Genomic DNA, 57,671 nt, shown 5'->3' on the forward strand with positions numbered 1-57,671 from the left:
TCGCATAATGATTACTGAATTTCTGAAAATTAAAAATCGGAAAGAATTACTAGATATATTTAATTAGAAATACGTTGGGTCATAGTGCATGGCAGTACTTTTAAACCAAATAATTCAACGTTCGCTGCAAACACCTTTCGTCCTGACAGTTCCTTTCCCATCGGAAAGAAACTGCCACGACACCATACCGCGGGAACGTTGTAGGCCATTATACCAGGGACACAAAATAGCTTTCTTAACGTGAAGGATTGATTAAAGAATCGAAATTTTAAATGAAAAATATTATATTTTAAAAACAAATCATTACAAACTACAAAACATATTTAATAAATGACTATAACTATTAAAGCTTCATATTATGATTAAGTTAAAAACCGTATCGGTAAAGATTTTTTATATATTCATTGCGATAATACTAATATCTGCATGTTCACCAATAAAAAAAATATCGGAAATAGAGACTTCCATATCAGGAACAAAATGGAAATATATTGATAAAGATTGGACATATGAGATTACATTTAATAGCGATGGTAGTATTTCTAGTACTCATCCAAATGACAAGTCTCCAGATAATGACAAATGGATACAAAATGGATTACAAATAGAGATATATTTTAACGATGGATATTCTAAGTATTTTGGAAAAATGCAATCTTTAAATAAGATAAAAGGAACAGGGTCTAGTTCAAGTGGACAATGGAAATGGACATTAAAGAGAATAAAAAAATAGAATAATAAAAAATGAAATAACGGCCTACAACATGCGGTCATAAAACATTTGGGGTGAAGTGGTTATTCAAGCAACCTGCCACGCATCAAGGTTTGGTAACGGTGGATACGAACGCAGCCCGCTCTCCCAAACGTTTCATACCGCAAAACCGTTGGCACCAATTAAACAAGATGAAATACAGCTATTTAACACTACTAGTAATTCTATTGAGTTGTGGTTGTAAAGTTCAACAAAATTCAATAATCGAAGCTAAACCACTTAAAGGAGAATTATATTTCCCAATTAAGACCGAGAATGTAAATGGAGAAATTAACGGGAAATTAAACACCTTTAAAAATAATTGGTATTCTAAACATTTGTATTCATTGAAAGAACCTGTACTAAAAAATCTAAAGTTAAAAAATGCTGAAATATACAGATATACGAACCTTGGAACTTGGTCTAATCCTGTTTCATTAACAATAGAAAAAACTGATTCAACGATTTATATTTTCAAAAGACGAACTAATGGGAAAGGAGGATATGATGCGGGAAGACTAATTGAGAATAAAACAAAAAAAGTAGAATTAGCAGATTGGCTTGAATTTAAAGAAAAAATAAAAGTTATCGATTTCTGGAACTTGAATTCACATAATGAGATTTTTGGCATGGATGGTTCAGAATGGATTCTTGAAGGATATAAAGATGGAAAATACCATTTTGTGACTAGATGGACTCCAGACCATTATGGAGATGAAAGATATGTTGAAGTTTGTAACTTTTTAGGAAAATTGATAAAATAATAACTGGTGCTAACACACGGTATAGTGCATGGCAGTATTTTTAAATAAAAAATATCAACGTTCGCGGGAAGCGCTTTTCGTCCTGCCAGTTCCTTCCCCGGCGGAAAGAAACTGCCACGACACCATACCACGGGAACGTTAGCCACAAGCAAGGTTACCTCTTAAAACTACAGAAATATGAAAAAGACAAATTACTTTTTACTGACAATCGGGATATCAATTTCCCTATTTCTTCTAGGATGCAAAGAAACTGATGATGCTAATTTGAAACCTTCATGCGAAATTATCTCCCCCATCGAGAATGACACCATACAAGCAGGTTCCGAGTTATACATACTGGCACAGGCTGAAGATATTGATGGTGAAATTTCTGACCTAAGTTTATTGGTTGATAGTATTAGTATTGGCACTACGGCTATTTCACCTTACCAGTTTCGATGGGATACTAAGGATATGGCCCCAGGGAATCATACATTGCAAGTAATAGCTAAGGATAATAAAGGAGCAACAAGATCGAATCAGATATCTTTTTATTTACTCGCAAATCCTATACAGGCTTACGCAGGGAATGACCAACTTATAACGAAACGTGATAGCACGACAATTTTACTATCGGCTAACAAACCACAGAATCAATATAGTTTTGGACGTTGGGAAATCATAGATGGGGAAGGTGGTAGTCTGGAGAACGAAACTAACTCTTCTTCAAAATTTTACGGCCAAAATTGCACTTCATATACTTTGAGGTGGACAATCAGGAATAAATTCGAAGAATCATATGATGATGTTAATATTGTGTTCCGAGAAGCTCTAAATCTAGTTGCTTACGCTGGGGAAGACCAGATATTTGAGGATGGCACAATGGCTACCACTATTAAAGCAAACAATCCCGAAAATCTTACGGGAGAATGGAGTATTGAAAGTGGAGTTGGTGGAATCATCGATGATAAAACTAATTACAGAACTAACTTTAAAGGCAATTTACATGAGTCTTACCAACTAAGGTGGACAATTCGGACTGATTGCGGAGACTCCAGTCAAGATGTAGTTAAGATATCATTCTTTAAAAACGAAGCGGGTGACATACTATCAGACATTGAAGGCAATACTTATAAAACTGTATTTATTGGCAGTCAGTTATGGATGGCAGAAAACTTACGGACAACTAGCTACAATAATAGAGAAAAAATACCCAACGCATCTTCGCATGAAGAATGGATTAAATATATTTCCAGGGGAGCTTACTGTTGGTACGATTATGATTCAATTACAAATGCTCAAACTTATGGCGGTTTATATAATTGGTTCACGGTTAACACACATAATCTTTGTCCTGATGATTGGCACGTACCATCCGAAAAGGAATTAACGACTCTCGTAGAATATCTTGGTTCAAACGCTGGAAATAAGCTAAGAATGCAAGGAGATTCCTATTGGATTAATGACAATGGAACTAATGAATTTGGTTTTAGTGCTCTTCCTGGTGGCTATAATGCTCATGAGGTTAGTTTCGGTCAAATTAATTACGGAGGCTATTGGCAAACTTCATCAAAAGGTTATACGTTTTACATTTTACATAATGAACCCAATGTACTTGTTGGTTCAGGAGGGAATGGAACTTCAGGCATGTCTGTAAGATGCATACATGATAAATAATTTTTGTTTTTATCTCAATTAATTACAAAGTTAAATGCCAGTTACGAACATACGGTATACGGCATGACAGTAATTTTAAATAAAATAATTCAACATTCACCGGTTATATCTTTCACCAGGACAGCATACCACCAGATCGTAGGTGTAAGAAGCGGTGCAAAATTTGAACTGTTATAAAGAAATATGATTTATGGTAAATTTAAAAAAAATCATAATTACGACTTTTATTTATTCACTTCTCTTTTCCGGATGTACATATGTCATTAAGCCCGAAAACATTCATTCTTCAGCTTCACATTCCAGTGGGGAAATTTTTATCTACGGGGAATTTCATGGAATCAAAAAAATTAAAGACAAAGAACTTGAATTATGGGGAGATTATTATACAAATCATGGATTACGACATCTTTTTCTGGAACTCCCCTACTATACAGCAGAATTTTTAAATATTTGGATGCAATCCGAAGATGATGATATACTGAATAAAATATATGAGGATTGGAACGGGGTGAAACACCGTAATCCATCTATGAAGGAATTCTATGTTGAAATAAAAAAACTGTATCCGGAAACGATCTTCCATGGAACAGATGTTGGACATCAATATCGATCTACAGGCAAACGATACTTAAACTATCTTTCTCAACATAACATGAAGAATTCATTACAATATAAATGTACAAAAGAAGCCATAAAACAAGGAAAGTATTACAATAGAAAGGATGATGATGTTTATCGTGAAATTATGATGGTGGCTAATTTTATCCGTGAATTTAATATGCTCGAAAATGAGAGTATTATGGGAATTTATGGTTCCGCTCATATCGGAATTAATTCAATGAATCACAGCAATTCAGTCCCGTCTATGGCAAATCAACTTCACAAAATATACGCTAATCATTTGTTAACGAACGATCTAAGCTATTTAAAAGATATCCCAATTCGAACAGATAGTATTCAAATCAATGGATATAATTATGAGGCATCCTATTTTGGCAGCAAAAACATGAAGGGATTTAAAGACTTTGCATATAGAGAATTCTGGCGATTGGAGGGCGTATATAACAAATTTAAAAAGTCTCCTAAAACTGGTAACGTTTTACCTTATAATAAATACCCTATGAAAATCGTAACAGGTCAGGTTTTTGTCATTGACTACGTGAAAACGGATAGCACGGTGGCTCGAGAATTTCATAGGTCTGATGGCAGATCCCGGAATAATCGTCCGGTTACAAATGAATTTATTATAAAGTAGCAAACATGTAATGGATAGATCTAAAATGGAAATCTCCTATACTTCACACCTTCATAGTATATGCGGATTTATTTTAACATCTAAATCCATATCTCGTATAACTAAATTTATACGTTATAAATATCTGTTAGTTTTATATTTTAGGGAATAATCAAAGGAGTTACAGGAGCAAAAATGGATTATCTTTCAAAAATATTAACTGATCTGAAAACCATTGAACTGAAATAAAACTGTGCCTTAGATTATAAAACTGTAATGGCAGGTAATGTAGTAATTTCAATTAGGGTCAAATTTCTATATTAATGCTGATTTTTTACTCAAAATTTTCTTTCAATGAACTTAAATATTAATTTTGAAATATTACACTATTAAATAATTAAAAATCAACGTTTATGAAAAAAACTTTACTTCTTAGTACGCTATTGATTTTTTCTGCAGTTTTAACAACAAACGCGCAAAAAATCTGGAATTTCACCCAATGGAGTCAGGCAACAATAGACAATTGTGCTGCTGATCCAACAACCTGGGAAAATGTAAGTGAAACACGTTTTCAAAATGCCATTGTTATCGATGCTGAGACACCTTTAACTGCAAATGGTGTTGAAATTGAAGAACTGCAAGGATTAACTTTTGGGAATCTGAATGCCGGCAAGTTTAGAATTGATCATCCGGTTGATGGTGTAAGTATAGGTCGTTTTATATTAAATGGATCCAGTCTTTCTATTAATGTACCCGATTGTAAAGCAGGTGATGTGATCAGGTTGCTTGCGATTTCGGCCAATTCATCTGATGAACGTGGTTTTACAGCAACTAATGCAACACGAACCGGTGGATTGGAAATTACAACTGAATTAAATGAAAATGTTTTTTCAGTTGACGCTGATGGAACCGTTGTTTTTACAACTACAGGAGGTATGCAGGTTCGGTATTTAACTATTAACGCAGAAATTCCTACTTCTATTAAAACAATTACTCCTGCAAATTTAGAAGTTGTTCGAAACGCTTTTTATAATTTGAACGGACAGTACGTTGCAGATGATTTTGAATCACTTCCAGGAGGGATTTTTATCAAGAAAACTTTCTTTGATAACGGAACATCACAAGTAACAAAAATCGCAAAAGTTCAAACCCATCAGTGAGTTTGATTCCCCTTGTTTTAGTGCGATAAAAATAATTATGTACTATACAGGTGAAAAAAATAAACATAATATGATCTAGGGACATTGCTGAAACATAACAGTATCTAGCACTATGTCATAAGCAATGGCTCACTGTAGCATAATGTTTGAGGTGTCGGCTCTCGTTAGATTCCCTTGTTTTTCGGAAACTGACTCTAACGAAACCCGGCACTTCTCATTCACAAACCGTTGGTATTCATTTTACTAAAATGAACACCTGGTAATATGAAAATTTTTAGAATTATCCTCTTTCATATAGTAACCAACTGAAATGAGTAAATTCAGGCCGGAAGGTAGAAGATATTATAAAACAGGTGTATCGGGATACATTGGCGCAGGCAACAATCCCCTGGTCTATACCAAAAGTTCTGTTCCTTCCTTTGCAAAACTAAAACAACTGTATGGCGATCATCTTGAAAATTATCATCATGAGAAACTAACACCAAACGATGAAAAAAAAATCTCAGGAGAACTTAAAGAAAAAATCAGAAGCCAGATAAAAAAAGAAATCAGAGCAACTTATCGGAAACGGATTGTTTCCTTGACGATAAGCTTAATTTTTGTGTTGTTAGTCATTTTTATTCTTTATAAAGTTGTAATACATTTCTTTCCATCCCTGTTATGATATGCAGGCATCCTGGTAATTATTAATATATACTTTCAAAATAATTTTACTTCTACTTCCTTACCAGGTAATAAGGTTGGAAGCATAATACCCCTAAATTAATTTTATCCATAACCCGGAGAAAAAAGTACTGACGAATTTAATTGAAACACCTACATTTGTTAAATGAATTACATGTTTCTTGTTATATGGAGCCTTTGGTTATTATCCGAGATTTTGCTGAACCGTATGATGGGTTCAAAGCAAAAGCAATTAGGGTCAAAAAATCATGATCAAAACTCTTTGCGTTTCATCTGGATTACTATTTTTATTTCCATTACCGCAGGAATAATGTGTAATATATATTTCTATTTCCCTCTTATAGAGTCATCATGGGTTAATTATACCGGATTATTTCTAATTATCGCCGGTATGATCTTCAGGTTTATAGCCATTTACACGCTAGGAAGTTTTTTTACTGTTGATGTTGCTTTTAAAGATTCCCAAAAGTTGATTAATAAAGGATTATACAAATACATTCGGCATCCGTCCTATACCGGGTCCTTACTATCTTTTTTTGGATTTGGCATATCCTTAAACAATTGGCTGAGTGTAATTGTAATATTCATTCCAGTGCTGGTTGTCTTTATGTATAGAATAAAAATAGAGGAAAAACTGTTATCAGAGAAACTTGGTTCAAGTTATACTGAATATATTAATCATACTAAACGGCTCATCCCCTTTGTCTATTGATAACTGTTCCACCCATTTATGGATCAGCCTAAATACCGAAAACATATAAACTTTACATCAGATTCTGTCCATTTTCGAAAGGATGATAAAAAAAGCTGACCCGTACCTGGTCAGCTTTTCAATTTTAAGTAGAAAACTAATATTACCTAACATTCATTTTTTGTAACAAAGGAGTTGTTACGACGTGATTTAAGGATGTAGATACCCTTATTAAAATCACTACATCTATATGGTCGTTCAGATTTCTCACAAATTGTTCTTATTTTATCAAAGAACTATAAAAGACAAAACATACTTCAACAGAAATATTTGGTATCGTTTACACCCCTAAAATTAAGAATAAATCATTATATCAGAGTACTTCAGATAATTGGCGCATGTACCAAAATGCGGGATTTATTTCCCATTTCTTTGCTAATCCGTCTTAGTTGCCTTTGTATTGAAATGTGTCGTTTAAAAAACTAATTACTTTGGGGTATACCTCTTCAAACCATGGATGGAATAACCAAAAGGTATGTGGCGTATCCGGAATAGTAAATATCCGGTATTCAATACCGTTTTCTTTCAATATTTCAATATATTGATCCCTTCCGGCATGAAACCGGGGCTGTGTACTATTAATAAAAATTGTTGGTGGTGTTTTCTGACCTGCATAGTACAGGGCTGAAGCCTGCTTCCATAAATCCGGACGTTGCTTATAAGTGGCACCGAACCATCGCGCTCCTGCAGATGGTTTTGCAGGATCTTCATCTTTAGCGCTTTCACCTGGCGCAGTAAAATCCACCACTCCGTCAATATTAACAATAGCCTGAACTTTGTCCGACACCTTTTTCCCAAAATCATAAGATTTAAAAACCGGATTCTGACCTGTTGCACCCAGTAAAGAGGCAAGAGTAGCACCTGCAGAGGCTCCGAGAGTTGCTATTCTTGTCGTGTCAATTCCAAATTCATCACTGTGAATTTTTAACCATTTAACAAAAGACTTCAGATCATACACACCTGCCGGATAAATGGCTTCAGGTGATAGTCTGTATTCAACCGCGGCAGCAAAATAGCCATTCTCTGCCAATTTCTGAGCCAGAGGTACCATGTGCGCTTTTGTTCCTGAAGCCCATCCTCCACCGTGTATCAGAATAACTGCCGGAATCTTTTTATGCGACTTTTTCTTAGGATAAAAAAGGTCTGCATGCAGATCCCGTGTTCCTGTATTGTAATACACAACATTTCTTTCCTCCTGAACCGAAGGATAAGACGTTTCCTTTACCAGCGTTACATCGGGATAGTATTTTTTTATTTTTATAAAAGCACTATTCAGATTATAGGACGTATCTCTTGGAAAGTCAACCTGTTGTCCGTTTGCCGTCAACACGATAGCAAACAGCATCATTATTCCCAAAGCCAGTCTACTTTTGATCATAACTGCTGCTTAATTCAATGGCACTTAAAATAACGGGAGCGACACCTTTCTGATCGTTATCCACTTGTCTTTCGGAGATATAATACTCATAGTCAGCCATACGGTAAGGATTTCCTCCCAATCCGCAACCTCCAACAGTTTGTATCAGAACAGGAAGTCCCTGTTCATCTGTTTTAACCAGGTTTTTACGAATACTTTCCAATGATGCTTTAGCTATATCAAAATATTTTTTATCCAAATATCCCTTTTTAGCACCTTTTGCATACGCATAAGTAATCATTGCACTTCCCGATGCTTCAATATAATTTCCTTCACGCCCCCCCATATCCATTACCTGGTACCACAAACCGGTCTGTTCATCACGCACTTTTAATAATGCATCGCTTAATTCACTTATAATGGCAATCAGTTTCTCCCGTCCCGGGTGATCCTGCGGCAAATAATCCAGTACATCTACAATGGCCATAACATACCATCCTGTTCCCCGACTCCAGAAATGCTTCGACTGACCGGTTTCAGGATTACACCATTTTTGCTGTTTACTTTCATCCCAGGCATGGTAAACCAGTCCTGTTTTTTCATCCTTCACATGCCTGTATATTTCAGTAATTTGGAAAACAACCTCATCGTACCATTCGGGTTTATCAAAATCGTGTGCATAGCGTGCTAAAAATGGTGATGCCATATATATTCCATCAAGCCACATCTGATATGGATATCTTTTTTTATGCCAAAAACCTCCGGAATTTGTCCGTGGTTGTCCCTTCATCTGTTCTACCAGGGTTTTTATGGCAATCTGATATTTTTTATCCCCGGTTTTACTGTAGAGTTCCAGCATATTTAATCCGGGTCTTACCCTGTCTATATTATAATCCGACATTTTATATCCGTCAATATGACCATCGTCGTGTACAAAATAGTCGATGTAATCCTTCATGTATTTCGAATACTTCTCATCATACTTGCCGAGTTTATTCATGGCTGACCCTAAAAAAGCGTAATCGTACTCATACTTCGGTCTGTTTCCGTTGTAATGAATCAGACTATCGTTACGCGCCATAATGGCATCAGCAAATTCAAGTGCAAAGTTTATGGTATCATCACTTTTAGCAGTCGCGTTGGGTTTACTTTTGCAACTCACAGCGATTAATAAGATTGTAAATAGATAGAAGATTTTCATGTTAGCATATTTTGTAATGTAACAAAAATACAATGTAAAGCCGATTTTTATCGGGTCATATTTACCAGTTTGCGGGTAAGTTTTTCTTTTTGGGGATATTCCGATAAACTTTTATCACAAAGCGTACGTTTACACAAACTATTCGGTAAAGGTTCAATCCCGACAGCAATAGTTTTTACATGGAGATAATCTTCAATTCTGTCCTTCTGTTTACACCATTGTACGGATCATCGGCGTCCAGTGGTTGGGTGAATCCGTACCCTTTGGTTTCCATTCTATCCGGGTCAATTCCATTTTCAACAAGATAGTTTTTAACGGATTCAGCCCTGTTTTGCGAAAGTTCCTTATTATATTCATTGGTTCCCTTGCCATCTGTGTGACCGCCAATCTCAACCCTGATCGTCGGATTGTTTTTTAACAGGGCCACAAGCTTATTCAGTTCAATATAAGATTCCTTTTTTAACGCATAGGAGTCAAACTCAAAATAGATATTTTTCAGTTCAATTGTTGTTCCTGCCTTCATGGGTTGTAATGGAATATTCTTGATAACCGGCCGGGTTATATCGTCCTGTTCGCGTAAGGTGAACCGGTCAGAATAAAACATGTAACCATCCTTACTGACATTCAGGGCATAGTCACGTCCGGCAGGTAAACACAAAAGAAATGTACCGTTTTCTGCTGAATGTGCTTTTGAAACCTGTTTTGCTTCTTCGAGATCTGTCAGTTCAAAGTCAGCAACCAAAGGGTTTTGGTTCTCAGCATTAAAAATGTTTCCCTTTAGATATGTTACCGGTATGGGTTGAATTTCATGCGGTAAGGGAATGGCAAAAATATCTTTGTCCTTACGATCTCCGGCAAATGCTTCTGAGGCATAATATGCTTTTGCACCAAGGGCATTCACAGTAAACCCAATCTCATCACGATGCGTATTTATCGGATAACCGATATTTTCCGGTTCCTGCCACTCTCCTGCACTATCTTTCCGGCTCATAAATATATCATGTCTTCCAAGTCCCATATGGCCATCGGAAGAAAAATACAATGTCTGATCATCAAAATGAATATAGGGTGAAACTTCATCCTCTTCCGTATTTATCACTGGCCCTGCATTTTTTACTTCCAGAATCTTTAACGACCCATTTGGTGTAATTTCGAGTTCCGCAATCCATATATCCCTTTTACCGTAACCTCCGGGACGGTTACTGCAAAAATAAAGGGTATGACCATTGGACGACATCGACGGGTGTGCTTCCCAATATGCCGTATTCAAAGGACTTCCCGGATTTATTGGGTCACTCCAACCCTTTGATGTATGGAATGAGATGAAAATATCACATTTCCCGGAACCTTCAGCCCGGTTACATGCAGAGAAAAACAATATTTCACCATCCGGAGAAAGCGATTGTGCACCTTCGTTATTTGGCGAATTTAAAGGCGGTGCCAGTGGTTCGGATTTGCTCCAACCGGAATCAGTTCTGTAGCTTTCGTAAAAATCTTCCTGGTACTCTGTCGCGCCACCTTTCTTTGTTTCTACCAGTACCGTGGTAATCAACCGGTTTTCATCGGCACTGATAACCGGCCAGTAATCATCATAAGGAGTATTCAGGTTTTTCCCAAGATTTTCGGGCTGAAATGGTACAGGATGCGCCACGAGGTTCAAAGCAAAATCACACTGCTTTTGTTTATACTTTGCAAAATGAACAAGATTAGCATTTCGCTTGCCGTATTGTTCCAGCTTAGCATAAACACCCTTCGCTTCACTGTATTTCCCTTCGTTAAACAACGCTTCACCCAGTTTTATCAGGGTCTGATCATAAAAATAATAATCAGGATCATCTGCAGCCTTAAGCGCATTTATTTGTTGATCGTACTGCCGGTTTATCTCGTAGATTGTTGCCTTGAACCAATAGGCTTCACTAAACGCTTTATCCTTCTGTATTGCCTTATCGAGTAAATCAATGGCCTCGTCATACTGATGCGTAAAATATTTATCGCGGGCTTCAGCATAAGCTTTCCGTGCTGATTTTTTCGATGTCGACAATAACTGAGCAGAACTGTCAAAACCGGACAAAACACATATCACAATAATAATATAAACTCCCAGCCTATTCATTTAGTGGCTCAGCAATTATTTCTTTTGTATGATCAATAAGTATTTTCATTTCATTCCTGTCGTGGCTGTCAATTTTTACCGGATCATGAATGAATATTTCTATTTTCCCTTTTGAACCCAGTAATTTCCCGGGTGTTTTAACCTTATAAGCACCTTTAATCGTAATGGGTACTAAATCCAAACGCATATCAAAGGCAAAATGGTATGCACCTTTCTTAAAAACTTTTAACTCACCGTCGCGGCTCCTTGTACCTTCAGGGAAAAACATAATACTGACACCCGGCTTCAGTGTTTCCCGGGCTTCATTAATTGAATCAATGGCAGCCTGTGAATTGGATCTATCCACTGCAATCTGGCCCGATGCACGGGTTGCCCATCCAAACAACGGGATTTTTGTCAGTTCCTTTTTCATCACCCAGCGAATATTACGTCCAATCCAGCCAAAAATGGCATAAATATCAAACGAACTGGCATGATTAGCGATCAGTATGTATGATTTGTCAGGATCCAGTTTTTCTCTTCCATGGACCTTTACCGGCGTCAGGGAAGAATATACGATACTTCGGCCCCAGAATAAACCAATATGATGACTGACTTTATCCGGTCCTATGAGTGGAAATAAAACAATGCACAGTAATGCGCTGATGATGGTAAATACAATCTGCAGCGGAACGAAAATTATAATGAAATATATTTTGTATAAAAAATCACCTAATGCCTTCATAATCCTTTCTGTAGTTTATGTCCATCCCCATATTCAACACCTATGATACTGCAAACATACTTTATATTCAGAACAGAATAAAGAAACACGACTAAAAACGCAGAACAGCTTAATCATTTTCTAAAACCAAATTACCAACTATCGGTATCCTCCAGGATGGATGCAGGAAAGTTTATTAGATATAATTTTTCTGTTGCCCGGGTTACGGCTGTATACAACCACCTTAAAAACTCCAGATCTACCATTTCGTCGGTCACATAACCCAGATCCAGATATACATGTTTCCATTGTCCACCCTGCGATTTATGGCAGGTAACCGCATACCCGTATTTAACCTGCAGTGCATTATAATAGGGATCGTTGCGCATAGTTTTAACCGTGTCCTTTTTGCTTTTGACCTCCGGATAATCCTCAAGAATTTTAAAATATAAATCCTGCATCTCAGAAGACGATAATGAAGGCCCGTCATGCATTATGCTTGCTGTATTTATCGTAACATCCAGTTCAAAATCGTTATAATCCGGAAACCGCAAGGTGACATCGGCAAACTTATGATCATACAAATCACTAAAACTACGTATTGTGACAATTTCAGCCATATCACCATTGGCAATAAAATCGAGTTCCTTAATTTTCTCCGTCCAGTGATAGCTGTTTTTTACAATCATCAGATAATCTCCTGTCACAATTTCTTCATCGCGGTACAATACAGTGCTCCTTATACCCTGATTAAACTGGTTAGCACGTTTATTCGAACGTGTAATCACAATTACATTCTCTACTCCCACCGCATCATACGAAGCACTGATCTGATCACTCAGATATTCACCTTGCAGTGCAATAACATCTTTACTGTTGACCTGAAATTTTGGAATAGAAGTGAAATTTCTGTCCGCCAATTGTTTTCTTATCCGGTTTGCCATGCTCAGAATACCGGAATCTGAGGTTTGTCTCAGAACTTCGCGTAATGTGAACTCAAGAACATCCAGTCCATAACCTTTTAATACATTCGGATCCAGTGCGGGACTTACTACAGTGCCCACCGGAGGTAACTGTGCCAGGTCGCCGATAAAAATTATACGGCATCTTGCACCTTCGTACACATACCTAATTAATTCATCCAGTACATCCCCGGATCCAAACAGGTTTAATTCATCGCTTCGGCTGGTGATCATCGAAGCCTCGTCGACAATAAATACGGTATCCTTATTTTTATTAAAATCCAGGCTGAAAGAACCCGCACCCAATGACTCCGGATCTACTCCGGGATTTTTTTGCCTGTATATTTGTTTGTGAATTGTATACGCAGGGAAACCACTCATCTGCGATAACACTTTAGCAGCCCTGCCTGTAGGAGCCAACAGTACAAAAGACTGCTGCATCTGTGAAAGCGTCTTTATAAAAGCACTGATTACAGTTGTTTTACCGGTTCCTGCATAACCTTTCAATAAAAACAAAGAAAATACGTTATCAGATAAGTAAAAGTCGGTTAACATACTTATGAGCTCATGCTGCTCTACGGTGGCTTCAAAGCGTAATGTACTTGTAAATATGTCTTTAAAGTGGTTCTCTAACATTTTTTAGTTTAAATTTCCAAAAACCAAAGTAAGAAACATTTTTTTTTTAAATTTGCACGGTAAGATGAAAATCTCTTCTAAATTAACATAAAACGAAATAAAAAAGATGAAACAAGCATTACAGGTTATCCTTCTCATTCTCATCGTTGTTATGGCATATCTTGTTATTGCCAGCCCGATGAAAAAAATAAATTTCGACAAGGAAAAAGCGAAAAGGGAAGAAGCTGTTAAACTCCGTTTAATGGATATCAGAACCGCACAGATTGCTTATAAGGAAAAGTATAAACACCACACTGCAAGTTTTGATACCTTGATTAATTTCATTGAAAAAGACTCACTTCCGATTGTACTTAAAGAGGGAATTCTTACAGACTCAATGGTTAATGCAGGTATGACTGAAGCTAAAGCCATTAAACTCGGGCTTATTGTTCGTGATACATCTTACATTCCTGTTGCACAGGACCTTTTTGGTAAAGATTATGCCGCAGATTCCCTGCGATTTGTACCTTATGGTGATACCACTCAGTTCATTATGGGTGCCGGCAGTGTGACTACTGCCTCCAATGTGACACTTCAGGTATTTGAAGCTAAGACACCTTATGAAGTTTATCTCCATGGATTAGAACCACAGGAAATAACAAACCTGAAGCTTGAAGCCGAAAAGTATGAACGTTATCCGGGGATGAAAGTGGGGGACCTGGAAGAGGCTAATAACTATGCGGGTAACTGGGAATAATTTATGTTATTTCCATGCATGATATCTTAGTTTTATCACCGGTTTTTAATCAGGAAAGTTCTAAACAATATATATTATCCATCCAGCTGTGTCTGGATGGATTTTCTTTTTTAATATGTGACTCCATAAGCAATAAGTTCATTTATCTAAAACACAAACCTTATGGATCAGATTCAGAAATAACAGATCAGACGCTTAAATACCTAAAAACAGAAGAGCTTCTTAATTTAAATTATAAAAAGGTCATTGTCCTTTACGACCTTTCTCCTGCTACCTGCATACCCCAGGTACTTTTTGAGGATGAAGAGAAAGAAGTGTTTTACACCAAAAACTATCGAAAAGGGAAAAGCAGCATCGTCCGTTCAGATAAACAGGATCCTCTGAATTATGTTTCTGTATATGCCATTAACGAAACGATTCTGAATGCTATGAATCAGCAGTTTGGCACTCCTGTGATAATCCATAACAATACGATAAAGAACTGCCATCTGCTTAGCACGTCTGAAAGTTTTGTTAAGCTCACAATCAGGCAGAACAGGTTTTCAATCAGTGCATATAAAAACAACACATTGATTCTGGCAAACAGCTATTCTTATCAGAACGATGATGAATTCCTGTATTTCTTTCTGTACTGCTTCAATCAGTTGAAACTGGATCAGATGAAAACAGTGGTTGAAATTGACGGGATAATACCAAAACATGCCAGTCTGGTTAAACAACTGGAGCGCTTTATTAAAAACGTAACTTTTGCCGGATGGCCCGAGGCATATAATTTTGCCAACGACTTTTACGATCTGCCGGCACATTATTTTACAAATCTTTATTCCAGCCTGTTGTGCGAATAATATCCGGAAAATATAAAATCAGAACCTTACCGGGACCAAAAGGTTTTACAGCACGGCCAACAACAGATTTTGCCAAGGAAAACCTTTTTAACGTACTTAAAAACAATTATGTGCTGGATGGAACTGATGCGTTGGATTTATTTTCAGGAACTGGCAGCATAAGCCTTGAACTGGCGTCCAATGGTTGCCGGAATGTTTTATCCCTGGAAAAGAATCCAAAACATCTGACATACATAAAGTCAATAATTGATCGCCTTAAGATTACGGAAATTGAAATAATGCGGGGTGACGCTTTTAAATATATCGAGCGTACCCTTCAAAAATTTGATTTAATTTTTGCAGATCCACCTTATCAGCTGAAAGATATTGCTAAAATTCCGGATATTATTTTTGAGCGGAATCTATTGAATCCTGATGGATTATTGATCCTGGAACACTCAAGGGATTATAACTTTTCGGATCACCCGAATTTTAAACAGAAAAAGGTTTACGGCAGCGTCAACTTTTCGTTTTTCCAGCCAGTTTAGTCCCTTTTCTGTCTACTCTTGAAATAAGCACAAGCGCAACAGCTGTCAGCGACATACCTGAAAGTGTAATTACATCCGGCTTTTCTGATGATATAATGATCCAGCTTAAGATGACACCAGAAACCGGTACAAGAAATTTCCACATGTTCAAACTTGAAACTTTAATTCCCGGCCTCCTCAACAGACTGAACCAAATGCTTATGGCCACTGCACTCAACATACTCAGCCACGACAGGGACAACCAATACTCCAGAGGAAACGGACCGGTCTGAAGACCTTCAATCGGCAAAGAAAGTACGAACAACCCAATCCCACCAATCACAAGCGTAGTGGAACTAAGTACCAGCGCCGGAACCTTACCATTTGATTTTGCAATCACAATATTTGCAAATCCGCCTAGCGTATTACTGATCAATAAAAACAATACACCAATCAGTTGAAAGTCTGCTGACCCGGTGGCCTTTTTGCCAAGACTTACCAACACAATTCCTGAAAAACCCAGCAACATAACCAGCGCCTTTTTAAGCCCCATTTTATCATTGTCCATCATAAAATGCGACATGAATGCGATGAACAGCGGACCACTTCCTACAATGATCGCTCCAATAGCTCCCGGAACACGGCTCATACCATTATAGAAAAAGGCATATAACCCAAATACATGCAAAAAGCTTACTAATAAAATAAAAGGCAGATTCTTAAAAATAATGTTCCAGTAACCTTTGTTTCGCATAGCCAGTGGAACCAGCATAAGTCCGGAAAGGGTAAATCTTATTCCTGCAAATTGTAGCGGTTGCGTGTATTGCAACCCTACTTTAATAACTGCAAATGCAGATGACCAAAGCAGACAGGCAATAATGGCCAGTACTATTTTATTTGTTTCGCGTTTCATTCAGGCCACAAAAGTAGACCATTTTAAGTTTTCAAACTATATTCGATTAAGAAATATCATTAGCTTTAACATATCTGCTTGCAATTCAGGAAAATATAACTTAATTTGGCACCTTTATCAAAACAAACCTCACATGAAACCACTAATCTTTCTTAGCTTAATAATGCTTTTTGCATGCACGTCAAAAGCAAACTGGACCAAATGGCGGGGGCCGGAAGCCAACGGCAAAATCGCAAGTCAAAAAACCTGGACTACTCAATTGGATTCGACCCTGATTATCTGGCAGAAAAACATAGGCAAAGGACATTCCTCCATCACAGTACAGGATAATCGCGCTTATGTCAATGGCTGGTCGCAAAACATTGAAGGTACCGATACTGTAAACATGTCCTCTGTGCTTTGTCTTGATACCGAATCAGGAAATGAAATCTGGAAATTCCCTTATCCCTCGGATGAGCGCAGTTATCCCGGACCACGTGCAACTCCGGTTCTGGATGGAAAAAATTTGTATGTATTAAGCTGGGAAGGCACCCTATTCTGTTTAAATGCAGAGGATGGAAGCGAAGTGTGGAAGAGAGATATTTACAGCGATTCACTGATAGTAAGAGATCGTTGGGGTGTTTGTTCCTCACCGGTTATTTATAAAAATCTGTTACTGCTAAATCTGAATCATCATGGTATTGCATTTGACAAAACCAACGGACAACTTATATGGAATAGTCCTAAAGGAAGTGGGGCCTTTTCATCTACAACTCTGTTCGATTACAATGGCACTCCTACAGGAACGTTCATGAGCGATTCTTCACTTTATATCGTTGATATTTCAAATGGCACTATACTAAACAACTATGTGTCAAATGACAATTTCAGAAAGGATAATGATGTAATACTTACATCTGATCCAAACATGTTGTTTTTGTCCAATGAACTGATAGAACTAAAAGACTCCATTTACAAGTCAGTATGGAGAAATGATACTATCGCATCATTCTTCAGGACAGGAGTTATTGTTGATGGTTACGTTTACCAGTTCAATAATTTCAGAAACAAAATGCATTTGTACTGCATTGAACTGGCTTCCGGTAAAGAAATGTGGAAGCATAAATATGATATCTTCGGTGCGGTATCCGCAGTAGATAATAAGTTGGTAGTATTAACCGGATTAGGCAAAGTTGTTATCGTTGAGGCTAATCCCGATGCTTACACTGAACTTTCAGAATTGCAGGTTCTTCCGTCGGTTAACAAAAATACGCATTGGTGCTGGACTGCTCCCACTTTCGCCAACGGAAATATTTATGTCAGAAATTCCAACGGAGATATGGCTTGCATCAGGGTCGAAATATAGTCTTTGAATGCCCCTACAGAATGTCGAGAGCATTATATTATTTCAGTAAAATATAACATCTAACTGTTAAAAAGTATTAAGCTATAATTAGCTGTAATATTGGAACTTACCGCCCAATACCATTAGTAGTGCCCACCCTCTCTATTTTTATTCAATCTAAAATTAAACAACAACCGGTTTAGTATTGTTAATTGAGTACATTCCCGGAAGGGAGTGATAAAACAGGGAATAAAACAAAGAAATATTAATAATTAAAACTGAAATATTATGGCTTACAAATTACCGGAACTTGGGTATGATTATGCAGCCCTTGAACCACACATCGACGCACGGACAATGGAAATCCATCACACAAAACACCATGCTGGTTATACAAATAATTTAAATGCGGCAGTTGAAAATACAGATCTTGCAAATAAATCAATTGAAGAAATTTTTGCCGGTGTTTCTAAATTATCTCCTGCGGTAAGAAATAATGGTGGCGGATTTTACAATCACAAATTATTCTGGGAATGGATTGCTCCCGGATCAGGAAAAGAGATGGATGCCAATCTTAAAGCAGCTATCGAAAAGGCTTTTGGATCATTGGATAAATTTAAGGATGAATTCTCAAAAGCTGCAGCTACGCGCTTCGGATCAGGTTGGGCATGGCTTGTAAAGCTTGACAATGGTGACCTGGTTGTTACATCAACACCTAATCAGGATAACCCGTTAATGGATGTTGCTGACGTTAAAGGTAAACCAATTCTGGGAATTGATGTATGGGAACATGCATATTACCTGAATTATCAGAACAGACGTCCTGACTACATCAGTGCATTCTGGAATGTGGTTAACTGGGATAAGGTTGCTGAGCTTTATAACGAATAAAGAAACGAAATATACCTAAATTAAAACTGTGTTACACAAGTTGTAATGCAGTTTTTTTATGCCCTAAAACGGGTATCCTAAAGCAAGATTGAAAACCAGATTATTTTTATACCAGTTCCAGAATGAAAGATTTGATGAACGTGTCAACCAACGTTCACCTGAAGGCAAAGACGGATTTCTGAGCGGCATACCAATATCAAGCCGGAGAATTATAATTGATGCATCCAGACGGAGACCGAGACCTGCATCTACGGCGAGTTGAGATGGCACATTCCCTGCTTTAAACAGTCCACCGGGTTTATTGGTATTTTCGTGCAACAGCCACACATTACCTGCATCCATAAATACAGCACCTTTAAAAAAGCCTGCAATCGGGAAACGGTATTCCAGGCTGGTTTCAAGCTTCAAATCTCCGGATTGATCCGACAAAATATTGTTTACGGTAGTATCCCTGTATGATCCCGGACCAATCGAATGGTAGCGAAATCCTCTGAGGCTATTGGCGCCTCCTGCGAAAAACTGTCTGCTGTAAGGCAAAACACCGGAATTATTATAGGCATACCCCATACCACCATAAAGTCTGTAAACCAGTGATCCGTAACGTTTTAAATCGTAATAAAACCGTGTATCCAGTGTGGTTCTTGCAAACTGGGCATAATATACACCAAAAAATGTGTTGCCGGTTGTACTTTTTCCATCCAGCAGATTTAAGAGATTACCTGCAGTTTCCACATGTCCGCTGAAATATGTTGCAATTCTGCGTTTCGTAAACTGCTGATTATTATACGTGAACGTATACTGCCAGCTCAGGATGAATTGCTCAGCATAACTTTGCGTTACCAGCGGATCAGTTTCATATAACTTAATAAATGCATCTGATCGTTGGTAAATATTGGCATAATCCAGTGACAAAATTTTCAGACTGTGATGTTTTTCTGCAGTCTCCTGCCAGTTGTATGCCCAACCGGCATCAAGTGAATACATGGTAAAAACCTGTTCACGCCTCAAAAAGGAGTTATCGAGACTAAATGTTGTAGAGGAGGTATATTTATCAGCCAGGAACCTGTTGAGATCTACAAAAGGGAATACAAGTTTAGGGATCTCAAGCGATGATTCCAGTGAAAGATTAAGTGAATTAACTCCTTTCTGCTTACTAAACAACTGTGTTTCAAATCCCGCATTCAAACCAATCCCAAGCTTTTGTGCCCGGTGCAGAAAATTCTTATCCTTATAATCCAGACTTAATCCGGGGCCGCTCAGATCATTGGATTTTGTAGCAGCTTCCAGCGTAAGATCAAATGTTCTCGGCACATCCGTTGTCAATCTGATTTCAGGAATCAGAACCGGTGTTTTTGATATAGTATCTTCCCTGTAATTAATATTTATGTAACGGTAAACGTCTAATCCAACAAGTTTCCCGATTGTAGCATTATGCCTGTCCAAGCGAAACTGTTCTCCCGGACGTAATAATATACTTCGTTTCAGTACAGCAGGTTTTAATGCCGGCTCCTTTGCAATATAATGAATCCCTTCAAAATTCAGTGTATCTGAATCAGCTTGAGCGTTTTCATCTTCAACCGCATAAATATCACCAAGCGTAAAAATCCGGGTGGCTTTATCCGGCATAGAAGGCTTCAGATACAATATCAGATCAATGGTATGGTTCACCCTGCTGCTGTCCAGCTTATATCCAATATAATCCGGAATAAAGGCGTAATATCCTCTATTATTCAGATATAAACCAATCCGTGCCCGCTCCTCCTTTAGTAGATCCAGATCGTAATATTCTCCCTTCTTCAGCACCGTGTTAAAACGTGAATTCCGGATTTGGTTTGTGATCATATTGGTAGTATCCGGAAAGGTGACCGTATTGATCCGGTATCTAAAACCAGGATGTACTTCATATTCGACAGTGGTTTGCTGCTTAACCGTGACTGGATCGAATGAAGTCCTTGCATCAAAATATCCCTGACGCTTAAGTTCGTACTGCAGATTGTTTCTGGAACGCTCAGCCATATATGTTTTATAGACCACAGGTTCCTCTCCAATTTTATATTTGAGCCAATGTCTTATCCCCTTCGCCGGGACCGAATCACCTGCCACATGATAAAACCACATCCTTAAAGGAAATAATCCAGGTAATTTTCTGTTGGGCTCAGGAATGATCACTTCATCAAGATCATTCTTCAGGGAAAGATCCTCATAAAATTTGTCGTCCATCTTAAGTTTGGCACCGGTATACAGTGTTTCATCTTTACTGATATAGCGTGTCGGTTTACATCCCACCAATAAAACAAGTGTGAATGAAATCATAAATAGCCTGTGCACTATGTCTCTATTCCTGTTCATCACTTTTTTTCTGCACCATTTTCTTATTATCCCGTTTAAATAATTCCCTAAAATGGGAAAATGCCTTGCTTAACTTCAGGGCAACTCCGGTTTTGGTAACATCGCCAACCAGAACGTCTTCGTATTCTGATGATCGAAATGCCTGAACACTTACACTTCCATCTTTGGATATTTTATAATCTATTTTAAAATCACCTGCCAAACCACCCGATCCCGGAGGTCTGTTATTTTCATTCTCAACATTGATACTGCTTCCAACTTCAATGGTCAGTCTGTCGCTGAACAGGGACTTTGATGCACCGAATATCAGATCTGTGTTTCCGGAACCGGAACCGTTTAGGCCTGCACGGGATTCCACATCCAAAGTAAGATTTATACCTTTAATATAGTTCTGTGCAAACTGGTTGAAACTGTTGCTCAAAATATTACTCAAACCGTTTCTGGCAGTATTGTTTAACTGATACGCCACATCCGGACCGCCTACATTCTGATTCATGAACGATTTAAAGATCAGTAAAGATAAAACCTGCTTATTCACAGCAGATTCGTCATTATTGAGCCTGCTGAGTTTTTCTGAAACCAGCGCATCGGCTTTCCCGGGTGGTGTTTCAATATCGAAATTTATATCAGGAGATAATAAATCGCCCTTAAGGTTCATGACAACACTAAAAGGTATGGGGTTTCTGTACTGCGACAAACTCTGACTTCCGGCATTCAGTTCTGTTGCAACCAGACCGATCGGACTTGTATTCACATCGTAGGATGCAACCATGTTTACCGTTGGTTTATATACATTTCCAGTCCATAATAAATAACTCCCCTGCCGGATATTAAATGTTCTTTTGAAAACGCTGTACAGCAAAAGTGTATATTTCCCACTATTAATAGTGTATCTGCCACTTAACGATGGTTCCAGGTTGTCTCTAAGCCGCAATGAAAAATCTCCTTTCCCACTTACCTGCAACTGCTCTTTTGATACCGGATCAATAACAATGGTCAACGGAATATTATCCTGAAACGAAATATTGGCTGTTACATCAGGCATGATACCGGAATAATTCAGGCTCTGATCCGATACTTTTGTTACCATAGACGTATCTCTGTTGATAAACTCTGCAATATCCTGGTCTTCCTCCGGGTTAACCGACGATTCAGGGACTGTAAAATGAAGGTCCGAGCCGTTTTTTATGATTGTATTCAATTTCAATACCGGATGATCCAGATTACCGATAAGGTCAGCATCCATATCCGTGATAAGTGTACCGTGATACAAATCCTGTCCATTTTCTGCCACATTTACAAACATAAAATCAGATGCCTTAAACTTAAGATTAAAGGTTGTTTGATTATCAGGACGATATGCAACCGTTCCATTCAGCACAGCCTTGTGATTATTTTTGTCCCGCAGAGTTGTTTCTTTAAACTGTAATGTATTGTTCTGAACCGAAACCGCAGCATTATTCATGGTTAACGGAGAATTTAACATCACAGGATTAACCAGCAGGCTGTCAAATGTAAGCTTGCCGTTCAGCAAGGGTTCATCTGTTGATCCGGATAATTTCAGCTGACCTGACAGTTCTCCTTTTAACGTGTGAAACTTATTTTTGAGTAAAGGAGCAAAAGGAGACAATGTAAACCTGTTCAGATCTATGTCCATATCAAGATTAGTCTGTTCGCCAACATTATACTGCCCTTTTAATGTTGAGGTTAATCCGTTATTCTGCAAATCAATTTTAAAACTATACAGGTTCTCAGATTTCTGCTCAGCCTTTAAATCGAGTAGGCTGAAAACAGTATTCCCGAATAATGTAAGATCAGAAATGAGCAAATCTGAAGTAAAGGTGTTTTTATCGTCTTTCCTGCCGAATGTTGCATCACCGTTTATCAATGCTGAAGGAGCCGTTCCATCGTATTCAGCAAGAGACGCCAGTGTTTTGAGATTAAAGTTGGAAAAATGGATATTGGTGCTTTCTCTGCTTTCATCGGCATAACTGGCTATTTCAAGCGTATCTGAGCCGTGTGAAAGATTAAAATTCCGAAAATCTATCCTGTTATTACTGAAAAGAATTGCATTATCCGGCCTAATTCCCCATGCATTCCGGTTCAAAATAAGGCTGTCACTTAAAATGCTCAGGCGCATACCATCATCCTGTTCCGGTTTTGACATGACAGCCTGAACATAATAGTTAGAACCTTTCTTATCCCAAGGCAGGTCAAATGTGTTAAATAGCTGCATCCCTTTTCTAGAACCGGATAGTCTGGTTGTAGGTAAAGTAACAGCTTCAGAATGTATTTCCCTGAATCCGGTTCTGTAGTCAAAATTATCGTCATCAGCGCTTAAAGACAGATAAAATGAATCAACCGCAACTGATCCGTATTCCATATATGGCATCAAAAGTTTCGCATCCAAACCATCTTCCTGATTGTAAGACGCAAGAAAGGATGAGGGATTCAGCTGTTTTAAATCAGGGACCAGAAGCTGTGTATATACAGGATCTTCTTTTAGTGTCAGTTTAAAGTTAAATGTTTTTGCGTATGTTTTCTGAATCGTAGAAGTATCACCTGAAGCGAATAAAAATGGAACAACATTTTTAAATAATTCCGGTAAATCCAGAGGATTTAATGTTCCGTTATATTCAGCTTCGGCAAATGGAGAAATCAACACGATTTGGTTCGTATCCCCAACCAGGGCATTCAGCGAAAGTGAATCGGGATAATAAACTGTATTATTGCGGTTTACAATTAACTTATTCACGGACAAAGAACCAGTGAAATCATCCGGCAATTTTCCTGAAATATCTGCACTGAATTGACCGCTCAACCTCATATCTTCATCATATATTTTTAAAGCCTGAAGATCAACGTAATCTACATTCAGGGCAACTTTGATACTCGTCATACTGTCCTTTGCAAAGTACGACGCATTTGAACTGAGTCTTAATTCAGGATCATCCGAATTCAGGACTGCAAAAATGGTATCATTTTTTTGTTCGGCATTAATGGTAATATCTCTGTAAGAGTATCCGGAATAAGCCAATGAGTTGATCCGGACATGCCCGTTCAGTTGATTAACTCCGACCTGCGAAAATACGGTTTGCAAATCCGCGTTAGCTGATAATGCTCCAATTGTATCAGGATTATTTAATAGTTCTCCCAGCTGATAGCCTGGAATATCAAGCTTTACATCAACAGTGGCGGTATTTTTCAATGTGTCGCCTTTATACAACGTTTTCGCCAAAATCTCTCCCTGAACAGACTTAACTGATAAATCAGCCTTTAAATCTTGCAATGTCCCTTTTGCCTTTCCTGAAATCAAAATTGTATCCGGTAAAACGAGGTTTTCAGGTAACTCCATGCCTGCCAGATAGGATTTAAGGGCAGGATAATTCATCCACAATTTTTTTATATCTATATCCGCTTCTATTTTATCCGCATCCGGTAATCCTTTAACAAATCCTTTTAGTTTTAAGTCCGCCTTGTCTTTTACAAACAAATCGAACTGACTAATATCCAATGCTCCTGGGTTTCCCTGAACTACAGTATGCAAATTCAGCACGGTGTTACCATCTGTTAGTTTTGGGAAGGAATCTGAAAGTTCGGGCATGAAATAAGCTACATCATTCAGATTAATTCCGGCATTCTGATTAAAGCTTTCAATTTTTATGCTTTGCGGTTGATCCAATAATTCCTGAAGCGAATTATAGTTAAGCGCCAGTTTCCCTGAATATGAACTTGCAGGAGTACTTATTTCCAGCGGATCAATCTTCAGTGACGTTTCCTGAACCGAAAGTCCTGCAGTAAGGTTCTTTAATTGAAACCGTTTGTCTGAATGTAACGAAAGTTTGTTTAGATTTCCCTGTATACCTTTTTTATCCAGCTTAAAATTTTCAAGCGAGCCGGTGAAATCTGAAATGTGAATATGATTCGGATCAAAGCCTGAGGTAGTTATATCCGGGTTCGAATCCAGTGAAAAGACGTTATTTTCAAAATTCAGTTCATCAACCGTAATATTCCAGTCAGGAAAACTGAATATATTTTGCGAATCAGGTTCTGATCCCTCAACAATTACACTATCTCCCGGTGAGCCTGAATAAATCAACAATATACTGTTGGCTAATTCCAATGATTTTAATGCAATGATCTGACGACCTAAATCGAAGGTATTGTCCTTTGTTTCCAAATTTATCTTTTGCGCATCAATAACGGAACCTAAAGCATCTTCGTATTTAAAGGCGCAGTTTTTCAGCACACCTTTCCTCCGTAAATTCACGATCAGGCTCATTGGCCCGCTACTTTCGTCAGTCTCTGAACCTGAAATCCAGGTCTGAATTAATGCAGTTGTGTTAGTTAACTCAAAATCTTTAATGGTGTAAGCATTCTGTTGCAGATCAATTTCGTCCATATCTACCTCAAAGTGCCCAAGATTTACCTGCATTTTATTCTTCGAGACCGCGTCATCCATTAAAAAATGAATGTGATCCAAATCAACCGTTCCCACCGAAATCTTCATCGGTTTTGTTGTTGAACTTCCCTTTTGAGCAACAGTAGCGCTATTAAATGCAAAATTAAACAGCGAATCCTTTTCGTCCCGGATCAACCGTAAGCCTGAATTTTGAAGTTCTGCATTTTCAATAACGAGATGTTTTTTCAATAACGGCAACAACTTTACCGACACCGAAAGATAGTCCCCATAAGCCAGCGTGTCCTTATCGGTTCCCTGTACATAAAAATTCCTGACGGCTATTTGGGCGGGCGGCGTATAACGTATGGACCCAATGGAAATATCGGTCCCCAACTCTTTTTCTGCCTTGGCAACAACTTTTTGCTTAATGTAATTTCCAGTTGGAGGAATAATAAGAAGAGTGGTTATCAATAACAATAAAAACACCACCGTACTGATCAAAACGAGCAAGGTTTTGAACACAATTTTTAAAATACGGTGTCTCTTTTTTGCCATAGGATAAACTTAAACTACCAATTAACACACAAAAACGGTGCTGATTGGCAGTTTATCAAAGGTAGATAAATTAAAGAAAATCGGAGTGTCTATTCTTCGGTTTCTGATTCTTCCTTTCTGCTGTTCCTTACTTTATTAAATATCGTTATCAAAGCCATTTGTATAAGCTTCTTTCCATATTCCATCACGCTCTGTCGTGCAGATTCCACCAGGGTATATCTGATTCCTTTCAGAGAAGTTACAAACGCTTTCTCCTTCATTGTCACATCGTATTCCAGCATATACTTTACATACGACAGTTCCTGAAGTGAACGTATTCTGTGCAGCTTATGTTTCTCTAAGGTTTTCATTTCTCATCGTGGTCTTTAGGATTAAAAATTATGGAAGATAAATGCTTTACCAATGGATTGGAAAAAATCTGTCTGCGGAATACATAACCCAGAATAATAATCAGCAAATAAACACCACCGGAAATAAGGAAACCCACAGAGATGCTTCCGTGTACTTCGCCGTACCAGAACGAGAAGGCAAACGAAATCAGCATAAAAAACATTAACAGGGAGACCAGAACCAGGATGGTGGTAATGAAGTAAGTTCCGATACGGGTAAACTTTTCAAGCATTTCCACCTTCCACAAATTAATGCGGGCCTGAAGGTATCCCTGAATAATATCATTTAACTCCGAAATATTCTCTTTGAATGATTCCTTTTGCATGACTATTTCTTTTGAGCCGATGTTGCCTTTGCCTCAACTTCTTCTACTTTCTCCTCCGCTTTCTTTTTTACGTTTTTCTCAAGGTCGTTAAACCTGGTTTTGACCTCATCCACAAATTCAGAGACGTATGACTTTAAATCATCCATACTGTCACTCATGGTATCTTTCAGATCTTCGGAAGCTTTTTTCGCTTTTTTAGAAATTTTCTTCCGGGTTTTTTTCCCTTTGTCCGGAGCGAATAATATTCCGGCCAATGCACCGGATGCAGCTCCGGCTAAGAATCCTAATACTGCATTTGATGTTTTTGACATAACTTTATTTTTTTAATGGTTAAACATATTTTTACTCATTAATACTACCAAAAGCCTGCCATAATTATGTTTCCCGCATTTTCAGTCATTTTCACATATTGCTTTGGGGTTTTATTACCCAAACATCTGTAAAATCTGTGGAATTATGTCACATCAGTTCCAACCTCTTGTCGTTACAGTAAAGGGTTAAGGCATTAAGGCTCAGTTTTTGATTCTGAATTTTACAAACTAGATTTTATGAATATAAGTTCCGGTCAGGTATCAAATACCGCAAACATACTGATTGTATTTCTGGCGTCTGTTGCCATAATGCACTTAGGAAGAACCATACTTATTCCCCTTTTTCTGGGATTAATACTTGCTTTGCTGCTCTTACCAATCAATGATTTCTTCGAAAAAAAGCTACCACGATTAATATCCATCATTCTCACATTTGTTTCAATAGCTATAGTTCTGACCGGAATAATGTATTTTTTCGGATCCCAGTTTGTAAAACTTTATGATAATGTAAAGGATTTCGGTGCCAGCATAGACAAACTGCTGACCAGTTTCTTTCATCTGATTAACGACAATCTGTTCAGTGGTGAAATTAAGATAGAAGATTTGCTAAGTCAGGAAAATGGCAGCGTATTGCCAACATCCACCATAATACAAAAGACCATTAGTGTATCAAGTGGTTTTTTATCTGCAATTGCGTTAACGGTCGTCTTTTCCTTTCTTTATCTTCTGTATCGTTCTTCATTCAGGATTTTTCTGGTCGAAAAAACCGGATTCAGTGATAAAAAAGAAATTGCAAACATTATAATCAGGATCAAAAAAGTGATCCAGAAATACTTTTACGGAGTCTTCTTTGTTATGCTTATACTGGGTATTCTTAATGGTTTCGGTTTATGGATCATTGGACTGGATTACCCGTTCCTGTTCGGATTCTTCGCAGCTTTTCTGGCAATCATTCCTTATATAGGATCATTTATTGGTGGAGCACTGCCTTTCTTGTATGCTGTCCTCAATTTTGATTCTATCTGGCCTGCGGTGTGGGTCGTTGCATGGTACACGCTGGTTCAGGCATTCGAAGGCAACTTCCTTACGCCTAAGGTTGTTGGATCACAGGTTAGCCTGAATCCTCTTTTTGCCCTGATAGCTCTTATTCTGGGCGGAATTATCTGGGGAATAGCCGGAATGATTTTATTCATCCCCTTATTTGCCATTCTTAAAATAGTATTGGAGAACATTGAAGAATTAAAACCCTATAGTTTTATGCTGGGTAAAAAGTTTGGACATAACCAAAGTTAATATCTGTCACAAATTCTCATTTAACAAAATATCCTTCTCCTTTTCTACTACAGATGAAACACCCATTGCATTATTGGAGCTTACTTTTGTCAACAGCAATTCTAAAATTGGCAACATCCGTTTTAAACCACCGGTGTTGATGATAAATGTCCACAATCCTTCGAACTTCTTCCAACCGCCTGTATAAAAAAGATGCTTTAATTGATGTACTAATTCATCATGCGAAAAAGAGGCTTTGAAAATACTGTTCCATTTATAGAACTCTTTATATGCCCATCTGTAGCCCTGTTCCAATTCTTCGGCAGATAATGACTTTGATTGATATACTACATGGCGTGTATCATAAAGATCCCAGTCTTTGGTTATTATTCTGCCGGAATTCAGCATCGATTCATATAGTCTGGTCCCGGGATAAGGCGTAAGAATATGATATGTTGATGTGGTTATAGCATGTTCAACACCCCAATCCACCGTTCGCCTGAATACATCTTTATCATCACCGTCCAGACCAAAAACAAAACTCCCATTGATCATAATCCCCAGTTCATGTAATCTTGCCACAGCTCTTTCATAATCCATTTTCAGGTTATGACTTTTATTGCTTTGTTTTAAGTTCTCGGGTGAAAAAGTCTCAAATCCAACAAACAAACTTCGGAGCCCCGCTTCTGCAGCTTTTTCAATCAGATTGCCTTCCAGAATTGATTTGACGGTGGCTGCTCCCTGGAACACCCTGTTCATACCGCGTATTCCCTCAAAGAGCTCAGAGGCCAGCCTGGGGTTTCCAAATAAATGATCGTCGAGAAAGTATAAATGACGCCCTTTTAGACGAGATATTTCTGTAAGTATTTCATCTACCCTTTGGGTATAAAATGATTTACCGCCTTTAAAAAATGCATCTTTATAACAAAAATCACAATGGTGTGGACAACCTCTCGAAATAACCAACGAGTTGGGCACCAGGTATTTTCCCCGTTTTATCAGGTCTCTTCTTACCGGCGGCTGATTTTGAATGGTTCTTCCCTCTGTGGATGTATATCTTTTCCGGGCTTGTTTAAGTCTGAAATCGCGCAAAAATTCAGGAAAGGTTTGTTCTGCAGGGCCAAGAAAAATAGTATCGGCAAATTGTGAGGCTTCATCAGGCAAAGATGTTACATGTAAACCACCTAAAGCAACATATACACCTTTTGTTCTGTAATGTTGGGCAATCGCATATGCCCGTTTTGCATTGGTAATATAAACCTGTATCAAAACCAGATCCGGCAAATCATCCAGATACAGTTCTTCCACATGCTGATCCTGAAGTTCAATATCATCACTTTCATCAAAATAAGCGGCTAAAGTTGCTAATCCTAAAGGGGGAAATAACGAATACTTAATGGGTCTCCAAAACGCACTTCCGGCTTCTGTAAGAGAAGGTAAAATAAGTTTAACTTTCATATTAAAAGAAAATTCAGGCCAGAATGCTTACGCGTGTTTAAGTAACCTGCAAATTATCAATTTAGTATAAATCGGGTCAAACAATTAACATTTATTACTTTTTTTACATATGTATTTGTATGTGCATAGAGTGTAAAATATTTCACACACTAACAGGCGAATGTCCTTAAGTGTGCAATCAAGAAAATAGGCGAAATGTTTTTCAAAATTTGTTAATCTTTTCGATCCGTTTTTTCCATTTCGTTCAGGATCTCATCCACATCTGCTTCACCTGTGTAAAGCACAAGGGAATATTTCAACACCAAAGGTTTTCTTTTTTGCAATAACACAGGTTTTCTTCCCGGAAATACTGCATTCTGCATGCTCATTTTATCACGCAGGATCCATGTTTGAGGTCCGGGTTGATTTTCAGGGTTAGCATAAATAAAAATACCGCCCGGTGCTGTTCCGTCTTTTGCAAATGAACCTGTTATATTCATATAATATCCGGCTTCTATGGCTTCATTTTCCGGTTCAACTTTACCATTTGAAGAATAAAACTGCACATCGTCAGGCAATACAATCTGTGTTGAAAATCCACCATAACCTTTTACATCGTCGGAACCTCCAAGTTGTAAACTATCGACCAGTGGTGTCAGATGAATGATAAAATCAATTATCCTGTAATTCTCTTTTTGTGGATGAAATACGTAGCTTACCTTTTCTCTCAGGTATGGCCTTTTAGAATTTTTATAGTTAGGAGAGAGCCAGAATGCTTTCGTTCTCAGCCGTCCGTCACCATCCTTTAACGACCTGAATTTCACACGTTTTATATCCGTCTTAAAATCCTTAAGATCCCACGAATCGCTTACAGATTCTGAACCAATTAATATCTGATGCCATGCCCAGAATATTCCCCGGTGGTGCAAATGATCTTCAGGTGCGTTTTCAGTCATAACTGTTCCATCGGGTAAATAAACCGGATGAAGAAAGTCATTCCGCATAAGGGTTGGTGTTGGTCCTGTCAGGTCAAACTGGAAATACGCTACATTTTTACCCTCGTCCTTTACCAGGTATCCGCCATCTACCTTTTGCATTGCCATTTGCGAGAAAACTGGATTGAACACGAAAAACAGGAGTACTGTTACCGTAACGATATATTTTTGAATCATGATTATCAGTATTTAATGTTATCCAAAATGAAAATATCTCTTCAAATAATGTATTTATTACAGATGTTATCCGGCTGGGGTTCTGCCTACGCATTAAAAAGAAACAGGGTTAACAAAACGAGCGTTTTATCAACCCTGTAAGCATCATCAAATGTTTATATGAAGGATTAGATGTTATCCAATTTATCTCCGAACTCTTTCAGTTTGGTTTTCACATCAGCCATGAAATCCTTGAGTTCATCACCTGTTTTATCGCCAAACTCTGAAATTTCAGATCGGATATCTTTACTTTCTTTCTGAAGATCTTCGAGCGCTTCTTCAGTTTTTTCATTTATTTCTTCACCTGACTCTTCAGCCTTATCCCTGAATTTATCGACTTTATCATCGAAGTTATCCAGCGCCTCATTAACAGTCCGCTTCATATCATCCGGTTTATCATTTATCGCTTCTGCAATTTCTTCCTTTACGTCTTTTAATTCATCACGTAAATTAGCTATTGCATCCTGAGCTTCATCCTGCATCTGAGTCTGCTCTTTCTCCGAATCCTTTTTCTTGTTTTGCATATTACACCCGGCTATAAAAAACAGTGCCAGGGTTGAAAATAATATTACTCGTAAATTTTTCATAATTATAATTTTGTGATTAATACTTGTCATAATTCTCACTCTGAACTTTTATTACTATAAATTATTGATTTCTTCAATCAGTTCTTCTTTCGATTTACCAATACGTTTTTGTAAACGACCAAGAAGCTGATCTTCCTTACCTTCAACATAGGCAAGATCGTCGTTAGTTAAGTCTCCATACTTTTCTTTCAAATAACCTTTTACCTGGTTCCAGTTTCCTTTTATTTCAAACTTATTCATAACTATCTTTTTATGTGTTTTGTATTTTATAATGAAAATCCTGTGCCACAAAATTCATTACAGACTTCAAGCCTTTATTTATACGTACACGCACACGTTCGGACTAAATATAAATCTTTATTATCACGTATTATTCGGGCATAAATTCCACAAAAAAGTGTGGAACATAGTTACAAAATCAGATACTCAAAACCGGATCTGTGAAACTGACTTTGTTTAATTGAACCAAAACATTTAGTTAATTCACTCATTCAAAACTTCCGTATTCAAAAATATATCAGCTTGTTACCATCAAAACCTTCCCTTTAATAATTGTAATGCCCTGAAACATATACAGGAAATTAAACAATGGTATGCACCTTGTTGTATAAGTATTAAATCAATTTTCATGGTGAAAAATAGTTAAGATGAAAATTCCACTTGATGATGTAATACTGGAGAAGTTATTGACGACTGAGTCGCACAACGAGGAATATAAGAATATTGCAAATTTGCTGAATTTAATTCCTTCTGTCATTCTTATTGTTGATCCTGAAGGTAAAATCGTTTTTGTCAATGATGCTGCATGTAAGGTTCTTGGATCAGACTGCAAAGTCCTTGCCGGTAAGAGTTTTGAAAAATTTATTGTACCAGGTGACAAGAACACTTATAACCAGCTACTTAAAACCATAGAGAATTCGGGTACCATTCCTGAAACATTTATCCTGAAAATTTATTCTTCCGAAGAGGACATCGTTACTCTTAGCTGTAATAACACCTTAATAAAATCAGAAAATGACGATTATGGATTGCTGATTTCAGCCACCGATATTTCCCAGCTGATGCATCATTATCAGGTGCTTGAACTCAAGCTTCGAAAAACAATTGATGAAGCTGAAAATGCCAATAAAATAAAAAGTGAATTTCTGGCCAATATCAGCCATGAGATAAGAACACCATTAAATGCAATAATTGGCTTCTCTGAACAATTGAGCCAGACCGAATTACAGGATCAGCAGGAAGAATTTGTCAAGGTCATATCCAAATCATCAGAACATTTGCTCTACCTGGTAAACGACATACTTATCTTATCAAAGATTGAGGCTAATGCTATAAAATTCGACGTATCTCCATTTAAAGTTGAATCGGTAATAACATACATTTACAACACTCTTAAAATAAAAGCAGAACAAAAGGATCTGATCTTCACTTACGACATTGACCCCCGACTGAATATGGTTATAAAAGGCGATCCCTTCCGCTTGCGGCAAATCATTATTAACCTGGTAAATAATGCTATAAAATTTACGCACAATGGTTATGTGGAAATGAAATGCTTTATGATTTCGGATCAGGATGATGAAGTAAAAATCAGGTTCGATGTTATGGATACAGGTATTGGTATCAGCACCGATAAAATGGCTACAATTTTTGATCAGTTTCGTCAGGCTGACTCACGGATCACCAAACGTTACGGAGGGACAGGACTTGGGCTTACTATTTGCAAAAACCTGATCGAAAAACAAAACGGAAGCCTGACCGTAAAAAGTGAAGAAGGAATGGGAACCCGGTTCAGCTTTGTATTACCTTTCAAAAAGGGTAAGGAACATGAATTATCGGACGACACCATAGAGAATTTTGATTTTATGGAATTGTCTGACAAACATATTTTATTGGTGGATGATGACAGTGTCAACAGGTTACTGGGGAAAACGATTCTTGAAAAATTAAAATGCAGCTACGAACTGGCGGGCAATGGAGAAGAAGCCATAAAAATGCTAAACGAAAATAGCTTTGATGTGGTGTTGCTCGACATCCATATGCCGGATATCAGTGGCCTGGATGTGGCAAAATATGTACGTAAAGAACTTAATAATAAGAACATTAAACTCATTGCGGTTACTGCTGATGTATTTAATGAGGACATTAAAAATTATTATTCTGCCGGTATTGACGGTTACTTAATAAAACCTTACCGTGAACTTGAGTTGTACAATGTGCTACGTAAAGTATTAAAACTTAAACCGGTTAAGAATTCTAAAAGTGCTGAAAAAGTAATCGTTACATCTGCAAAGACCCAATTGTATAACCTAAGGCAACTGAAAGATATTGCCGAAGGTAATAACGAATTTATTGTAAATATGATCCTAACCTTTATCACGAATTCAGAGACTGCCATTAAGGAGTTCCGGGAATATCTGGAACGTGATAAATGGAATTCCATCAAAGAAACGGCCCATCGGCTGCTTCCTTCCTACCGCCATCTTGAAGCATATGCTATAATTGACATGCTGACTGACATTAAAAACCTCACATCCAGTCAGTTTGGAAAAGACAAATCCTCTGAACTTGTTGAAAGTGTGACTTCAAAAATGAGAGAAGTTATCGAGAAATTAAGAAAAGAAGCAGACTCAATAAAATAAAAGCATATTATGGTATTTGCTTCTGTTGATGCTATATCAGAAATATCTCTTTTAAAACTGTAAACCAACATATACCTGAATTACACGGTTTTTTGAATCTTTTAATAACGTTTCAGCCAAATCGTCGTCCTGCTTTGCCACAGGATTAATACCGATTTTGTAATCTACACCGGCAAATACCGGAGCAAAGTTCAATTCCAGTCCGGCAACAACACCGTAATCCACTTTGTTAAAATACTTCTCATCCAGATCGTCACTACTGGTGACATTAATCGAATTAAGAATTTCGGCTGTTGTTTCCGATTTGGCATTCAGTAAAATTGCAGCATAGGGGCCCAAATTAAAATGCAGGTTATCGGTAACAGCATAAGACAGTAATACCGGAATATCAATATAATCAAGTCTGAAGTCGGTCTGTCCATTCGAAAGTTCCAAATTCGCAAACGTATTTTTGAATTCAGCCTTAGAACCAAAGGTTGAAAACAAGACTTCCGGCTGAACCGAAAAGTTACTGACAAGAGGAATTAAGTAAGAAAAACCTGCCATATATCCGGCTTTATAACTGTTATCCGAATTATCAGTATTTAATGTGGATAAATTCAGACCTCCCTTTATTCTGAATGCTTCATTTTGTGCGCTAACAATAGAGCTGGTTAATGGTAACAACACTACAAGTGTTAAAAGTTTGAAATATTTTCGCATAATTCTATCGTTTAAAATTTACTTTTAACTTACCTGCCAATAGTGTACCATAACACAGGATCTTCGGCAAATGTCTCTCAACGTCCTTATATATAGCACTTCAGAAATTTTCAATATAATTTCACCTGTTTATTAAATCCACAATAAGTAGGAAATATCTACAGCATTAACCACCATTAACACATTGAACCAATGCATTTCGTGCATGTTTTATAAGTAAGTTAAGAACATCATCGTTCCCTCAATACATGAAATGTTTTATATGAAAAACCCGATACTAATCATAGACGACGACACATATATCAGTGATCTTCTGGTAAGGTATTTAAATCAGAAAGGTTATGCCGCCACAGGAACATATTCAGGTGAGCAGGGGAAAAAACTGATTCTTCAAAACACGTATGATGTTATTTTATGCGATTATCGTCTTCCTGATACGAACGGAGAGGAAATGCTTGCTTTCGTCAAACAGAACAAAGCAGGCACTCCTATTATTATAATGACGGCATATCAGGAAATTAAAACCGCCGTAAAACTTATTAAGAACGGCGCATATGATTATGTGACCAAGCCGGTCCTTCCTGATCAGATACTCCATTTGGTTTCAGGTGCCTGTGCTACAGTTAAACATGATCCTTCTGTGGAATTTTCATCAGGATTTATAACCGGACAAAGCAATAAAATAAAAAAAGTTTTATCCTATTGCGAGATCGTTGCTCCAACAGATGTGATGGTTATACTACAGGGCGAAACCGGTTCCGGAAAAGAATACATTGCAAGAGCCATACATAATTTAAGTGAACGAAAGAATAAACCGTTTGTAGCGGTAGACTGTGGGGCACTTCCTAAAGAGCTTGCAAACAGTGAACTTTTTGGTCATGTAAAAGGATCATTTACCGGAGCAATTAATGACAAAAAGGGGTACTTTGAACAGGCTAAAGGTGGAACCTTATTTCTGGACGAGGTAGGAAACCTGACCTATGAAAATCAGGTGAAATTATTGAGAGCCCTTCAGGAAAAAGTTATATACCGCGTAGGAGGAAATAAACCCATAAAAACAGATGTTCGTATAATTACAGCCACAAATGAGGACCTGGCTGAAATGGTAAAACGCAATGAATTCCGCGAAGATCTTTATCATCGGTTAAATGGCTTTAAAATCAAGATTCCACCATTGCGCAAACGCATCGAAGACATTCCCGAATTTGTTAATTATTTTATCCTTAAAGCCAATAAATCTTTCAACAAATCTGTAAAGAAGCTAAGTGATGAAGTAAATGACATTTTTATGAATTACAGGTGGGACGGAAACATCAGGGAGTTACGCAATGTGATTAACCGGTCCGTTTTACTAACCAGTGGCGACGAGATTACAACGGATGTATTACCTGAAGAGTTTACTGTAAAAGAAGAAAATAAAGGCCTTGATATTCAATCCGCAATACTTACTCAGGATGGCATACCAGACCTTCGCGAAGTAACTTCTCTAACCGAAAAAGAATTAATATTAAATGCTCTGGATGAGGCTAAATATAATAAATCAAAGGCCGCTAAAATGCTGAATATTGACCGTAAAACGCTGTACAATAAATTAAAAACCTACAACATTGATGTAGCACGGCAATAAACTTATTTCAGCGTAAGATCTTTGATACAGATATTCTCATCTGAAAGAATAAATTTTTCCTCCGCATTCAGGATGGTTTGTCTGAGCTTTTTATAAGCTGACTGTCTTAGCGGTAGAAAATTAGTGCTCCCCAGATTATCCATCTTAAACCGAACATACTGAATAGTTATTATATCGATATCAACCGCCGGCTGGTACGCAGTATCATCAATTGTATTTACTTCAGAAATGATCCCTGCCCTTTGCAGGTCACTCATAATTTTACGCACCAGTCTTACCGGAATATTTTCGGCATCGGCAATTTCACTGGCTTTCAGAGGTTGTTCTCCCTCTTTAAACCGCTCTATGATAAGATAGAGAATATAAAACAGGATCGTATTTCTGTATGCTATACTAATATCCTTAATATCACTGTCGTATAAGAAGTTTTTATTATTCTGGATCGCAAAAGAAAATTCCGCACCGTATAATACCAGAACCCAACCCAACTGCAGAAACATCAGGAATAGCGGTAGTGCGGCAAACGTTCCGTAAACCGCATTGATTCGCGAGAGATAAACCTGCCCGTTAATATAACCATACTGCAGAAACTGGAATAAAATACCAACAAGAATTCCTGCGATCAAAGCCGGAACTACTTTAACCTTGGTATTTGGGATCACGATATAAAAAAGGAAAAATACCAGGCTGTAAAGCACATAAGGTGCAACGGTTGCAAAGACTAAAGTTACCGGTCCAATTGCAAAATCAAGTCCCAAAATACTGAACAGCTCCTCTATTCTGGTTGTAACAAACACATTGGCTCCTGCCGAAAATATAATGATCACCGGCGCCAGAATCATAAAGCCAAAATAGTCTGTGTATTTTCGCAAAATCGATCGCGGCTTTCGAATCTGCCAGATATCATTAAAGGTATTTTCAATATGGCTCAGCATATTTATAACTGACCAAAACAGTATAATCAGCCCAATTCCAAGAATAAAGCCTTCCTGTGTTTTATCGAGATATTTATACGCAAATCCAAGTATTTTTTCGGCCACATTAGTCTTTCGGGTTTGCTGAACAGAATCCGGGTACATGGCTGTATCAGCTGCATTCTGAACAACCGACAGAGAATCGGATGTGATAACAATGGTCTGATCACTAAAATTTTTAATGATTTGTTCCTCAATATAATTCTGAAAGCCAAACCCTCTGGCAATTCCAAGCAATAACGCCAGAATAGGCACTACAGCCCATAACGAATAATAGGTAAGTGCAGATGCACGAAGTTGTACCTTGTCTTCAAGAAACCCTCGTATGGACAAGGCCAAAACTCTGAACGGTTTCATCAGATATCGTTTCCATGTGGAAAGTTCCTTTTCAGGTATCCTCCAGATGTCCTGAGTGACAAACCTTATCAGGTCATTTAATTTACTCATAACAGATAGATTAAAAAGCAGCAGGCCTGTAAGCCGGGTTCTGTATCCCGAAATACATCGGGATGCCTGTCATTTATCTGAGCGACCTACCCCTCCCGTCTTCCGAAGAATAAAGCGGGCAGCTTTACGCGGGATATACATGGTCTTGCAACCCGTAAGATGTACAGCTATCTGTGTCGCCACAAATACTGGTGGGCTCTTACCCCACCTTTTCACCCTTATCCCGATATACATCGGGACGGTTATTTTCTGTTACATTACTATGCCTTCACAAACATCTTCGCTTTCCGAAGTACGGCGCCCTGTGTTGCCCGGACTTTCCTCCCCGCCAAAGGTGGAGCGACAGACCGGCCTGCTGGTGCTGCAAAGGTACAAAAATATATATTCGAAGAGTTTACCGGTTAAAATGAATTAAATTAAACACTTATATGCTATTTTATGCTGATCCAAAACAAAAAACCGCCCATGGTTTGGCGTTGCATCCAGGCTCGTCATAATTAATCAAAGCTTTAATTTTTTCGACATAGCGAAAAACGCTATATTGAACACTTTCATGATAAATAATGACCCCGTAATGGGCAAATTAAATGAACCAAGGGTCAATGAGCCAAGCGAATGCCACCCTGGGACAAAAAAACCGTCCAGCTTAACTGAACGGTTTTCCGAATAAATAAAAAACGGGTATTAAAGATTGCTTAACGCCTCCTTAAATCGTTTGGTGACTTCTGCCGCTACTTTGTCCAGTTCAGGATTATTAATATTTTTCATTACTTCTGAAGGATTGATCATAACCACCTCAACTTTTGAATCATCAACCAGTTTTACCACGACTTTACAGGGAAGAAACAAACCAATATTCGGTTCTGCCTGTAAGGTCTTATACGCAAAACCCGGATTGCAGACACCCAGAATCAGGTAGGGCTTCATATCTACATTATCAAGTTTTTCTTTTAAAACTTTATCCATTTGCGTTTCTGTGGTTACTCCAAATCCCTGTTCTTTCAGTACATCTTTGGTTTTCTGTACCACTTCTTTATAATTTCCATTTATGGTTTTACTCAGGTAATAATCCTGAGCATCTGCCGCAAATACAGCTATAAAACTCAGTAAAACCATAGCATACAAACTCTTTCTCATAATATTTCAATTAATGTTTCATATTAAACATATAGAATATTATATATGTTTTCGGCAAAAAACATTTGTTAGGAATTTTTAGGAAATATGTAATTTACTTCTGAGAGTGATTTAGAATTACCATACTTCCAATGAGCTAAGGGTTTTGTAATTCCCGAGCTTCTCATTAATTATTCGAATTCCAAGTGAGAGTCCGACAAAGTAGTTGATAATGTACATTCAATATATGGGGAACCAACAATAAAATTTCCATCTCTCTTCATAAACACTATTTTTATAATGTATTCTCCATTTTTATTAGGGTTGAATGCAAAAACATATGGATAAGTATAAACACTTTTTGTATCCTGATTTGCTAGGCTATAAAAGTCTTCATCTCTGGCATCATAAAATCTAGGATAGACTTTAGGCATATTAACTCTGAACTTATATACTTGATGTGGTATTAACTGATCAGGATCACCCTCGATTTCTATACCTTGAAAACAGTCCTTACACTGATTCCATTGCCACTTATGTCTGTCTTGGATTACATTATTAATAATTTCACCTTCCCATAATAGCTTTTTATCAGCATAATATAATTTATAATGACCATCCATTACTGTATCATTCCTGATTGTTCCCTCTTGTTTTATATTTCCGTTTTTAAAATACTCCCTAAAATATATTATGCTATCATTACCTCCTTTTAGAAATTTCTCTACCTTCAATTCTCCAGTATCATAATAAGTCTTCAATACCTTCTGTTGACAAGAACAAAAGATGATACAAACCATAATAAACTGAAGTGTATTTACTAATTTACTCAAATATTTCATTTAAGCCTCTTTAGTTTTGTTCCCACACAAGATCACATTTAAACAAATTGCACAGTATTGTCCAGTATGAATTAAGTTTTCTGAACAGAGCTTTGATTTTTTTTACAACATGGCTAAATGTAATTCCGAACTAAGTTATTATTATCAACCCCTCATTGGGTGCGTTCTGAGACCTCCCCAACTTGATGTCGCAAATTGCGATCTCAAGTTATTAAATTCTTCCCAAAATGCTGCAATAAAGGTTCATTATAAGCTAATCAGTATAAATCTTATTGAAAGTATGTTATTTTAAACGACATTTCTTATATTTGTCATCACGATACTCAACCTGAATCAAAATTTCCAATCATTTTACCAGAAATTTCAGGTTGTGTTTAGTCGAATCAAAATCACCTCAACAGGCTGAGGGTTTTAAAATAGTTAAGGATCTATGAGAGCTTTCGCCCGAAAGCTCTCATTTTTTATGCTGTATGATTAAATCGAAAATTCGTGAAAAATTCGTGATGGTTTTCTCGGCATAGTAAACCAGTCCATCGTACAACGCCAGTTTTTCCGGCATATGATTGCCACGGCGGATATCTTCCTCATCGTGTGACAGCAACAAAATGATCAGGGTATCATTTTTTTCTGTTATGGTATCGTCAACATCGAGCCACTTTATTTTCAGGTTTTCTTCATCCAGTATCTCAATGTTAATCTCAAAAAAATCACGCTGAAAAACTTCCACCAATAACTTTGAGTTTGAAAATTTATTTTCAAATAGAAACCTGAAATATAAGTCGATGCTTTCACCTTTTACCCACTTGTGCCCTTTTGATTTTATATGCTCTTTGATGTCAGCAATCGTTTCTTCTATATTTTCCATAATGCTTATTTGTACATATGAAACCAAAACACAGACAAAATGTTTTAAGCCTGCTCAAAATCCGCTTCGTAGTAAATCTCCAACAGCTTTGCCTCTCCTTTGGGTATAAAGCTAATTTCTCTCAATTCGGCAGGGATGAGTACCGTTTCGCCGGCTTTCACCGTAACAGGTTCATTCTCTGATTCAATGACAGCCTCACCTTCCACACACATAATAATCTCGAATGAATCCAACAGGTAATAGTCGCGTTTTATGGATTGATCCAAATGTAACATATTAACTGTAAAATATTTATTGCGTTGCAAATTAACCGCTTTATTAAGCTCCGGCTCATAGTTTGTAACAAACGCTTCCGGTTTACTGTAATCAATTACATTCAGCGAATCTTCAATATGCAGCTCCCTCAAATTTCCATTATCATCTTTGCGGTTATAATCGTACAAGCGGTAGGTCACATCAGAGGTTTGCTGAATTTCGGCTACCACAACACCGGCACACAATGCGTGAACCCGTCCGACGGGAATCATAAACACATCACCTTTTTTCACCGGAAATTTGGTAAGGATATCTTCAAAGTTACCATCATCGATGCATTTTTGCACTTCTTCACGGGTCACTTCTTTCGAAAACCCCGGAATAATATAAGCACCCGGTTTGGCATCCATTACATACCACATCTCGTTCTTCCCCAGTTTGCCGTGGTGTTCTGCCGCATATTCATCATCAGGATGAACCTGAATACTTAAATCCGCGTTGGCATCAATAAATTTTATCAGCAAGGGAATAACGGTTCCGAATTTTTCGAATACCGCATCACCCACCAGGTCACCCATGTAGACCTCAATCAATTCATCAAGAGGATTGCCAGCCAGAAAACCGTTGGATACAACCGAAACGCTTCCTTCCACCGAACTTATTTCCAGCGATTCACCAACCTTTGAATTTTCCTTTGCGTTTTTATTCAGTTTCTCTTTCAGGTAACTTCCTCCCCAGATTTTTTCATGAAGTACCGGCTCAAATTTTATGGGATATAATAGACTCATATTTTCTGTTTTTTTGCAAATGTAGGTTTTATCATCATTTAAAGCTAAAGGAATTATAAAAAGTGGAAAATTTCTGAATCCTGAATGCGTTAGGTTAAAATGGAGTACTATTTTTGTTTAAAATACGATTATGAAGTCAAAACTAATATATTCACTTATTGCATGCTTGCTGATTTTTAGCACTGGAGTCAACAGTCAGATTCCGGTCCCGCCTGAAAAACCGAAATTAATCATCGGTATTGTCATCGATCAGATGCACCCGGATTATCTTAACCGTTACTACAACAATTTTACCGAAAAAGGGTTTCGGATCTTTATCGATAACGGATATACCTTCAGCAATGCTTCGTACAGCTATGCATTCTCACATAAGGGACCGGATCACGCCACGCTGGTTACCGGAACAACACCTCGTTATCATGGCATTACCGGCATAGAATGGTATAACCGTAAAACACTTAAAACGGAACCTATCACAGCCGACGAACGTGCCATAACCATTGGGTTAACACCCTCGCAAAGCGCGTACAATGCAGCTAACATGAATGCCTCCACCATTGGCGATGAACTGAAACTCAGTACGTACGGAAATTCAAAAGTTGTTTCGGTGGCGCTTGAACCGACGCAGGCTGTTTTGCTGGCCGGGCATGCTGCAGATGGCGCTTACTGGCTGGATGAGAAAACCGGTAAAATTATTTCCAGTGATGCATATATGGCCTGGCTTCCTGATTGGGTGGATGCCTTTAATCTGAAAAATTTTCCGGCCTTTTACATGAAAGCGAAGTGGGATCTTTTACTTCCGGAAAATAAATATCTGTACGATGCAAAAAAGCGGATTTACAAAGATTATTCGCTGCCACAATCCTTCGAATCCAATGCATCAAAGCCAAACCCGTATGCCTTTCTTAAGGCAACACCTTTCGGCAATATGATTCTGAAGGATTTTGTCATTGACGCTATTAAAGGTGAAAAACTGGGAGAAGACGATTTTACAGACCTGTTGTTTGTCAACTTTTCATCCTTGGGACAGAAAGCGTTGGAATACGGCCCCTACTCCATTGAAATGGAAGATAATTACATCCGGCTCGACCGCGAAATTGAAGACCTGATTAAAACCGTTGAAAAAGAAGTTGGTCGCAATAATGTATTGTTCTTTTTAACCGGATCGCAAAGGGCTCCGATCAACCCTGAATATCTTGAGGAATATAATATTCCGTCCGGTTATTTTAAAACGGATCGGGCCATGGCACTGCTCAACACTTATCTGATGGCCTTTTACGGGCAAGGCCGATGGGTTGAACATTATTATGGCCAGCAGATCTATCTGAACAAAGAGCTGATAGAATCTTCTAAAATTTCGTTTAAAGAAGTTCAGGATAAAACGGCAGCCTTTATGAAGGAATTTACCGGCGTTGCGTTTGCAGCGCCAACACATCTGTTCAGTGAAAATGAGTACCAGTCGGGAGTTCTGAAAAAAATGCAGGAATCCTATAACAAGGAACATTGCGGTGACGTATTCCTGATGCTGGAACCGGGTTGGATTGAAGAACCCGGGGACGATTACAACAATGAAGTTTACGGATTATCAGACACGCGTGTTCCTCTGAGTTTTTATGGATGGAAAGTGGGACGTGGCGAAAGTTCCCAACCTGTAAAGATCAGCGATATCATTCCAACAATATGCAGTATGACAGGCATTCCTATGCCAAACAGTGCCACGGGAACACCGATAAAAGCACTTAATCCCTGAAATATTTAACATAAACTCTATAAACAAATACGCTATGCAATCACACGAAATTGACTACCACATTAAAGGCCACGATGTACAACTTGTGGAAATTGAACTCGATCCGAATGAAACAGTCATTGCCGAAGCCGGCGCCATGTTATACATGGACGAAGGAATTAATTATACTGCCCGCATGGGAGACGGATCAACACCCAACGAGGGACTGTTTGGTAAACTTCTGAAAGGTGCCGGCAGGCTTATCACCGGTGAAAGCCTTTTTGTAACCCATTTTACGAATCAGGGATACGGAAAAAAGCGTGTGGCTTTTTCGGCACCATATCCGGGAACTATTATTCCGCTTCATCTGCAAAATCTGGGCTACAGGGTTACGGTTCAACGCGATGCCTTTTTATGTGCTGCCTTAGGAACCAAAATTTCGGTTACGTTCAGTAAACGCCTGGGATCAGGATTATTTGGCGGCGAAGGTTTTATTCTTCAGAAACTGGAAGGAGACGGACTGGCATTTGTTCATGCAGGCGGAACCGTAATTGAAAAGGAACTGAACGGCGAATCACTGTTTGTGGATACGGGTTGTCTGGTCGGGTTCACCGATGGCATTGATTACAACATCAGTCAGGCCGGCGGACTGCGTTCAATGGTTTTTGGCGGAGAAGGTTTGTTTCTGGCACATTTAAGAGGAACCGGAAAAGTATGGTTACAGTCTATGCCAATAAGTAAACTGATTGCAGCCATTGCTCCGGCAGGAAGAAACAGCGGCAAAGAAACCGGCGGTTTGCTGGGAAATTTACTTCAGGACTAAGCAGTATTTTTATTACTTTTGCAGCCGTTAATTTAAAGACATGGAAACAGTAGTAAGCGGAATCAGACCAACAGGAAACCTGCACCTGGGCAATTATTTTGGTGCAGTAAGGAACTTTATAAAAATGCAAAACGAGTATAACTGCTTTTTTTTCATTGCAGACTGGCACTCCCTTACTACACATCCAAAACCGGGCGATCTGAAAAAGAATGTCCGTCAGGTGCTGGCAGAATATCTTGCCTGTGGCATTGATCCTGAGAAGGCAACCATTTATGTTCAGAGCGATGTAAAGGAGATCCTTGAACTCTACCTGCTTCTGAACATGAACGCTTATCTTGGTGAACTGGAACGAACCACATCGTTTAAGGAAAAGGCACGCAAACAGCCAAATAACGTAAATGCAGGCCTGCTCACTTATCCAATCCTTATGGCCAGTGATATTATTATTCACAAAGCACATAAAGTACCGGTTGGAAAAGATCAGGAACAGAACCTGGAAATGACCCGCAAATTTGCCAAGCGCTTTAACGGTATGTATGGCGAACTTTTCCCCTTACCACAACCTTTTACGTTTTACGGAACCGATCTGATTAAAGTTCCGGGACTTGACGGAAGCGGAAAAATGGGGAAATCCGAAGGCAACGGAATATTTCTGGTTGATACTGATAAAGAGATCCGTAAAAAAGTGATGCGTGCTGTAACAGACAGCGGCCCGACTAAGGAAAACTCAGAAAAACCGGAACCGGTTCAGAACCTGTTCACCTTGCTGGACATTGTTTCCACACCGGATACTGTTGCTCATTTCGATGCTTTATATAATAAATGTGAGATTCGTTATGGTGATATGAAAAAACAACTGGCAGAAGATATCATCAGGTTTATTGCACCGATCCGGGAAAAAATTGAAGACATTTACAACGACGAAGCATTCCTTGATAAAGTCACAAAAACGGGTGCAGAAAAAGCCCGCGAAAGTGCTGCAAAAACACTGGCTGAGGTGAAAAACCTTATGGGTTTATAAATAAAAACTGATTTTACCATATATAAAAAACCGCAGACATCTGCGGTTTTTTTATTGTTATAATATTTGCATGTTATTTAATACTAAGCTCTCTTTTTTACCGATTCTTTTCTACTAAGTAAAATAGGTAATCCAACACCTAAAGCCAGCGCCAATAGTATAAACGATGCCTTTAAACCGTTATTGACTGTCTCGGCCATGATCTTGTTGTAATCACCAGCACCAACATCTTCTGTCAATTGCATTAAGCCAAGCATCATACGGTAGGTAAATACCCCCGGAACCATTGGTATTACAGCAGGTATTGCAAACACCATTGGAGGTGCATGTTTATAATGCGCCGCATAACTGCTCACAAAACCAACAGTAACGGAACCTCCAAAAGAAGCGATGGTTATGTTGACACCAAATTTTAATAACAGAAATTTAACCAGACCGCCTAATGCCCCGATAACAAAGATGACTTTCAATGTTCTTAATGGCACATTGAACAAGATGGCAAAACCAATGGCTGCAAATCCAAGCCATATCCCTTTCTCTAAAAAAGCTAACCATTCCATATGCTACAACTGACAAATTTGTATTGCAAGCAATAAGCCAAAGGCAATTGCAAATGCAATGATTAAACCATTCACACTCCTAACGATACCATTCATAATATTACCGTGGATCAAATCAGAGAAGGAATTAATCAGAGGCACTCCCGGAATAAGGTATAACACTGAAGCAGACAGGGCATATTCCTGAACAGATCCTCCGAATTTAACAAACAATCCGGCAATCAGCGAAGATACGAAGGATGCAAAAAAGATGCATAAGTAAGGATTAAATTTTCTCTTAACTGCTTCCTGACGCACATAAAGTCCGGCAAATGTTGCGATAAAAGCAACCAGCATCTCCTCCCATCCTCCTCCAAACAGTCTGCAAAATGCTGCATCTGCAATGCCAACCATTAGCAGTATAACCAACCTGGGATAATGAGGCAATTGCAACAACCTGTCAAGCTCAGTATTTATCTGGTCAATGGACCAACCATCCTGAACAACTTTCCAGCTCATAATACTTATGCCGGAAACCACACTGAAATTCACACCGTGCGGAGAAGTTCTTTTCAGGCTGCTGTGAAAATGGTCTTCATTCTCATCGCTTACCGTAAGCATCAATGCCCTGTGTGTAATCAACAACTCTGTTGTACAATTAAAAGCACCTGAAATGCGCTCCACCGTCATCCTTATTCTCCTGGTATTAGCACCACAACTCATAAGGTTGGATCCAACCCGCAAAAGCGCTTTCCCCAGTTCCTTTATATCTACCTTGTCCGCAGCATTTGCGGATATTACCTGTGCATCCATAAATCTCAAGTCTCGCCGCAAAATTACGAAATGCCTCAGATCCGAAGTAATAACATACACGGGCAATTATCGATTTAACATATTTTCACATTCCTCGTCTAACGCATTCAGCAGTCATAAAATGTGTCATAATATCAAATCCTTCATCCTGCACTTTCCCCATTTTTCCATATTTTTGCAAAAAATAAATACAATGGCATTGATAAAGAAAGTTCGCGGTTTTATTCCAAAAATAGGAGATAACTGTTACCTGGCAGAAACTGCTGTGGTAATTGGTGATGTGGTGATGGGCGACAATTGCAGCATTTGGTACAATGCTGTTCTCAGGGGCGATGTAAATTCCATCAGAATTGGGAACAACGTCAATATTCAGGATGGATCTGTACTGCATACACTTTATGAAAAATCAACAGTTGATATTGGCAACAACGTTTCAGTTGGTCACAACGTAACCATTCACGGAGCCAAAATATGCGACAATGTTTTGATCGGTATCGGCGCAACGGTTTTGGATCATGCCGAAATTGGAGAAAACTCAATTATTGCTGCCAACTCTCTTGTTTTAACAGGCACCAAAGTTGAGCCCAACAGTGTTTATGCCGGTGTTCCTGCTAAAAAAGTGAAAGACATTGAACCGGAACAAAGCAAGGAAATGATCCACAAAATTGCCAACAATTATGCCATGTATGCAAGCTGGTATAAAGAAGGGGACAGTTGGTAAGGTGAAGTTTATAAGTTACGAGTTTAGAGTTACAAGTTATAATGTGATGTGTTGGGCTTCGATGGGCTCGTTGTAAAACAGGTTTGCAAGCTCGTTAAACTTCTCAGGATTTTCTGTTGTGAAAAATTCAACATTTCCTGTTTTTCGTATTTTTTCATCCATCTCAGGATGCCGTTTCAGGTAATCCTTCAAACTTTCCGCAATAACAGGTCCCTGCGAAATAACCTGAATACCTTCGGGCATAAAAGACTTTATCTTATGTATCAGCAGTGGATAATGCGTGCACCCCAAAATAATGGTATCAACCTTCGGATCATTTTGCAAAAGATTATCAATATGTTGCTTTATAAAATAATCTGCACCGTTAGAATCTGCCTCCCCATTTTCAACGAGCGGAACCCACATGGGGCATGCTTCACCCGAAACCATTAACTCAGGATGTAATTTATTGATTTCAATAGGATACGACCCGGACTGAATGGTTCCGGTTGTTCCGAAAACACCAACATGATTTGATGTGGTTATATCACCAACAATCTCCACACTGGGGCGTATAACACCCAAAACTCTTCTGTGTGGATCAATAAAAGGAAGATGTTTTTGCTGAATAGTTCGTAAAGCTTTTGCTGAAGCCGTATTACAGGCCAGGATAATCAGGTGACAACCCATTTCAAACAGCCGGGTTACTGCTTCCAGGGTATATTCCAGAACCACATCGTACGAACGGGTTCCGTAAGGTGTCCGGGCATTATCGCCCAGGTAAATAAAATCATGCTTTGGAAGTGCGCTTACCAGATCCCGAAGGATAGTCAGACCACCGTATCCGGAATCGAACACTCCAATGGGACCTGGCAAATCAGACAATATTTTCTTATTGTGCTGTTGCATTATCTTCTGTTATACCTAGCTTTTTAAGCACAAGCGGCATAATATCAACACTCTGATCTCCCATATAAAGAACTTCGCCTTTAGACAGATCAAAAATATAGGTGAAACCGTTTTCCTTACCAACTTCTTCAACAGCTTTCCGGGCTTTATCCAGAATAGGCTGTGTTAGCGCTGTCTGCTGTTGCTGCATATCCTGCTGTGCAGACTGGTAAAAATCCTGAATATTCTGGCTCATCATCTGCAATTCCTTCTCCCGGGATTGACGAGCAATGGCATCAAGTGTCTTACTTTCGCTTACATATTTGCTGTTAAGTTTCTGTAATTCACCCTGCATCATCTTCAGCTTTTCATTGTTACTTGTCTGAAGATCTTCGAGTGTCCCCATTGCCTTATCCATTTCGGGCATCTTCTGTAAAAGAGCCTGACTATCAATATGTCCGAATTTGTACTTTGTCTGTCCCTGGATATTCATTACTGCAAATGGCAGTACTACTAGCAGAAATAAAATTGCTGTTTTTTTCATTTTTTGAAATTTTCAATTTGTTATAATATCATTCGACCCGATATTTAAACCCAAAACAATCGTATGTCTTGTGTCTGATATCTTATATCTTCTATTTATTCCCGTGATCAATCATTAAATCGTTAAAACCCAGCAGATATAAAATTCCATCCAATCCTACAGATGATATTGCATGCTGTGCATTCTCCTTTACTTTTGGTTTGGCGTGATATGCAATACCCAAACCTGCCAGATTTAACATCGGAAGATCATTTGCTCCATCGCCCACTGCAATAACCTGTTCCAGATTAAGCTTTTCAACCTGTGCTAAAAGCTTTAGCAACTCAGCCTTGCGTTTACCATCAACTATTTCACCAACATACCCGCCGGTAAGCTTGTCGTTCTCTATCTCAAATTCATTGGCGTAAACATAATCTATATCAAGCTTACGTTTCAATGATTCTCCAAAAAAAGTGAATCCACCCGACAAAATAGCAATTTTGAAGCCAAACTTCTTAAGCGTTGAAATCAACCTTGCTGCACCTTCAGTAACGGGGAGGTTTTCAGCTATCTCATTAAGAACCGATACTTCAAGCCCCCGGAGCAATGACAAACGCTTTTTAAAGCTTTCGCTAAAATCAATCTCGCCCCTCATGGCTGATTCTGTTATAGCCCTGACCTCTTCTCCCACTCCATGACGTTCGGCCATTTCATCTATCACTTCCGTCTGGATCAGTGTTGAATCCATATCGAAGCACACCAGTCTTCTATTCCTGCGGTAAATATTATCTTCCTGAAAAGCAACATCAATACCCTGCTCCTTAGATAAATCCATGAAGCTTTTCTGCATCAGTGCTTTATCGCTCAAAAATCCTCTTACCGACAACTGTACGCACGATCTGGACTGATTATTCGCTGCATCTAACGGAATTCTTCCCGTTAAGCGCGTAATATTATCAATATTCAGTCCCTGTGATGCTATGAGTCCGGTGACTGAAGAAATCTGCTTAGCACTTAACTTGCGCCCCAGAAGCGTGACAATATACCGGTTTTTACCCTGCATCCCAACCCAGTGGGAATATTCTTCATTTGAAACCGGCGTAAAGCTGGCATTTAATCCTAGTTCATAAGCTTTAAAAAGCAAATCCTTTAACACCGGCGCAGATTCATTATTGGACGGCACTTCGAACAAAATTCCCAGTGAAAGGGTGTTATGTATATCTGCCTGACCAATATCCAGAATATTACAATCATACCTGGCCAGAATACCGGTTAAAGCCGATGTGAGTCCCGGTTTATCTTCACCGGTAATCTTTAATAATAGCAGCTCGTTTTTTAATTCACTCATAAAGCCTATTTGCCGGCCTGTTTCGCCCAACTGTCCTTTAACTGAACTGTTCTGTTAAAAATTAGCGCTCCCTTTTTTGAGTCCGGGTCAACATTAAAATACCCGATGCGCTGGAACTGGAAGTTTTGTAAAGGCTCAGCATTTTCTAACGATGGTTCAACTTTGCAACCTTTAAGAATTTTCAGGGAATCTTTGTTCAGGAACTCCAGAAAATCCTTATCCTTATGCCCTAATGGTGCTTCATCAAGAAAAAGTCTGTCGTACAACCTTACTTCAGCATCCACACAGTGCTTCACACTTACCCAATGTAACGTTCCTTTCACCTTTCGGTTACTATCAGGCATGCCACTTTTTGTTAACGGATCATACGTACAATACAATTCCTCTATTTCCCCTGTATCGCTATTCTTCTTAAAACCAGTACATTTAACAATGTATGCACCTTTTAAACGCACTTCGCGGTCAGGACCCAAACGGAAGAATTTTTTTGGAGGATCTTCCATAAAATCGTTCCTCTCAATATAAATTTCTTTAGAGAAAGGAATCGTTCTGCTTCCCATGGATTCATCCTCAGGATTATTAATGATCTCCATATCCTCAACCAGATCATCGGGATAATTGGTAATCACCAGTTTCAAAGGATCAAGAACGGCATTTACACGAGGAGCACGTTTATTCAGATCATCGCGCACACTATGCTCTAAAAGTGCAAAATCGTTGAGTGCCTCAAACTTGGTGTAACCAATCCTGTCCACAAAATTACGGATGGATTCCGGTGTATATCCACGGCGTCGTAATCCGCTTAAAGTCGGCATACGCGGGTCATCCCAGCCACTCACATAACCTTCCTGGACTAACTGCAACAGTTTACGTTTACTCATCACAGTATAATTCAGGTTCAAGCGGTTAAATTCTATCTGGCGCGGACGGTAATCGCTATCCATTAGCTGATCGACAAACCAGTTGTATAAGGGTCTGTGAACCTCAAATTCCAGTGTACACAAAGAATGTGTTATCCCTTCGAAATAGTCGCTTTGCCCATGTGCAAAATCGTACATCGGGTAAACATGCCATGTATCGCCGGTACGGTGATGCGATCGGTTTAATATTCTGTACATGATAGGATCACGCATGTGCATATTAGGCGATGCCATATCAATCTTTGCACGTAATACCTTGGCACCCTCTGCAAACTCTCCTGCATTCATACGCTGGAACAAATCGAGGTTTTCCTCAACCGACCTGCTTCTGTAAGGACTTTCTTTTCCGGGCGATGTTGGCGTACCTTTTTGACCGGCTATTTCTTCCGAACTCTGATCATCCACGTAAGCCAGTCCTCTTTTTATAAGATCAACAGCAAAATCGTACAGTTTGCCGAAATAATCAGAGGCGTAAAATTCCCTGTCCTCCCAGTCGAACCCAAGCCATTTAATATCCTCTTTTATGGAATCTACATATTCCACATCTTCTTTAACCGGGTTGGTGTCGTCGAACCGAAGGTTACACTTTCCACCAAACCGTTCTGCAACTCCAAAGTCGAGACATATCGCTTTGGCATGACCAATGTGCAGATATCCGTTAGGCTCTGGCGGGAAACGGGTGTGTACCCTTTTATTGCTTTTTCCTGCTTCGATATCCTGGACCACAAATTCCTCAATAAAATTCAATGGTTTTTTCTCGATGTCCTTTTCGTTTACTTCGCCCATATATCACAAAAATTTTGACCGCAAATTTACTAATTTCAATAGAAGTATAACAGGTTTTAATGTATTTGTTGGTTTGATCCAAATTATTCGTAACCAAACTGTTTCAATTGGTTATCATTATTCCGCCAATCTTTCTGAACTTTTACAAAAATCTGCAGAAATACCTGCTTGCCCAGAAACTTCTCAATATCCTTACGCGCCTCTGTACCAACACCCTTCAAAGCCTTTCCCTGATTGCCGATGATGATTCCTTTTTGCGAATCGCGTTCAACCAGAATTACGGCATTAATATGAATAATTTTTTTATCCTCCTTGAATTGCTCTATGTTCACCTCTGTTGAGTATGGAACCTCCTCTTTATACCGCTCGAAAATTTTTTCACGGATGATCTCGGAAATAAAAAACCGCTCCGGACGATCAGTCAAGGCATCTTTTTCAAAATATGGAGGTGAATCCGGCAATAAAGACACAATACGCTTAAATAAAAGGTCGGCATTGAACTTATGCAAAGCCGATATAGGATAAATCTCTGCCTTAGGCAACTGCTGCTTCCAGTAATCAACCAATTCTTCCAGCTTTTTCTGATCCGTCAGATCGATTTTATTAATGACAACAATCTGGTGTGCATCCGTCTTGTTTACTTTCTCAATGAATTCAATATTTTTCTCCTTAGTTTCCACAACATCAGTGACGTACAACAGGATATCGGCATCTTCCAATGCAGAATTTGAGAATTTAAGCATCGACTCCTGCAATTTGTAATGCGGCTTAACAACTCCCGGTGTATCTGAAAATATAATCTGAAAATCTTCCCCGTTAATGATGCCAAGAATCCGGTGCCGTGTTGTCTGAGATTTATTGGTTATAATGGACAACCTCTCTCCCACAAACAAATTCATCAGGGTTGACTTTCCTACATTGGGGTTACCTACAATATTTACAAATCCTGCTTTATGTGCCATCAACTTTGTTTTGAATTTAACTCGCCAAAAATACTATAAATTTCAATTCATGCTTAAATTGCATAGTTATGACTGAGTTATCTTTGAATTTATTCTGATTATTTTACACAATTTCAGATATAACTACATCCAGATAGTTATTTTTAATATCCGGAAGCTTACATTCCGTTTTCACTACCTCCGGTTTTAGAAAAACAAAATTATATTGATCCTGAACCACAAACCAACTGTTTTCATCAGCCGTTTCAGCAATGTATTCCTGCTCGCTTTGTCCTGGTGTCGGTACAATAATTGCCGGTGTTTCCGAAATAATAAGGTCCATCACCGATGAATATCCCGACCGACAAACCACGTAACTGCAATCCTGTAAAAGTTTTTTAAGAACAATTGTCTCCGCAATATTATAAACCATCACATTATCAGTCAACGCCTTTCCCAAAAGTTTTTCAGTACCCCGAACCAGAATTATTTTCTCGTCGGTATGATACGCTGCAGAAACTATGATTTTCTCAAAGATCGAACGCTGAGGTTCCGGCCCGGAAAGAATGACAAGTATATGTTTGTGACTTCTGTTATGTTCAATATTATTGAACCGACTCAAAAATCCGATGTATTTCAACTTCTTGGAAAGTCCGTCATGGTTAGTTAGCCCCTTAAATAATTTATCAGGATTATCAGGGACAAGACATTCATCAAATTTACCCATCCAGTATCGGTGAACAGCTGATGGCAAAAGCCATGGGTCAAGGTTAGCAGGCTTGAGAATATTTACCTGATGTGTGAGATAAACTGACCGCACCTTTCTACACCTGCAACTGAACCTGTTATCCGAAAAAATAAACTGAACAGAGTTTTGTTGAATAAACTTCCGTATCCGTATTTTGTCGCTCACAAATACTCTCACAAAATGTGGTATTTGAAGCAGCAATCTCCTTACCTGTTTTTTACGTTTCGAATATTTGGGTTCGTACGGCATTAGTTCCAGAAACTGAACATCACGGAGTTCCTTAATTATGAAAGAATTGTATAAGTATCCGCTTGTTGCTATGGTGATTTTAAACCCTCGTTCCTGCAGATTTTGAATAAGTGGAACTGAACGTGTGGCATGGCCCAGTCCCCAATCGAGAATACAATATATTATGTGTTTCTCATCAGGCATCAGGATATTTCAAAAGCAATATTATTTTCTTTAAGCCTTTCGGCAATGGCAGTTAATTCTTCGCGACTGATTTTTTCAATGGAATTAACGGGTGTATCCCGCGAAATTGAATAGATCATGACATATTGAGGGTGTATTTCTTTAAGCGCTTCTATCCAGGCATCGACTTCTATATTTGTTGTATTATCAAAATGATTCCCATTAACTTCTCCGCGGCAGAACAAAGTTTGAATTATCAGCCTTCCGTTAAAAACCTTCAATTGTTGAATACATTCTTCAATCTTAAAATTTCCATTGGGATTATTAACCAGTTTCACTGTTTCTTCAATAATAGAATCCAGCTTTAGGATATTCATATCCACAAGATTCAACGCTTCAATCACATTCTCATTCCATATTCTTGTTGAATTTGACAGCACAGAAACTTTAGCTTCCGGGCAAAATTCATCCCGTGAAGCTATGGTATTTTTAATGATCTGAAGAAAATTGGGGTGTAATGTAGGTTCACCATTACCTGCAAAGGTTATAACATCAGGTGGTTGATTTGTATCCGAAAGCTCTTTAAGCTTTGCCCTTAATTCAACATCAATCTCATCTGCACCGGGTAACCCTCTTTTCTGTGGTATTCGTTGGTCGTTTAATCCACACTCACAGTAAATACAGTCAAAGGAACAAATTTTACCACTTGTCGGTAACAAATTTATTCCCAATGATGCACCCAGCCGCCTGCTCTTAACAGGTCCAAAGACAATAGAATCGAATAGAAAAGTTGCCATCTTACATTAAATTACTGCAAAAATAAAAAAGTAATTGATTGCAGACAGCAAATTTAAATACATTAACCGATAGGGATTTCCCTTTTAAATCTTTGCTCCAGAGAAATAAAAGTCTCTGTAGCAGAAATTCCCTTAATGGCCTGTAACTTTTCGTTCAGCACATGTTTAAGGTCTTCATTATCTTTAGCAAATACTTTAGCAAATATTCCATACTGCCCGGTAGTGTAGTGACACTCAACAATTTCAGGAATCTTGCTCAGCTCCTCAGCAACTTCTTCATACATCCAACCCTTTTCAAGAAAAATACCGATATAGGTACAGGTTCTGTAATTTAGTTTTTTTGCATCCACGTTATATCCTGAACCGGTTATAACACCCATATCTATCAGCCGCTGTACTCTTTGATGAATAGCAGCTCTTGAAACGCCACACTGAGCGGCAACATCCTTGAACGGAATTCTTGCATTTTTTGTAATAATGCTAAGTATCTTTTTATCAAGAGAATCTATTTTTCCTTCCATGATTCAAATGTAATAATAAATAAAATACCAATTTGTAAACAAAAGTAGAATTTATTATCCAAAATGACAAAACCATGCTTGTAAAATAAGAATCAATTTGATATATTTGCATCGACATTTCAAGACATTTGGAAACTAATTTGACATTTTAAAATCAAATTGTGCTATTTTATTCAAAATGTCACTATTTTTTGAAATTTTTCAACGATTCTAAGGCCATTGTCTTGCAAAATGTCAAAACTGGGAAAACAAACATTAATAATAATTAAATTTTATCATGAGCAAAATTAAACAACGTTGGCTTGTAATATTCCTATTGCTTGTTGTTTCAGCGGTTTTAGGGGTAGTTTTCAACTTTGATTTTTCGCACACAGAAGGTGCAAATCTCGACACAGGAGATATTGCCTGGATGCTTACATCCACAGCACTTGTTCTTTTAATGACTCCGGGACTGGCATTTTTTTATGGAGGTATGATACATGCCAAACACATTATTTCAACCATGCTGCAAAGTTTTATTGCCATGGGTATTGTAAGTGTCATCTGGGTCATCTTCGGATTTAGCCTGGCATTTGGCGACAGCATTGGATGGGAAGGATTCGGATTATTCGGTAACCCTGCAACTTTTTTCATGTTTCGTAATGTAGGAGGTGATCCCGACGGAGTTCTGACCACTACAATTCCTCTGGCGTTATTTGCAATGTTCCAACTCAAGTTTGCGATCATTACACCTGCCCTGATTACCGGTTCATTCGCCGGAAGGGTGAGATTTGCTGCATACATGTTGTTCCTCACCTTATTTACAATATTTATTTATGCACCACTGGCGCACTGGACGTGGCATCCAAATGGGTTTCTCCGTAACTGGGGAGTGCTTGACTTTGCAGGAGGAACAGTAGTTCATATGTCAGCGGGTTTTGCCGCCCTGGCAGGAGCAATTTTCCTTGGCAGAAGAAAAGACGCCAATAAGCCCATCCAACCCTCTAACATTCCGTTTGTTCTGCTGGGAGCCGGCATGCTTTGGTTTGGCTGGTTTGGATTCAACGCAGGTTCTGCTCTTGGAGCAAATTCCGATGCAGTACTTGCACTGGTTAATACCAACACGGCTTCTGCTGCGGCTATGTTGACGTATATTTTTTATGATGGAATTATGGGCAGAAAACCATCTGCAATGGGCGCAGCTGTTGGACTTGTTGTTGGACTTGTTGCGATAACCCCGGCTGCCGGATTCGTGAATGTAGGATCAAGTATTGCCATTGGTGTTATTGCTTCCATTGTTAGTAACTATGCTATTCACAGAAAAGAAAGAACCAACGTGGACGACACGCTGGATGTTTTCCCTGCTCATGGCATGGGTGGTATCTCAGGTATGATTCTGACAGCCGTATTTGCAAGAAATGTTGGCTTAATTTATGGCGAATTCACAACTTTCCTTTATCACCTTCTGGCACTGGTCATTGTAGGTATATTTACATTTGGGGGCTCATACCTTTTGTACTGGATCACCGATAAAATTGTACCGATGCGTGTGGATGAATACAGTGAAAAACTGGGTCTGGATATTAGCCAGCACGATGAACAATATGCATTTGAATACAAAAACTCAAACGATTAAACTTTATACGATCAATGAAAGGCCCGGCAGAAATGTCGGGCTTTTTTATACATTTGTATGTATGAACACTGAGGAAATAAGATCATTTTGCCTTTCAATTCATCCATCCGTTACGGAAGATTTTCCCTTTGATGAATCTACACTGACATTCAGAATAGGGAATAAGATATTTGCATTGCTGTCACTGGATGCTGTTCCTCCAACAATTAATCTTAAGTGTGATCCGGAAAAGGCTATCAGGTTACGCGAAGAGAATAACCTTAT

52 protein-coding genes and 1 other RNA gene (1 of these 53 running past the window's edge) are annotated in these 57,671 nt (G+C 38.4%); 21 read left to right on the forward strand and 32 right to left on the reverse strand.

The window, feature by feature from the left end; genetic code table 11:
- The first annotated feature begins 358 nt into the window (after window positions 1-358).
- From ACE1ET_RS17645 to ACE1ET_RS17675, 7 genes are all read left to right on the forward strand, one after another.
- Window positions 359-733, forward strand: a complete 375-nt coding sequence (locus ACE1ET_RS17645; protein ID WP_375729751.1) for a hypothetical protein — start codon at window positions 359-361, stop codon at window positions 731-733.
- 170 nt (window positions 734-903) lie between these two features.
- The gene (locus tag ACE1ET_RS17650; protein ID WP_375729752.1) at window positions 904-1,515 is read left to right on the forward strand and encodes a hypothetical protein; all 612 of its coding nucleotides are present in this window, start codon (window positions 904-906) and stop codon (window positions 1,513-1,515) included.
- Between the two features lie 177 nt (window positions 1,516-1,692).
- Window positions 1,693-3,171: an FISUMP domain-containing protein gene (locus ACE1ET_RS17655; protein WP_375729753.1), complete on the forward strand. Its 1,479-nt coding sequence runs from the start codon at window positions 1,693-1,695 to the stop codon at window positions 3,169-3,171.
- A gap of 190 nt (window positions 3,172-3,361) precedes the next feature.
- Window positions 3,362-4,426 (forward strand): hypothetical protein, encoded by a 1,065-nt coding sequence (locus ACE1ET_RS17660; protein ID WP_375729754.1) that lies wholly within the window; start codon window positions 3,362-3,364, stop codon window positions 4,424-4,426.
- 392 nt (window positions 4,427-4,818) lie between these two features.
- Window positions 4,819-5,565 (forward strand): hypothetical protein, encoded by a 747-nt coding sequence (locus tag ACE1ET_RS17665; RefSeq protein ID WP_375729755.1) that lies wholly within the window; start codon window positions 4,819-4,821, stop codon window positions 5,563-5,565.
- A gap of 310 nt (window positions 5,566-5,875) precedes the next feature.
- Complete coding sequence (locus tag ACE1ET_RS17670) at window positions 5,876-6,229, forward strand: hypothetical protein (RefSeq protein WP_375729756.1); 354 nt, start codon at window positions 5,876-5,878, stop codon at window positions 6,227-6,229.
- Window positions 6,230-6,460: 231 nt separating this feature from the next.
- Window positions 6,461-6,961, forward strand: a complete 501-nt coding sequence (locus tag ACE1ET_RS17675) for a methyltransferase family protein (protein WP_375729958.1) — start codon at window positions 6,461-6,463, stop codon at window positions 6,959-6,961.
- 424 nt (window positions 6,962-7,385) lie between these two features.
- On the opposite strand, the gene ACE1ET_RS17680 is transcribed toward ACE1ET_RS17675, so the two are convergent.
- The 5 genes from ACE1ET_RS17680 to ACE1ET_RS17700 all read right to left on the reverse strand — a co-directional run bounded on the left by ACE1ET_RS17680 (window position 7,386) and on the right by ACE1ET_RS17700 (window position 13,972).
- Window positions 7,386-8,378, reverse strand: coding sequence for an alpha/beta hydrolase fold domain-containing protein (locus ACE1ET_RS17680; protein WP_375729757.1), 993 nt, complete (start codon window positions 8,376-8,378; stop codon window positions 7,386-7,388).
- A complete protein-coding gene (locus ACE1ET_RS17685) occupies window positions 8,365-9,558 on the reverse strand; it encodes a glycoside hydrolase family 88/105 protein (protein ID WP_375729758.1) in 1,194 nt (397 codons plus the stop codon). The genes ACE1ET_RS17680 and ACE1ET_RS17685 overlap by 14 nt, the downstream gene beginning before the upstream one ends.
- A 175-nt stretch (window positions 9,559-9,733) precedes the next feature.
- A complete protein-coding gene (locus ACE1ET_RS17690) occupies window positions 9,734-11,671 on the reverse strand; it encodes an OmpA family protein (protein ID WP_375729759.1) in 1,938 nt (645 codons plus the stop codon).
- The gene (locus tag ACE1ET_RS17695) at window positions 11,664-12,395 is read right to left on the reverse strand and encodes a lysophospholipid acyltransferase family protein (protein WP_375729760.1); all 732 of its coding nucleotides are present in this window, start codon (window positions 12,393-12,395) and stop codon (window positions 11,664-11,666) included. The genes ACE1ET_RS17690 and ACE1ET_RS17695 overlap by 8 nt, the downstream gene beginning before the upstream one ends.
- 131 nt (window positions 12,396-12,526) lie before the next feature.
- Window positions 12,527-13,972, reverse strand: a complete 1,446-nt coding sequence (locus ACE1ET_RS17700; RefSeq protein ID WP_375729761.1) for an ATP-dependent DNA helicase — start codon at window positions 13,970-13,972, stop codon at window positions 12,527-12,529.
- A 106-nt stretch (window positions 13,973-14,078) separates the two neighbouring features.
- Between ACE1ET_RS17700 and ACE1ET_RS17705 the strand changes: the two genes are divergently transcribed.
- From ACE1ET_RS17705 to ACE1ET_RS17715, 3 genes are read left to right on the forward strand one after another with little or no spacing between them, the layout of a single operon-like run.
- On the forward strand, window positions 14,079-14,708 hold the full coding sequence (locus ACE1ET_RS17705) for a hypothetical protein (protein WP_375729762.1): 630 nt from the start codon (window positions 14,079-14,081) through the stop codon (window positions 14,706-14,708).
- Window positions 14,709-14,722: 14 nt separating this feature from the next.
- Window positions 14,723-15,553, forward strand: coding sequence for a DUF3822 family protein (locus ACE1ET_RS17710; RefSeq protein WP_375729763.1), 831 nt, complete (start codon window positions 14,723-14,725; stop codon window positions 15,551-15,553).
- Window positions 15,544-16,080, forward strand: coding sequence for an RsmD family RNA methyltransferase (locus tag ACE1ET_RS17715; RefSeq protein ID WP_375729764.1), 537 nt, complete (start codon window positions 15,544-15,546; stop codon window positions 16,078-16,080). Before ACE1ET_RS17710 ends, ACE1ET_RS17715 begins: the two co-directional genes overlap by 10 nt.
- Here ACE1ET_RS17715 and ACE1ET_RS17720 read toward each other — a convergent pair.
- A complete protein-coding gene (locus ACE1ET_RS17720) occupies window positions 16,052-16,972 on the reverse strand; it encodes a DMT family transporter (protein WP_375729765.1) in 921 nt (306 codons plus the stop codon). The two genes, ACE1ET_RS17715 and ACE1ET_RS17720, sit on opposite strands and share 29 nt — an antisense overlap.
- A gap of 133 nt (window positions 16,973-17,105) precedes the next feature.
- On the opposite strand from ACE1ET_RS17720, the gene ACE1ET_RS17725 reads away from it, so the two are divergent.
- Together ACE1ET_RS17725 and ACE1ET_RS17730 are read left to right on the forward strand one after the other, a co-directional pair.
- On the forward strand, window positions 17,106-18,317 hold the full coding sequence (locus ACE1ET_RS17725; protein WP_375729766.1) for an outer membrane protein assembly factor BamB family protein: 1,212 nt from the start codon (window positions 17,106-17,108) through the stop codon (window positions 18,315-18,317).
- Window positions 18,318-18,584: 267 nt separating this feature from the next.
- Window positions 18,585-19,187: a superoxide dismutase gene (locus ACE1ET_RS17730; RefSeq protein WP_375729767.1), complete on the forward strand. Its 603-nt coding sequence runs from the start codon at window positions 18,585-18,587 to the stop codon at window positions 19,185-19,187.
- Between the two features lie 63 nt (window positions 19,188-19,250).
- On the opposite strand, the gene tamL is transcribed toward ACE1ET_RS17730, so the two are convergent.
- The 5 genes from tamL to ACE1ET_RS17755 all read right to left on the reverse strand — a co-directional run bounded on the left by tamL (window position 19,251) and on the right by ACE1ET_RS17755 (window position 27,519).
- A complete protein-coding gene (tamL, locus tag ACE1ET_RS17735; protein WP_375729768.1) occupies window positions 19,251-21,536 on the reverse strand; it encodes a translocation and assembly module lipoprotein TamL in 2,286 nt (761 codons plus the stop codon).
- Complete coding sequence (locus tag ACE1ET_RS17740) at window positions 21,523-26,493, reverse strand: translocation/assembly module TamB domain-containing protein (protein ID WP_375729769.1); 4,971 nt, start codon at window positions 26,491-26,493, stop codon at window positions 21,523-21,525. Before ACE1ET_RS17740 ends, tamL begins: the two co-directional genes overlap by 14 nt.
- Window positions 26,494-26,582: 89 nt before the next feature.
- On the reverse strand, window positions 26,583-26,843 hold the full coding sequence (locus ACE1ET_RS17745) for a hypothetical protein (RefSeq protein ID WP_375729770.1): 261 nt from the start codon (window positions 26,841-26,843) through the stop codon (window positions 26,583-26,585).
- Complete coding sequence (locus ACE1ET_RS17750; protein ID WP_375729771.1) at window positions 26,840-27,208, reverse strand: phage holin family protein; 369 nt, start codon at window positions 27,206-27,208, stop codon at window positions 26,840-26,842. Before ACE1ET_RS17750 ends, ACE1ET_RS17745 begins: the two co-directional genes overlap by 4 nt.
- 2 nt (window positions 27,209-27,210) lie before the next feature.
- Window positions 27,211-27,519 carry a YtxH domain-containing protein gene (locus ACE1ET_RS17755; protein ID WP_375729772.1) on the reverse strand — a complete coding sequence of 103 codons (309 nt, stop codon included), beginning with the start codon at window positions 27,517-27,519 and terminating at the stop codon, window positions 27,211-27,213.
- A 237-nt stretch (window positions 27,520-27,756) separates the two neighbouring features.
- Here ACE1ET_RS17755 and ACE1ET_RS17760 point away from each other — a divergent pair, with 237 nt between their 5' ends.
- The gene (locus tag ACE1ET_RS17760; RefSeq protein WP_375729773.1) at window positions 27,757-28,812 is read left to right on the forward strand and encodes an AI-2E family transporter; all 1,056 of its coding nucleotides are present in this window, start codon (window positions 27,757-27,759) and stop codon (window positions 28,810-28,812) included.
- 6 nt (window positions 28,813-28,818) lie between these two features.
- On the opposite strand, the gene ACE1ET_RS17765 is transcribed toward ACE1ET_RS17760, so the two are convergent.
- From ACE1ET_RS17765 to ACE1ET_RS17780, 4 genes are all read right to left on the reverse strand, one after another.
- Entirely contained in the window at window positions 28,819-30,249 is a 1,431-nt protein-coding gene (locus tag ACE1ET_RS17765) for a B12-binding domain-containing radical SAM protein (RefSeq protein ID WP_375729774.1), read from the reverse strand.
- A gap of 212 nt (window positions 30,250-30,461) precedes the next feature.
- On the reverse strand, window positions 30,462-31,400 hold the full coding sequence (locus ACE1ET_RS17770) for a DUF6807 family protein (protein ID WP_375729775.1): 939 nt from the start codon (window positions 31,398-31,400) through the stop codon (window positions 30,462-30,464).
- Window positions 31,401-31,567: 167 nt separating this feature from the next.
- Window positions 31,568-32,026, reverse strand: a complete 459-nt coding sequence (locus tag ACE1ET_RS17775; RefSeq protein ID WP_375729776.1) for a hypothetical protein — start codon at window positions 32,024-32,026, stop codon at window positions 31,568-31,570.
- 54 nt (window positions 32,027-32,080) lie between these two features.
- Entirely contained in the window at window positions 32,081-32,266 is a 186-nt protein-coding gene (locus ACE1ET_RS17780; RefSeq protein ID WP_375729777.1) for a CsbD family protein, read from the reverse strand.
- Window positions 32,267-32,673: 407 nt separating this feature from the next.
- Here ACE1ET_RS17780 and ACE1ET_RS17785 point away from each other — a divergent pair, with 407 nt between their 5' ends.
- Window positions 32,674-34,668, forward strand: a complete 1,995-nt coding sequence (locus tag ACE1ET_RS17785) for an ATP-binding protein (protein ID WP_375729778.1) — start codon at window positions 32,674-32,676, stop codon at window positions 34,666-34,668.
- A gap of 51 nt (window positions 34,669-34,719) precedes the next feature.
- Here ACE1ET_RS17785 and ACE1ET_RS17790 read toward each other — a convergent pair whose 3' ends face one another.
- Complete coding sequence (locus ACE1ET_RS17790) at window positions 34,720-35,370, reverse strand: porin family protein (protein WP_375729779.1); 651 nt, start codon at window positions 35,368-35,370, stop codon at window positions 34,720-34,722.
- A gap of 262 nt (window positions 35,371-35,632) precedes the next feature.
- Between ACE1ET_RS17790 and ACE1ET_RS17795 the strand changes: the two genes are divergently transcribed.
- The gene (locus ACE1ET_RS17795) at window positions 35,633-36,997 is read left to right on the forward strand and encodes a sigma-54-dependent transcriptional regulator (protein WP_375729780.1); all 1,365 of its coding nucleotides are present in this window, start codon (window positions 35,633-35,635) and stop codon (window positions 36,995-36,997) included.
- Window positions 36,998-36,999: 2 nt separating this feature from the next.
- On the opposite strand, the gene ACE1ET_RS17800 is transcribed toward ACE1ET_RS17795, so the two are convergent.
- The 6 genes from ACE1ET_RS17800 to ACE1ET_RS17825 all read right to left on the reverse strand — a co-directional run bounded on the left by ACE1ET_RS17800 (window position 37,000) and on the right by ACE1ET_RS17825 (window position 42,284).
- Entirely contained in the window at window positions 37,000-38,418 is a 1,419-nt protein-coding gene (locus ACE1ET_RS17800) for a YhjD/YihY/BrkB family envelope integrity protein (protein ID WP_375729781.1), read from the reverse strand.
- Between the two features lie 13 nt (window positions 38,419-38,431).
- Window positions 38,432-38,777, reverse strand: an RNA gene (gene rnpB / locus ACE1ET_RS17805) — RNase P RNA component class A.
- A gap of 325 nt (window positions 38,778-39,102) precedes the next feature.
- Window positions 39,103-39,555, reverse strand: coding sequence for a DUF302 domain-containing protein (locus tag ACE1ET_RS17810; protein WP_375729782.1), 453 nt, complete (start codon window positions 39,553-39,555; stop codon window positions 39,103-39,105).
- Window positions 39,556-39,725: 170 nt separating this feature from the next.
- Complete coding sequence (locus ACE1ET_RS17815) at window positions 39,726-40,376, reverse strand: toxin-antitoxin system YwqK family antitoxin (RefSeq protein WP_375729783.1); 651 nt, start codon at window positions 40,374-40,376, stop codon at window positions 39,726-39,728.
- A gap of 454 nt (window positions 40,377-40,830) precedes the next feature.
- Entirely contained in the window at window positions 40,831-41,241 is a 411-nt protein-coding gene (locus ACE1ET_RS17820) for a hypothetical protein (protein WP_375729784.1), read from the reverse strand.
- Between the two features lie 44 nt (window positions 41,242-41,285).
- The gene (locus ACE1ET_RS17825) at window positions 41,286-42,284 is read right to left on the reverse strand and encodes a type I phosphomannose isomerase catalytic subunit (RefSeq protein ID WP_375729785.1); all 999 of its coding nucleotides are present in this window, start codon (window positions 42,282-42,284) and stop codon (window positions 41,286-41,288) included.
- Between the two features lie 130 nt (window positions 42,285-42,414).
- Here ACE1ET_RS17825 and ACE1ET_RS17830 point away from each other — a divergent pair, with 130 nt between their 5' ends.
- Genes ACE1ET_RS17830 through trpS form a run of 3 tightly spaced genes read left to right on the forward strand, consistent with a single transcriptional unit; the run spans window position 42,415 to window position 45,857 of the window.
- On the forward strand, window positions 42,415-44,034 hold the full coding sequence (locus ACE1ET_RS17830) for an alkaline phosphatase family protein (protein ID WP_375729786.1): 1,620 nt from the start codon (window positions 42,415-42,417) through the stop codon (window positions 44,032-44,034).
- Window positions 44,035-44,068: 34 nt separating this feature from the next.
- Window positions 44,069-44,836, forward strand: a complete 768-nt coding sequence (locus ACE1ET_RS17835; protein WP_375729787.1) for a TIGR00266 family protein — start codon at window positions 44,069-44,071, stop codon at window positions 44,834-44,836.
- 40 nt (window positions 44,837-44,876) lie between these two features.
- Entirely contained in the window at window positions 44,877-45,857 is a 981-nt protein-coding gene (gene trpS / locus ACE1ET_RS17840) for a tryptophan--tRNA ligase (protein WP_375729788.1), read from the forward strand.
- An 83-nt stretch (window positions 45,858-45,940) separates the two neighbouring features.
- Here trpS and ACE1ET_RS17845 read toward each other — a convergent pair whose 3' ends face one another.
- Complete coding sequence (locus tag ACE1ET_RS17845) at window positions 45,941-46,417, reverse strand: threonine/serine exporter family protein (RefSeq protein ID WP_375729789.1); 477 nt, start codon at window positions 46,415-46,417, stop codon at window positions 45,941-45,943.
- A 3-nt stretch (window positions 46,418-46,420) separates the two neighbouring features.
- Window positions 46,421-47,209: a threonine/serine exporter family protein gene (locus ACE1ET_RS17850; protein WP_375729790.1), complete on the reverse strand. Its 789-nt coding sequence runs from the start codon at window positions 47,207-47,209 to the stop codon at window positions 46,421-46,423.
- Window positions 47,210-47,402: 193 nt separating this feature from the next.
- On the opposite strand from ACE1ET_RS17850, the gene ACE1ET_RS17855 reads away from it, so the two are divergent.
- Window positions 47,403-47,930, forward strand: coding sequence for a gamma carbonic anhydrase family protein (locus ACE1ET_RS17855; RefSeq protein WP_375729791.1), 528 nt, complete (start codon window positions 47,403-47,405; stop codon window positions 47,928-47,930).
- 36 nt (window positions 47,931-47,966) lie between these two features.
- Here the strand turns inward: ACE1ET_RS17855 and murI are convergent, their stop codons facing one another.
- From murI to ACE1ET_RS17895, 8 genes are all read right to left on the reverse strand, one after another.
- Window positions 47,967-48,818, reverse strand: a complete 852-nt coding sequence (gene murI, locus ACE1ET_RS17860) for a glutamate racemase (protein ID WP_375729792.1) — start codon at window positions 48,816-48,818, stop codon at window positions 47,967-47,969.
- Window positions 48,802-49,341 (reverse strand): OmpH/Skp family outer membrane protein, encoded by a 540-nt coding sequence (locus ACE1ET_RS17865; RefSeq protein WP_375729793.1) that lies wholly within the window; start codon window positions 49,339-49,341, stop codon window positions 48,802-48,804. Before ACE1ET_RS17865 ends, murI begins: the two co-directional genes overlap by 17 nt.
- Window positions 49,342-49,432: 91 nt before the next feature.
- Window positions 49,433-50,668 carry a phosphoserine phosphatase SerB gene (serB, locus tag ACE1ET_RS17870; protein WP_375729794.1) on the reverse strand — a complete coding sequence of 412 codons (1,236 nt, stop codon included), beginning with the start codon at window positions 50,666-50,668 and terminating at the stop codon, window positions 49,433-49,435.
- Window positions 50,669-50,673: 5 nt separating this feature from the next.
- Window positions 50,674-52,374 carry a glutamine--tRNA ligase/YqeY domain fusion protein gene (locus tag ACE1ET_RS17875; RefSeq protein ID WP_375729795.1) on the reverse strand — a complete coding sequence of 567 codons (1,701 nt, stop codon included), beginning with the start codon at window positions 52,372-52,374 and terminating at the stop codon, window positions 50,674-50,676.
- Between the two features lie 83 nt (window positions 52,375-52,457).
- Window positions 52,458-53,336 (reverse strand): GTPase Era, encoded by an 879-nt coding sequence (era, locus tag ACE1ET_RS17880; protein WP_375729796.1) that lies wholly within the window; start codon window positions 53,334-53,336, stop codon window positions 52,458-52,460.
- 103 nt (window positions 53,337-53,439) lie between these two features.
- A complete protein-coding gene (locus tag ACE1ET_RS17885) occupies window positions 53,440-54,495 on the reverse strand; it encodes a glycosyltransferase (protein ID WP_375729797.1) in 1,056 nt (351 codons plus the stop codon).
- A complete protein-coding gene (locus ACE1ET_RS17890) occupies window positions 54,495-55,271 on the reverse strand; it encodes a radical SAM protein (RefSeq protein WP_375729798.1) in 777 nt (258 codons plus the stop codon). The genes ACE1ET_RS17885 and ACE1ET_RS17890 overlap by 1 nt, the downstream gene beginning before the upstream one ends.
- A gap of 62 nt (window positions 55,272-55,333) precedes the next feature.
- Window positions 55,334-55,792 carry an Lrp/AsnC family transcriptional regulator gene (locus ACE1ET_RS17895; RefSeq protein WP_375722100.1) on the reverse strand — a complete coding sequence of 153 codons (459 nt, stop codon included), beginning with the start codon at window positions 55,790-55,792 and terminating at the stop codon, window positions 55,334-55,336.
- 277 nt (window positions 55,793-56,069) lie between these two features.
- Between ACE1ET_RS17895 and ACE1ET_RS17900 the strand changes: the two genes are divergently transcribed.
- Both ACE1ET_RS17900 and ACE1ET_RS17905 read left to right on the forward strand, forming a co-directional pair.
- Complete coding sequence (locus ACE1ET_RS17900; protein ID WP_375729799.1) at window positions 56,070-57,407, forward strand: ammonium transporter; 1,338 nt, start codon at window positions 56,070-56,072, stop codon at window positions 57,405-57,407.
- A gap of 61 nt (window positions 57,408-57,468) precedes the next feature.
- Window positions 57,469-57,671, forward strand: partial view of an MmcQ/YjbR family DNA-binding protein gene (locus tag ACE1ET_RS17905; protein WP_375729800.1) — the 5' portion only. Its footprint extends 148 nt past the window's final position; 203 of the gene's 351 nt are visible here — the first part of the coding sequence; the start codon lies at window positions 57,469-57,471; the stop codon falls past the right edge of the window.

Source organism: Quyinboa mangrovi (genome assembly GCF_042219825.1).
Taxonomy (GTDB): Bacteria; Bacteroidota; Bacteroidia; order Bacteroidales; family UBA5342; genus JBHJHP01.

Excerpts from the sequence above, each read along its gene's own strand:
- ACE1ET_RS17645 (WP_375729751.1), top strand. The coding sequence starts at position 359 with ATGATTAAGTTAAAAACCGTATCGGTAAAGATTTTTTATATATTCATT.
- ACE1ET_RS17650 (WP_375729752.1), top strand. The coding sequence starts at position 904 with ATGAAATACAGCTATTTAACACTACTAGTAATTCTATTGAGTTGTGGT.
- ACE1ET_RS17655 (WP_375729753.1), top strand. The coding sequence starts at position 1,693 with ATGAAAAAGACAAATTACTTTTTACTGACAATCGGGATATCAATTTCC.
- ACE1ET_RS17660 (WP_375729754.1), top strand. The coding sequence starts at position 3,362 with ATGGTAAATTTAAAAAAAATCATAATTACGACTTTTATTTATTCACTT.
- ACE1ET_RS17665 (WP_375729755.1), top strand. The coding sequence starts at position 4,819 with ATGAAAAAAACTTTACTTCTTAGTACGCTATTGATTTTTTCTGCAGTT.
- ACE1ET_RS17670 (WP_375729756.1), top strand. The coding sequence starts at position 5,876 with ATGAGTAAATTCAGGCCGGAAGGTAGAAGATATTATAAAACAGGTGTA.
- ACE1ET_RS17675 (WP_375729958.1), top strand. The coding sequence starts at position 6,461 with ATGGGTTCAAAGCAAAAGCAATTAGGGTCAAAAAATCATGATCAAAAC.
- ACE1ET_RS17680 (WP_375729757.1), bottom strand. The coding sequence starts at position 8,378 with ATGATCAAAAGTAGACTGGCTTTGGGAATAATGATGCTGTTTGCTATC.
- ACE1ET_RS17685 (WP_375729758.1), bottom strand. The coding sequence starts at position 9,558 with ATGAAAATCTTCTATCTATTTACAATCTTATTAATCGCTGTGAGTTGC.
- ACE1ET_RS17690 (WP_375729759.1), bottom strand. The coding sequence starts at position 11,671 with ATGAATAGGCTGGGAGTTTATATTATTATTGTGATATGTGTTTTGTCC.
- ACE1ET_RS17695 (WP_375729760.1), bottom strand. The coding sequence starts at position 12,395 with ATGAAGGCATTAGGTGATTTTTTATACAAAATATATTTCATTATAATT.
- ACE1ET_RS17700 (WP_375729761.1), bottom strand. The coding sequence starts at position 13,972 with ATGTTAGAGAACCACTTTAAAGACATATTTACAAGTACATTACGCTTT.
- ACE1ET_RS17705 (WP_375729762.1), top strand. The coding sequence starts at position 14,079 with ATGAAACAAGCATTACAGGTTATCCTTCTCATTCTCATCGTTGTTATG.
- ACE1ET_RS17710 (WP_375729763.1), top strand. The coding sequence starts at position 14,723 with ATGCATGATATCTTAGTTTTATCACCGGTTTTTAATCAGGAAAGTTCT.
- ACE1ET_RS17720 (WP_375729765.1), bottom strand. The coding sequence starts at position 16,972 with ATGAAACGCGAAACAAATAAAATAGTACTGGCCATTATTGCCTGTCTG.
- ACE1ET_RS17725 (WP_375729766.1), top strand. The coding sequence starts at position 17,106 with ATGAAACCACTAATCTTTCTTAGCTTAATAATGCTTTTTGCATGCACG.
- ACE1ET_RS17730 (WP_375729767.1), top strand. The coding sequence starts at position 18,585 with ATGGCTTACAAATTACCGGAACTTGGGTATGATTATGCAGCCCTTGAA.
- tamL (WP_375729768.1), bottom strand. The coding sequence starts at position 21,536 with ATGAACAGGAATAGAGACATAGTGCACAGGCTATTTATGATTTCATTC.
- ACE1ET_RS17740 (WP_375729769.1), bottom strand. The coding sequence starts at position 26,493 with ATGGCAAAAAAGAGACACCGTATTTTAAAAATTGTGTTCAAAACCTTG.
- ACE1ET_RS17745 (WP_375729770.1), bottom strand. The coding sequence starts at position 26,843 with ATGAAAACCTTAGAGAAACATAAGCTGCACAGAATACGTTCACTTCAG.
- ACE1ET_RS17750 (WP_375729771.1), bottom strand. The coding sequence starts at position 27,208 with ATGCAAAAGGAATCATTCAAAGAGAATATTTCGGAGTTAAATGATATT.
- ACE1ET_RS17755 (WP_375729772.1), bottom strand. The coding sequence starts at position 27,519 with ATGTCAAAAACATCAAATGCAGTATTAGGATTCTTAGCCGGAGCTGCA.
- ACE1ET_RS17760 (WP_375729773.1), top strand. The coding sequence starts at position 27,757 with ATGAATATAAGTTCCGGTCAGGTATCAAATACCGCAAACATACTGATT.
- ACE1ET_RS17765 (WP_375729774.1), bottom strand. The coding sequence starts at position 30,249 with ATGAAAGTTAAACTTATTTTACCTTCTCTTACAGAAGCCGGAAGTGCG.
- ACE1ET_RS17770 (WP_375729775.1), bottom strand. The coding sequence starts at position 31,400 with ATGATTCAAAAATATATCGTTACGGTAACAGTACTCCTGTTTTTCGTG.
- ACE1ET_RS17775 (WP_375729776.1), bottom strand. The coding sequence starts at position 32,026 with ATGAAAAATTTACGAGTAATATTATTTTCAACCCTGGCACTGTTTTTT.
- ACE1ET_RS17780 (WP_375729777.1), bottom strand. The coding sequence starts at position 32,266 with ATGAATAAGTTTGAAATAAAAGGAAACTGGAACCAGGTAAAAGGTTAT.
- ACE1ET_RS17785 (WP_375729778.1), top strand. The coding sequence starts at position 32,674 with ATGAAAATTCCACTTGATGATGTAATACTGGAGAAGTTATTGACGACT.
- ACE1ET_RS17790 (WP_375729779.1), bottom strand. The coding sequence starts at position 35,370 with ATGCGAAAATATTTCAAACTTTTAACACTTGTAGTGTTGTTACCATTA.
- ACE1ET_RS17795 (WP_375729780.1), top strand. The coding sequence starts at position 35,633 with ATGAAAAACCCGATACTAATCATAGACGACGACACATATATCAGTGAT.
- ACE1ET_RS17800 (WP_375729781.1), bottom strand. The coding sequence starts at position 38,418 with ATGAGTAAATTAAATGACCTGATAAGGTTTGTCACTCAGGACATCTGG.
- ACE1ET_RS17810 (WP_375729782.1), bottom strand. The coding sequence starts at position 39,555 with ATGAGAAAGAGTTTGTATGCTATGGTTTTACTGAGTTTTATAGCTGTA.
- ACE1ET_RS17815 (WP_375729783.1), bottom strand. The coding sequence starts at position 40,376 with ATGAAATATTTGAGTAAATTAGTAAATACACTTCAGTTTATTATGGTT.
- ACE1ET_RS17820 (WP_375729784.1), bottom strand. The coding sequence starts at position 41,241 with ATGGAAAATATAGAAGAAACGATTGCTGACATCAAAGAGCATATAAAA.
- ACE1ET_RS17825 (WP_375729785.1), bottom strand. The coding sequence starts at position 42,284 with ATGAGTCTATTATATCCCATAAAATTTGAGCCGGTACTTCATGAAAAA.
- ACE1ET_RS17830 (WP_375729786.1), top strand. The coding sequence starts at position 42,415 with ATGAAGTCAAAACTAATATATTCACTTATTGCATGCTTGCTGATTTTT.
- ACE1ET_RS17835 (WP_375729787.1), top strand. The coding sequence starts at position 44,069 with ATGCAATCACACGAAATTGACTACCACATTAAAGGCCACGATGTACAA.
- trpS (WP_375729788.1), top strand. The coding sequence starts at position 44,877 with ATGGAAACAGTAGTAAGCGGAATCAGACCAACAGGAAACCTGCACCTG.
- ACE1ET_RS17845 (WP_375729789.1), bottom strand. The coding sequence starts at position 46,417 with ATGGAATGGTTAGCTTTTTTAGAGAAAGGGATATGGCTTGGATTTGCA.
- ACE1ET_RS17850 (WP_375729790.1), bottom strand. The coding sequence starts at position 47,209 with ATGGATGCACAGGTAATATCCGCAAATGCTGCGGACAAGGTAGATATA.
- ACE1ET_RS17855 (WP_375729791.1), top strand. The coding sequence starts at position 47,403 with ATGGCATTGATAAAGAAAGTTCGCGGTTTTATTCCAAAAATAGGAGAT.
- murI (WP_375729792.1), bottom strand. The coding sequence starts at position 48,818 with ATGCAACAGCACAATAAGAAAATATTGTCTGATTTGCCAGGTCCCATT.
- ACE1ET_RS17865 (WP_375729793.1), bottom strand. The coding sequence starts at position 49,341 with ATGAAAAAAACAGCAATTTTATTTCTGCTAGTAGTACTGCCATTTGCA.
- serB (WP_375729794.1), bottom strand. The coding sequence starts at position 50,668 with ATGAGTGAATTAAAAAACGAGCTGCTATTATTAAAGATTACCGGTGAA.
- ACE1ET_RS17875 (WP_375729795.1), bottom strand. The coding sequence starts at position 52,374 with ATGGGCGAAGTAAACGAAAAGGACATCGAGAAAAAACCATTGAATTTT.
- era (WP_375729796.1), bottom strand. The coding sequence starts at position 53,336 with ATGGCACATAAAGCAGGATTTGTAAATATTGTAGGTAACCCCAATGTA.
- ACE1ET_RS17885 (WP_375729797.1), bottom strand. The coding sequence starts at position 54,495 with ATGCCTGATGAGAAACACATAATATATTGTATTCTCGATTGGGGACTG.
- ACE1ET_RS17890 (WP_375729798.1), bottom strand. The coding sequence starts at position 55,271 with ATGGCAACTTTTCTATTCGATTCTATTGTCTTTGGACCTGTTAAGAGC.
- ACE1ET_RS17895 (WP_375722100.1), bottom strand. The coding sequence starts at position 55,792 with ATGGAAGGAAAAATAGATTCTCTTGATAAAAAGATACTTAGCATTATT.
- ACE1ET_RS17900 (WP_375729799.1), top strand. The coding sequence starts at position 56,070 with ATGAGCAAAATTAAACAACGTTGGCTTGTAATATTCCTATTGCTTGTT.